The organism is Variovorax sp. RA8 (assembly GCF_901827175.1).
Classification (GTDB): Bacteria; Pseudomonadota; Gammaproteobacteria; order Burkholderiales; family Burkholderiaceae_C; genus Variovorax.
The window spans coordinates 226704-283194 of sequence record NZ_LR594663.1; the positions used below are offsets into that span (position 1 = coordinate 226704).

Sequence of the window (56491 nt, forward strand, 5' to 3'; positions counted from 1 at the left end):
CAACTGGCAGCTTTCTGGATCCTTTGAGATATAAAGCTTGCAGCTTGGCAAGGTACTCGATGGCAGGATGCTCGCCGGTGGCCTGCCAGGGCAGCTTTGCAATGGCGACGAGCAACGACCGCACGGGGCGAATTCCATCAATCAATCCCTCGCGGACCAGGGAGGCCCTGCTCGGTGGTTTGCGTTTCTGGGTTTCGGTGATCAAGGCTTCAAGACGGGCACGCAACTCAGCATCTGGCACCGCACCTTGCGCGCTCAAGGCAACAAGTTCGCCGAGCAGCGTTTTGTACATTGCGGCCCAATTGACGGTAGCGGGGACATCGGCGGCAGCCTGACGCCACAGATCGGCGATCCGGCGCTGCACCATAAGGATCAACTGGTCTGTGGTGGTGAACAGGCAATACCGAAGAAAGCATGCGACCTCCACGGTGCGCGCTGGCTCTTTGATCTTGGCTCCGGCTGAGGGCGGCCTGGAGACAAGTCGGCGCGCGTAGCGGCGCAAGATGAGATCGGGGATGTCTGCCAGGTGCTTATGAACGTCCAGCGTGTAAAGCAGGTCGATGCGCTCCAGTACCTCGCTGATTTGGCGGGTTGAGTGTTTCGCCGGTGCAGCCCATAGCCAACTCTGCTGGGTTTGTCCATCTGGGCGCAGCTCTGAAACTGAGGCTCGCCAGCGATCAAGTGTTGCTGGATCAACGCTGGCGGCGATGGCGGTGCCTGTTTCAACTTCAAGCTGGGCAAGTGCCGCCGCAATCAGTGTCCGAATTGCCCGCTCGTGCACGATCACCAGCTTGTTCTTGTACAGCCATTGACGCGCCCGCACGAGTAGCTGATCGCGGTCGGCGCAGCGCGCCACTTCGTCGCGCAGTTCACGTACCAGTGAGCGGCGCTGGTGCTCGCTCATCCACTGGAATCCAAGGACCGTGCAGGCTACTTGTTGGTGATCGAATAGCGTGCGCCCGCGTTCATACATGGCTCTCAGCGAGGCGACTTCTGGTGCTGCAATGCCAAGCTCGTTGCCAAGGTGGCGCCACAAGGCTACTGGAATTACCCGAAAGGCACCGAGCAAACGCCCACTCATGCGCAGGAAACCAATATGGAGCGCCAGACCAAGCTTGTGGGAATCACCTCGGCGTGCATTGATTGCGTCGCGCTCGGCACCATCGAAGGTGAAAAATGCCTTCATCTCGAAGTCGCTGATATCGCGGGGGAGCCCACGCATCCCCAAAAACGTTGTGTGCCAACCCTGCATCGTGAACCTCAAAAGTGGGAGGCCACCATACCCGTTTACAAAGCGAACAGGAAAGTCAATGAAATCAACGGTCTACCCAGACCACCCCCGCGCCAGTGCTAGCTTTGCGTACCGTCACTTATTGCACTGAAAACGAGGAGACCCCTACTTGCGAGTACATCGTGACGACGTTGGCCCCCACCTGCCGCGACTGAACGATCTCCGCTGCCGACAACAGGTCCGCAAGTTCTTGCGGCAAGTGACCGCCGAGCAGTTTGGTGAGACGCGCGAAATCACGCTCGGTGAGCGTACGTTCGTCCAGGATCGTTGCATGCATGACGCACTCCAGTCGAATGTGACCGAGCCGTGGAACCGGCCGTCACAGCTGCGCGGGGCTTGTGCCCGGCGATCGATGGTTTGCGCTGAAAGGGAGAGAGGGGATCGCCGGGCTTAAGGATGTGCGGCCGGCTGACGAGGTCCCAGAACAATCATCGTGAACGAGCACGCATGCAGGACAGCGCCAGCCGCGAACGGCGAACGCACTGAAGCTTTGCAGGTGCTGTTGATGAAGGACGGACGGAGCATGATCGAAGTGTATGCGTGGCCGTCCGGCCAATCAAGCAATGGCCTCATGGTTCGTGCCAGATACTCGCTGCGCGCGGAGCGGTTGTCTTCACAGGTGTTGTTCAACATATCGCCATTCGACGTTGCAGTACTCGTTAGCGCAGCACGAGCACCGGCAACTTCGAGTGGGTCAGGACGTGCTGCGTTTCACTTCCGAGCAACAGTCGGGCAAGTCCTTTTCGGCCGTGCGATGCCATGACAATCAGGTCGCTCTCGTGCTTCTTCGATGCCGCGATGATTGCTTCGGCTACAAGGTCGGAGACAACGGTGCTGGTCTTGGCTCTTACACCGCGCGCTTCGGCCCGCTTGCCGACCTCATCGAGTCTGCCCTGCGCTACCTTGGCAGACTGGCCTTCGATGCGTGCGATCTCTTCATCATTGAACACCATCACGCCATCGAAGTAACTCCGCGCGTAACGCGGCACTACTGTAAGCGCCACCAGTTCGGCCGCGTTCTCCGCGGCAAGATCGATGGCGCTGCTGACGGCCTTGTCTGCGAGTTCCGAACCATCGGTCGCAACTAGTATCCTGTGGAACATGGATTCGCTCCTCAATGCTGGTGAGTGAAGTGCAGTCGAGTCGCGCATGCGCTGCCTTGCTGCTCGCAGATTCGACTACGGTGTCGCCACCCTCAGGTGGTGATTTCTGGGCGGACAGACGAGGCTCCGCATAGCTTAGGTTCAGGATGTCCCGGGCATTCACGCTTCGCTCCTCTACCGCGCGTCCGCCCTGGCTCTCCGCTCGTTCAGCACGTCGCGCAACACCGCCGCGTTGCTGTGTATAACGTCGCTCGTGTCGGACAGAAGAGTCAATCGGCTGCGGCAAAGCAGATCATCAAGCAAACACAACAGATCTTCGCGCTGCGCAAGTTCTGCCCGATATCTGCGACTGAACGAAGCCCAGCCGCTGGATGTAAGGAAATGGCAATGGCAGCGATTCAACGCGATGCTCGGGCCCGCTTCACGCAGCCATAGGTCAGCCCCAACGCGCCTCTTGGTCATCCCGATCGGCCACAGCCTATCCACAAGGATGCGCAAGCCGTCATCGCCGGATATGCTGTCGCGGGCGCGCTTCACGAGCAGTGTGCCCGCGGCGTACTGCGGCCGAAGTTGCCTGGACGCGGGCGTTTGAGAGATCAATGAGTGCACGGCAGGTCACTTCGATCACGCGGCACGGACGAGTCAGACGCGATGGTGAGCCGACCGATAACCAAGTCGTCAAGCACGGAAGGATCCGCCAAGGTCGACGTGTCGCCCAGATCCGACGTCTGGCTGGCCGCAATCTTTCGCAGCAGCCGCCGCATGATCTTTCCGGATCTGGTCTTTGGCAACTGCGTCGCCCACTGGATCGCATCGGGTACCGCTACCGGCCCGATCCCTTTGCGCACCCGTTGCTCGAGATCCCTGCGAAGCGCGACGCTCGGTTGCGCACTGCCTTGCAGCGTCACGAATGCGTAGATGCCTTGACCTTTAAGAGCATGGGAGTAGCCGACGACGGCGGCCTCGACAACTTTCGGATGCGCCGCTAAGGCGCTCTCGATCTCCACCGTCCCGAGCCGATGCCCGGACACATTTACTACGTCATCAACGCGCCCTGTGATCCAGTAGTAGCCGTCTGCATCGCGCCGCGCGCCATCACCCGTGAAGTAGAGGCCCGGGTAGGCGCTGAAGTACGTTTCCACGAATCGTCCCGGGTCGCGGTAGATGGTTCGTAGCATTCCAGGTCCCCCGTCGCGCAAGCACAGCATGCCATCGCAAGCACCTTCGAGGACACGTCCCTGCTCATCAACGATCACCGGTTCGACCCCGAAGAAAGGCAGCGTGGCCGAGCCGGGCTTAGTCGCAATGGCACCGGGCAATGGCGCGATCACAATGGCGCCAGTCTCTGTCTGCCACCAGGTGTCGACGATCGGGCAGCGCGCCTTTCCCACCACGTTGTAGTACCAGAGCCAAGCCTCAAGGTTGATCGGCTCGCCAACTGTGCCAAGAAGCCGCAGCGACGTGCGACTGCTGCGCAGCACTGGCATCTCGCCATCGCGCATGAGCGACCGAAGCGCCGTCGGCGACGTGTAGAAGATGCTGACCCTGTGCTTGTCGATGACCTGCCAGAACCGTCCGCTGTCGGGGTAGTTCGGCACGCCCTCGAACATTACCGTGGTTGCGCCATTGGCAAGCGGACCATAGACGATGTAGCTGTGCCCTGTGACCCACCCGACATCGGCGGTACACCAGAAGACGTCACCCGGGTGGTAGTCCAGCACGAGTTTGTGCGTCAACGAAGCCGAAAGCAGGTATCCGCCAGTCGTGTGCAGCACACCCTTGGGCTTGCCTGTCGAACCTGACGTGTACAGGATGAATAGCGGGTCTTCAGCGCCCATGGCTTCAGGCTCGCACGATGGGTCCTGGCGTTCGAGTAGCGCGTGGTACCAAAGGTCCCTGCCTTCGGTCCAGCCAATCGCGCCGCCCGTTCGCTGCAAGACCACGCAGGTCCTTACGCCCGGGCATTGCTTCAGGGCTTCATCGGCGTTCGCCTTCATCGGCAGGCAACGGCCGCCGCGCACGCCTTCGTCGGCGGTGATCAAGACCGCGGGCTTGCAATCCTGTATCCGGCCGGCAAGAGAATCCGGCGAGAAGCCAGCAAACACCACCGAATGGATCGCGCCGATGCGCGCGCAGGCGAGCATCGCCACCGCCGCCTCTGGCACCATCGGAAGGTAGATCATCACGCGATCACCCTTCGCCACCCCCATGGCCTTCAAACCGTTTGCCAGGCGGCAGACCTCTGCGTGAAGTTCGGCGTAGCTGATCGTGCGGCTCTCCGCCGGATCGTCGCCTTCCCAGATGATCGCGGGCCGCGCCCCGTCGTGCAAGTGCCGGTCCACGCAGTTCACGCAGGCATTGAGCACGCCGTCTCCAAACCACCGGATGCGTAGCTCGCCGGGCTCGAACGAGACATCCCGAATCAGTGAGGGCCTCTCCATCCAATCCAGGGATTCGGCCTGTTCGGCCCAGAACTCGTCCGGTTCGCGCAAAGAGCGTTCGTACGCCTTGCGGTATGTCGGCTCGTCCATCCAAGCGCGCCACTTCCATTGGCCCGGCACCGGAAATACCAGTTCGTTAGTCGCCACTCTGTGCTCCTTTGCCATTGCCTTCAACGCATGCATCGTGCCCTAGAGTCATCTTCGGTGGCCCGGCTTCAAAAGTACAACGATATTGATTGCTGATTGAGTGCAATAATTTTGCTTCCGCTTGCTGCAATCAAAAGGAGGCCAATCGATGGACATCAATCTCGCTCGAACCTTCCTGGAGATTGTCGAGACGGGCAGTTTCCTTCGCGCTGCAGAGAGACTGCATGTGACTCAAACAGCAGTCAGTGCGCGGGTGAGGACGTTGGAGGAACTGCTCGGCCGAAAGCTCTTTGTGCGCAACAAATCGGGCGCCACACTCACTCCTGCCGGCGTGCGGTTCCGTCGCTCCGCTTCAACCCTTGTTCAGGTCTGGGAACGGGCGCGCCAACAGGTCGGCATGCCACCGGGGCGCCGTGCCGTACTGACGGTCGGGTGTGAGCTCAGCCTGTGGGATCCGCTCCTGCTCAACTGGCTGTTATGGATGCGGACGTCTGCTCCGCACCTCGCACTTCGAACAGAGGTTGGATTTCCAGAGGATCTGCTCAACCGCGTGGCAGAAGGCGTTCTCGACATCGCGATCGTCTACGCACCCCATCAGCGGCCGGGTCTTCGGATCGAACTGCTCATTGAGGAGAAGCTCGTCATGGTCACAACTTCAAAATGCAGCCAGGTGCCGCGCCCGGCCGACTACGTTTATGTGGACTGGGGGCCGGACTTTGCGGCGCAACACAGCTTGGCATTCCCGCAACTTTCCAATGCCGGTGTGAGCGCCGGACTTGGGCCGCTCGGTCGCGAGTACCTCCTTAGGGCCGGCGGCGCAGGTTACTTTCGACTTGACGTGATAAGTGAACATCTGAAAAGCGGGCGACTGCATCGCGTACGCGGTGCCCCTGAGTTCCTCTACCCGGCTTACGCGGTATACGCCGCGAGCGCAGATGCCAAGATCGTCAACCCTGCAGTTGCTGGACTCCGCCATGTGGCCAGGCCGGCTTCCGCACCGCGCGCTCTTCGAACGTCTCGAAACTGAACGAGCATCAGGATCGCTCACGTCATGCCGGTACTCGCGCCAGTTGATACCGTCCCTATCACCAGGATGGCGCCCTTCGCCGAGACAGACCGGCAAGCGCAGGAACTCTCCCTAGGGCGAGACATCGCGAAAAACTTCGGCTCGATCGACGAGGTGGTTCATCTCGGCCGATGCACGGAGCGTTAACTGGTGCGGCGTGAAGCCCGGGCGCGGCGAAATATAGGCCGCCATGTCACGTGCCAGCGCGCGCTCCCGATCGGATGTGCCTGCCAAGAGTGCAATGACCAGATTCTCCAGCGCAATCACACGGACATGAAGTTGCAACAACTCGGCATTTGTCAACTGTGGCATCGTTGTTTGGTCTGCACCTGCCGTCGCGTCGTCGAGCGGGCGACGAGGTCCTGCTCCGCCTTCGTTCTCCCATCTCGAAAGCGCCTTTAGGCGCAACTGCACACGATCTGAATCGTTCCCTTCTGCATGTGACATGTGGACCTTTCCGCGGGCTCTTGAATCCTGCACCGTATGGCTTAGCCCCAAACCTTGTCAAGGGTGCGGCCGGCGGCTACGAAGTCTGTGAACTGTGCTCTCTCGCGCGTTCGCAGGAACATGTGTTCTTCAACTCCAAGCCCGGGCGACCGACAGGATACGGAATGCATGCGGGTACTTCTCACGGAGACCATACCTCACGCGGATGACTGATCGCTGGGTTCAAACTAGCTGCACCGTGACTTTTGCGCTGGAGTGAGTGACCCTACGCCCTAGTGCGACTCATCTCACCAATACTAAGGCGCGAGTTCTTCCTATGCTATGGTCTCTCGCGCCCTTCTCCCCTTCTACCTTAGTGGGATGTGATGTCAATCAGCCAGCTCTTCGTTGACGAAATGCTTAGTCCCGCACCGTGGGCACGTTCGTCGAATTCTTTACTGCCTGCGACATCGGTGGTTCTCAAAGGCGTTCCTGCCTTTCTTGTTTGACGCGGTAGGCCTCGCGTCTTGTGCCTCGCGCCAGAAGCTACCTACCGTTCATCCCTGAGCCGCTTCATTTCCGCCAGCCGGCGCCTTGCACGTCGCTCGCTCTCGCGCTTCTGAAGCATCCCAGTCAGTTCGTGGCCAAGCGCCCTCAGAGTCTCGAAGTGAAGGACTCTGCCTGGGCCTGTCCAGAACTGCATAGCTCTCGAACATCTCTTAGCTGACGAGGAGAACCGCATGACAACAGATTTCATTCGACCGATGTACCTCGCGCGGTCGCAGCTTGCCGAGTACGAACGCCTTGCGTGGTTCCTTTTCGAATGGTTCGAGCGCGAGCGAAGGCTCAATCTCGAGGCGTTGTCAGCAACTCCGCCCTTTGCCGCCATGACGCTGATGGGCGCTATGCAACCGTTTCTGTTCTTTCCGACGTCATTGTTGGTCATCTCCGCAGCTAAGGAGTAATCCACGCTGCAGCCCCAATCTCCGCCGACCGGATGCGCTGCATATACCCCCCGCGGTTTGCCGGACGGACTCTGTTCATCTTCGCCGTCGCGAGCCATACGAGTAGGCGCTCGATTCGGCGTTCAACTTGTCCGGATCAGTGTCGAGATGATCTCGATGGCGCAGCGTGATCGAATAGCCGTGAAGGAGTGAGGGCTCTCGTGAACTTACACGTCAATCCGACTGCGATATTATAAGATGTAGATAGAATATATCTTTGCCTAGCGAGGTCTCCTGTGCCGAACCCTGAGCTGTGCACCGAAGCGGACGTGACACTACTCGTTCACTCGTTCTATAAGAAGGTGCGCGAAGATGCGATGCTTGGCCCGATCTTTGAGGCTCACGTCAAGGACTGGGACCGCCACTTGGCAACGATGGTCGACTTCTGGTCGTCGGCACTGCGAGGCACGGCTAGGTATCGAGGCGCGCCGCTGCCTAAGCATGTAGCCATACCCGAGTTGCGAATCGAGCTATTCCATCAATGGCTCAGTCTGTTTCGCGAAACCACGCAGTCTTTGGATAATGCCGATCTGCAGGCACGCGCCGACGATCTCGCGCATCGCATCGCTGGAAGCTTGTGGTATGGCTGCCAGGCGCGCCATGCGTCCGAACGGATGATCGCGGACGTCACTGATGTCGGTAGGCAACCGACTAGGCGGCGCGACTTGTCCCCGGTAGCGCTACAACGACCTACAGCGCAACGTGACCAAGCAAACTGAGCAATAGCCATATCGGGAAATCGCGTGTACTTGAGATGCGCTTTCCGAAGAAGGAAACCTATGCGGTTGACTGTGATGACCGACTACGCGCTGCGTCTACTCATGTACGTAGCTCAAAGACAGGACAGGTTGTGCACGATCAGCGAGATTGCCGAGGCCTACGGTATCTCGGAAGCTCACCTGATGAAGGTGACACACCAGTTGGCCGTCCATGGCTGGATCGAGACGGTTCGCGGCAAAGGGGGCGGAATGCGACTGGCTCATTCACCCGCGGAGATCAACCTTGGGACCGTGGTCCGCAACATGGAGGCGGATTTCAATCTGGTCGAATGCTTCGCCTCCGATAGTTCCTGCCTGCTGACAGGCCGGTGTGCTCTTGCGAGCGTGCTGCATGCAGCACTGGAAGGATTCCTTCAGCATCTGGACGCACGCACACTCGGCGACCTTCTGCCCCCCAAGGTCACTTTTCTTCCTCCAATCGGAAGAGGAAGGGCCATGCCGAAGATCATCGGGGCGCGAAATGCTTGAAAGCGAGGGCGTACCGCCAGCCATGCTACCCAGGCCCGGGCTTCGCTCACAGCCGTTCAACCGTTCGATCGGCATAACGCGGCGATCTTTTTGCTTGGCGTCGTTCCATTCGGGGTGTTTTCGGTTTTCATGCATTTTGTGGCGCTTTGCCAAGGCCGTTCCGGCAGGCGCAGAATTTCGGCCCGGCGCTGCTGGCCACACTGGCGCCAGACAAGAACAGCCAGAGGGACTCGTGTCCAGCTACCACCTGCGTTTCGTCGGCGCCGATCACCTGCCCCGGACACTCTCCGAGTTCGATGTCGCGCGGTTTTTTCACCTCGCGCCGGATGACGCGAAGGCCATCAAGGAGCGCTTTCGCGCCGATCGACGACTCGGCGTGGCGGTGCAGTTGGTGTTTCTGCGCGCCAGCGGCCGCCCGCTGGATCGGTTCGCGATGGTCCCAAGGACGCTGCTGCAACACCTCGCCAAGGAACTTGGCGTCACGCAGACCAGCATTGCTTCCCTGCGCTCGATGTATCGACGCCGGGAAACCCTCTACGATCACCAGCGCTGGGCCCGCGAGCAGCTGGGCCTAGGCAGTTGCGGCGACAAGGAACTCGCCGCGCTGAAGGCCCAGCTCCGAGGCCAAGCCAATGATGCTGCCTCCATTGACGAGCTCGTCAATGGGGCCGAACGCTGGCTCTTCGAACGGTGCACCCTCCTCCCATCGGACCGCTTGTTGCGCGATGCGGCACGCAAGGCGTTCGCCGTCGTCGAGCAAGCGGCACTGGAAGTCATCGACGCCGCCGTGTCGGCGTCTGCGCGGACCGTCTGCCAAACCATCCTCTTTGAGCGAATTGCCGGCGATGAGGGCCAGACCGTTCTGGAGTGGCTGAAGACGCCCGCCGCGCGGCACAGCCCGAGCACCCTGGCGGACACGATGGCCAAGGCGCCTTCGAATAGGGAGGATCTCATGCAGCGGTTGCGTAAGTTGGCGGACCGGAGCAGCCGTCATTCGGTCGAGGCGGGCACGACGTGGTGCCGGGTCGCCGCCTGAACGTCAGCAGAACCTTGAGGACCGGTCGGCCGCATGGCGCCTGGCCAAGCGCCTGCATGATCGCGATGTGGTCGACGCAGTGAAGTAGTGAAGTTGACGATCAAGGTCGACGGACCGCAACCGCTGCGAAGCTGCCTCGAGCGAGCGTCCCTTCAAGACTGATTGCAGTCGCTTGCCTAGACCCAGTCGGGCGACCGCTTTCACCGTGAACGGGCCAAGGCGGCATCTGGGCATGAAATGTTGACTCATATTGGTTGCCCTCGGCGACTCTAGTCATAGGAAAGGGCACGGATCGCGTTTCGGCGTCAGGATGCTGGTACGACGAATAGCACGAGTTACACCGACCCGCAGCGCCAATAGGTCCTGTGCCAAGGCTTTTTGGTCATCTCGTGCCCTGGCAATGCGCTGAAACATGCCGTCGTAGATGATGACCTCGTCGAACTCCTTACCCTTCGACTTGTGGATCGTCATCAGGTGAATGCCGCGCCAGTCCTTCTGAGCCGCCGCGAAATGCTCCTGCACTAGGGCGCTTCGCACCGCCTCCTCAGCACCTTGGTACCCTCCCTGTGCGCGCCAAAGACTGCCTAAGTTGGTCCGCAGCACTGAGCCGCGGTGCAGAAGCCGAAGGTAGCGCGCGTCCGTTGCCACTTGCTGTAACGCGTCTGCGGACGACGACGCCAGAAGACCACGAAGGTGGAGCCAGTCTGCCGCAGGATCACCCGTCAATTGAAATTTCTGTCGCTCCGCTGAGATTCGTCGGACCTCATTGACGATCAGCTGGCGCTTAGCACCGCGGACCTTTCCAGTTGCTACAAAGCCACTGAGAGCGCCTGCGAGGTCGAGTTCCGCCTGTGGCGTGGGCTTGCCTCCGCGCCGTCCGCGAATATGGGAGTTAAGGGCTCCGAGCATCCGACTCGCCACGTCGGCCGCCGCGCCTCCCTCCAGCAGCGTTGCTATCACACCAGCGGCTAGCGCTGGCGGCTCTGCATCCATCGCAACGTCATGGTTTAACTCCGGCAAGCCGTCAGCCGTGGAAGACAGATAGTCGGACAAATCAAGCATCAGCCGCTTAGATGGCACGAGGATGGCGATGGACTTATCAGGAACGTTCTTCAGTCGTGTAAGGGCTGCGCACACCGCGGCCTTGGTGCTGAAGTGCAGACTCTTTCCATACATGAACCCATAGCGGTTGACCCTGACCTGCTGGTAGGTCCTGCCCTTGTTCGCCCCCGTGAGAAGGTCGTTCCCATAGGTCGTGATGTCGGTACCGCTACTACGGTGGTTCTCGCCGACGAAATCAAAGTGCTTCGGTTGGAAAGTCTCCACGAACTCGCCTACCCGCCTTGGGTCCGCACCTCGAAACTCGTAAATGCGCTGGTCGGGATCAGCGAGTGCGATCAGCCGACTACGTTGCCCGAGTTGCTGAATCAGCGCCCATTCATCGCTGTTCGTATCTTGAAATTCGTCGAGGATGACGATGGGATAGCTGTCGGAATAGATACCGGCCAGCCGACCGCTCCTTTGAAACAGTTCGCCAACCAGGCGGGCAAACAGGTCGAAATGCAGAAGTCCCTCTTGCTCGAAAAGCCGCTTCTTCTCGGCATCATGGCCGTTCTTATCGATGTCGGTCAGGTGCGCCGCCGCCTCAGGTGGGGGCAATAGTTGCACGCCCAGCCTGCCGTTCAGCAAATAGGCATGGCTCCGAAGAATAGTCCATGCGAATCCGTGGTACGTGCTGACCTCAAGCCATTGCAGATCCTCACGTGAGATCAGCTCCGAAGCCTTTTCGATGATGCGCGCGACCGTTGGCCTCGCGAAGCTCAGAAACAGGACCTTTTGTCCTGGTTTGAGCCTTCCCAATCGGATCTCGTCCCGCGCCTTCACCAATGCGACATGCGTTTTGCCGGCGCCAGGCCCGCCCAGCGCGAGGGCATGTTCGGCGCACGCCAAGAATCCCAGCTTCTGATCGCTCCACAAGGCGGTCATGCGAACGGCTTGGGCGGGTGAGGTTGAAATTCTGCGTAGATCGGTGCCGAAGGAAGGGGTGTAGCTAGAACCGCCGCCTCGCCATCCGCAGCTGCAACTTCTGCAGCCGCGCCGGGGTCCTGAGCTGGAGGTGGCGGCGGTTCGATGACGTTCTTGATGGCCGCCAACGTAACTCTTACGAACTCAGGCATGTCGTCGACGGCCGGACACGAGGCGAGCAGGTCGCCCGCGTCTCCGCTGCCTTTCGCCCATCCAAAGTACAGCGACAGCATCCCCTGCAACTCGGCCAGTGGAGTCACGGCTGTTGGCGTCTTCGCCGCCAGATGTGGGGGCCAATCTCCAGCAGCGACCACCGCGATGGCATAGCCGCGGAGTGCAGCTTCGGAAGTCCCATCCAGCACCAGGTTTTCAAAGCCGTTGGTCGCTGACTCGTAGGGATGGTCGACCGCGGCGGCTATGGCGGCTAGAGCCTCTGGTGTCTGCTTGTCGAAGACCGCGAATACAACTTTTCCCAGAGATCGGAAGAACTTACCCAACGGAGCGACGTTGGTGTCTCCACGCGCATCGATGATGGCCACACCGAGGTTCTCGAGCGATTTGTAGTGCTTGGCGTCCAAGTCGCACAGCCGGCGTGCCGCGGCAGGCAGCGCATCGAACTCTGTTCGGCCTTCAAACACCAGCACGTAGCGAGCTAATAGAGCCTCGCAAAACCGCGTTCGAAACTCGGTGCGATACGTCTTGGGCTTAACTGCTGGAGGGTATGCAGCCGGCATCCCGGTCATGACGCCTGCTGCGCGCTTCAGAATTAAAACTTGACCCGGGTCGAATTCCTCAAGCACGTAAGGCGAATGAGAGGTGAAGATGGCCTGGGCCGACTTCTGGCGCAACGACCTGATGATGCGCTTCTGGGTGTGCGGGGGGAGCGCGATCTCGGGCTCTTCCATAGCGAAAATGACGCTCTGCTTCAGCTCGGCAATGATGGACAGCAAAGCCAGCACCAGCGTGTTGATCGTGCCTGTGCCTTGATGCTGATATGGGGCGGCGTAGATGGACCCGTCCGACCTCGTCGCGCCGGTACCCATGAAGACCGTCAGGGTGCGGCGAAGCATGTCTCGGGTGAGGTCCGAAACCCGCATGTGCGGTTGCTCGGCCCAGTCGGAAGGCACGTAGTGGCGCACTGCATCCTGCACAGAAGCGAGCAGCTCGCCAATTTCCTCGGCTTCGCCAACCGGCAATGCCCGTAGCTGCCCAAGCAAGTCCTCCCACATCGTCAGTCGAGTCTCCTTCAGTCGGAGGATCACGTCGAGCAATGAGCCGCGTTCAAGACTGAGGGCTCGGGCGCCGGTTCGCAATGTGCGCAGGTATAGAAAACCACACCTGCGCTTGTCGGGTGCCGAAAAGCGAACATATGACCCGCCCGGCGTTTCGGGAATCGCGTAGTACGTTTCGCCAGTGAAGTCGTCCTCGTCGATGTCGTACCAACCGTTGAAGAAGACGCGCATCGCAGGGCCCACATGCTCTGCGCTCGTGCCTTCAGGAGGCGGCCCATTAAGCAACGCCTTGGCGTTCGTGTCCCACCATTCGACATGGTCGCGGAAGTGCCGCTGTTGTTCCTCAGACAGGCCGGCTACGATCACTTCGACCTGAATCGGGATGACCTCCTTCTTGGCCGGGTCCACATACATCCCGGCATAGAAATCGTGTTCGTCAACCACGGGTCGGCGATTGAGCCGCTCAGGCCCGAGCACCAGGTCCACCGCCTCCAGCAACGTGGACTTGCCAACATTGTTGTCCCCAACGAAAACCGTGTGTCCGTCGAGGAGGACCTCGCCGTGGGCGATGCCTCTGAAATTTAGGACGCGAACGCGCACGAGATGCATTTCAAACCTCCCTGCCTAGTAAGATCCGGGCCACTGCGCCATGGGACGCAGGATTCAATGTGTCCATAAGCAGACGACCGCTGTGGAGTGTGATCGCGCATGCACGACGCCGCCACGACAGGCAGCAATCGCTGCGAACCGTCTGTTCAGGTTTAGGATCACAGTTTGCATGTGACCGGTACTAGATCATCGTTTCGAAAGATGCTGATCGGAGAAGTGGTTCAGCGGACGCTAGCTTCAAACCTCACGCCTTGCCACTCCCTAGGTTGCCAGTACCTCGCCGGTCTTGTCTGGCGTCACGTTTAGGTAGTTGGTCACACACGCCGTAAGGCGATCAGCGAAATCGAACAGCTGGTCGACGGTTGAGATCGCGAGGCGTTCCTCATCCTTGTTTTCGCAAAACAGGCCAACGACAAGCTTCGACTCGTTGTTAAAACGCAGGCGACAGATCGGCTTGCGATTGTTGTCATCGAAAAGGATGGCGCAATAGCTTGCCGCGTCTCGGATAAAGATCCGTCCGGGCTTGACGACGGGCCTTAGGATGGCACGAATGATTTGATAGGCCTCGAGCTCGACGGCCGACGGGGTGAACCCTTCCTGGGAGCTTACCTCCGTCTCTGTGGCAGGCGTCTCGGCAACCACGAGGACTGGTGAAAGCGGCGGCTCTGGAGTCATGGCGCCCTTGAGGCGCTCATTGATCTTGTCGCCGATGAGCTGCTGGAACGCTCGCTTAGTCACAGCGGTAAACTGCTCCTTTACGGCATTCTTAAAGTGCTTTCCTGCAAGAAACTCCGCCGACACGAGGCGGACGAAATCTTCAGGCGGGTTCGTCATCCAGACATTGAGCGTATTCTGAATCGCTCGGGTGTACTTGAGGTGATTGGCCGTGGTGAGAATGGTGTCGATGTCGAAGGCGGCCTTTGCAAACTTCTTGAGCTCTTCAATCTCTTGCTCGCGGAAGTTCAGGATGTTGAACTCGAAGAAGGGCTTCTCATCCATCTTGTTCGGCTTCTCCAGGTCCGTGAAGAACTTGTACGTGATGCCATTGGTAAGCACGCCAAACCGTGCTTCGGTCACGTGGAAGTACCTGAATAGCTGGCCCGCGTGGTTTATGTTGAGATCACCGCCGCTCTTCTTGCATTCGAAAAGCATGATGGGCTTGCCGTCCTTGAGGATGGCATAGTCGACCTTCTCGCCCTTCTTCGTTCCGACGTCGGCGATGAGCTCAGGTGTCACCTCGAGCGGGTCGAAGACGTTGTAGCCGAGAAGCTGGATGAACGGCATCACCATCGCGTTCTTAGTAGCTTCCTCCGTTTGGAGAAGGTCCTTCGCGACCGCGACTCTCGACGCGAGCGATCTCACTTGATCGATGAAATCCATGCTGCTTCCTCTGTTCGTTGTTGCGCGCGGGGATCGCGACGGAGCATTCTGTTCAAGCGCGAGGCCTTGAACAACCGATAAATGACCGGAAGTCCAGGGTTTGGCGAAGTGAATCGCAAGATGTGCGGATTTGTTCACCCCTTCCGTTTCACAAGGCACGAAGCTAACGTCGCGGCGACGAGCTGGCAAAGCTACATTCGGCCAATGTCTCCAGAAGAACCAACGCTGCCGCGTCGCTCCGCCCGCCTAAGCTGTGCTGGCGTGCTGAGCATCTTGACGACCCTCGTAGCGGTTGGAACGGTCACCCTGCACGTCCTGGGCGTGGCTTCACACCGAGCGTACCTGCAGTACTGGGGCATTGACGCAGACGTCTTCCCCAAATCCACCGACTGGGTGTTGATCAACGGTTATCACGGCTTGATGAATCAGTCGGCTGTGGCGTTGCTGGGAATACTTGCCAACTTCGGATGGTGGGCTGCCGCGGCCGTCGGAGTGGCGCTCTATCTTTTCATTCTCCTGTCGCCGTGGGATGCGGGCTCTGGTGCCGTGTTCAAGTGGTTGAGTCAGCGTCCCGCTTCGGTACAGCGCTTCGCGAAGATTCTGGCGGCTACACTTCTGATCGCGGCAATCATCCCGGTCGTGCTGGTTGCATGGACGGCGGTAATGGTCATGCCCTATGTACTTGGCGAGGCCAACGGCAAGGCACATGCCACACGCGAGGCTCTCGAGTTTAAGAAGGGCTGCGAGCACTCGAAGCAGCCGTGCGTTGAGCTGAAGAGGGGCGGCGAGACGCTCGGCTCAGGTTTTTTTCTGGATGGCTCGGCTTCGCACATTGCCATCTTTGACGCGCAGCTGCAGCGTGCTCGGGTTGTTCCGCGGGACGCCGTTGAACTGATCTCTGGTCGGACGCCGGCGCTGCCCGAGGTAATTGCCCCTTAGTTTGGACGGCGTTGCCTGTCGGTGAACTAAAAATTCCGATGCTGGCTGCCATTGAAAGGAGAACCAGCGGCCCCTAGGTCGCTGCACGCGAGTAGCGTTCCCCATCGGCGGATCTGAAAATCTTGAACCATTTCCGCCATCCGTACGCGGCGACCTGGCAAGAATCGCGATGACAACTCACAGATCTGACAGCATCGGTACAAATCCTTGAATATGCCGCTGCATGGGCACCAGTCCCATCACCTTGGGAACAACCGTCGATTAGCGAGCACTCATTCCCAGTTCACCGCGAACGTCAGCAATTGGCTCGATCCGAGTCACAGGTCGACTCGGTGCCAAGGACGGCTTTCGCTGCGAAGCAGGCTGTGGCGCGCCATCATTTCACGGGCAACTGCCCTCCCCCCATACTGCATTGCCAGCTCATCACGCCGGTGCGCCGCAGACCCGCACCACCGGTCATCTCGCAATGGGCGGGCATGCTCACGATGACCGCGGTCGGTGGTGGCGGTGGTGGCGGTGGCAGCGGGGCCTGCACCCGCACCTCCCAGCCGAGCTCCCCCGCCCCCGCCCCAACGCCCTGCCCGGCTTAGAACGCGTTAAACACCGCCGAGTTGGCCGCAGCCTGCCCCTGGACGTTTTCGAGCGCCCGGATCACGCCGCGCAGGCGCTCGCACTCGCGCTCGAGCGAGGCGACCCAGGCGCGGGCGTGCTGCGCTTCATTGAAAGCCTGCGCGTGGAGGGTGGCGAGCCCCCAGCGGCTCTCGAACCACAGCGTTAGATAAACCGCGCGCGGGGCGTTGCCGCTGGCCTGGTAGCGCTGCAGGGTACGCAGGCTCACGCCCAGGTGGCGGGCGATGTTCTTGCGCGATTCCATCTGGTCGGCCAGCAGATAAGCCAGGGGCGGCAGCCGGGCGAACGAGGGAGCGAGGAATGGCATGGAGGACCTCCTGCGAGAGGCGAGCAGGCGGCGGCGCCGGCCCGGCAGGGCAGTGTCAACTTGTCGCGGTGGCGTGGCGCCCTTCCCGCCCCTGCCGTGCGGGCTTTTCAGGGGGGATCGGGCCGTTGAACATAACAAGGCTTTACTCATTATGTGCTGTAAACCAAGTTCAGATGTCGCACCGCCAGCAAAGTTGAAATGTCACCACAAGCGCATCCCCATCACTCAATCGCGCCTTCCCACGTAAGTAGCAGCGCTGGTGCAGCAGGCGCTCGGGTTGGACCCGTTTGCTGCATGCGTGTACGTGTTCAGCAACCGCCGGCGCAATCGGGTGAAGGTGCTGGGCTGGGATCGCAACGGGTTCTGGCTGCTGCTCAAGCGACTGGAAGAAGACCGATTCATCTGGCCGAGCGAGGCAGTGGTGCCGACGCTGACGGTGGAGCAGTTGCACTGGCTGCTCGATGGCATCGACATCGGCGTTGTGCAGCGGCACCCGCAGCGTATCTACGAACGGGCAGGCTGAGAGCGGTAGTCATGGCGATGTGCCATTGCTGCAGATACGCATGGCGCGGCGGCCTGCCACCCAGGACAATGCCCGGCAGATGGCCGACACTCCCACGCTCGAACAGTTCGCCGCCCTGCAGCAGGCGCTGGCCGAAGCGCTGAAGCACAACGAATCTTGGCGGGCGAGCTGCGCGTGACGCGCACCGAGCGCGACTCGCTGAAGGAACAGCTCAACAAGTTCAAGCGGCAGCTGTTCGCCGCCAGCAGCGAGATGACGGGCCAGCACCAGAAGGACATGTTCTTCAACGAGGCCGAGAGCCTCGGGGCGCAGGCCGAGCCGGCGGCCGAAGAAACCGACGACGACAAGATCGACGTGCCGGGCCACAAGCGTGCCAAGCGCGGACGCGAGCCGCTGGATCCGGCGCTGCCGCGCGAGGTGGTGCGGCACGAACTGCCCGAGGGCGAGCGCGTGTGCCCCCACGACGGTGCGATCTTGCGCGAGATCGGCGTGGAGCCAGCGAGCAGTTGGACATCATCCCCCAGCAGGTGCGCGTGATCCGCCACGAGCGCGTGAAGTACGCGTGCCCGTGCTGCGACGGTGGAATGCGCCTGGCCGCTCGCCCTGCGCAGGTGATCCCCAAGGGGCTGTTCACCGAGAGCGCACTGGCTTGGATCGCCACGTCGAAGTACCTGGACGGGCTACCGCTGTACTGACAGGCGGCGCAGCTGGGGCGCTTCGGCGGCACCGACATCTCGCGCAACACGGTGGCCGGCAGCATCGTGCGCCTTGGACAACTGCCCGGCCAGTGGTGAACCTGCTGCGCGACGAACTGCTGGACGCGCCCTTGGTGTTCGGTGACGAAACCGAGCTGCAGGTGCTCAAGGAGCCCGGGCGCAGCGCGCAGGCCCAGAGCTATATCTGGGCGCAGATGACCGATGGTTGCGGCAAGGACGGAACGGCGCTGGCGCTGTGCGCCGGCATCCGCGAAGGGACGGTGCTAATACCCGACGGCTACGAGGTCTAAGACACGGTTGCCGAGGCGAACCGTCTCGTACACCTGGGGTGCTGGACCCATTGCCGACGGTACTTCCATGAGGCATTGCAGGCATTGCCCAAGGATCAACGCGGGCCGGGTCAATTGGCCGCGCGGTTCATCGCGCTGATCAGCAAGCTGTACGAAGTGGAAGCGCAAGCCAGGCGCGACGGCGTGGATACGAACGAGCTCGGGCGCCGGCGGCAGCACGACCGCGTACCCGTGCTGGCCGACGTCGAAGAGCTGTTGCTGGCCAACCTGCATGCCGTGCTGCCCAAGAGCTTGCTGGGGCAAGCGCTGCATTACCTGGCGTCGCAGTGGAGCAAGCTCAAGTGCTACGTCGACGACGGGTGCTACAGCATCGACAGCAACGCACAGGAGAACGCGATACGGCCCTTCTGCGTCGGGCGGCGCAACTGGCTGTTCGCCGACACGGTGGCCGGCGCCAATGCCAGCGCTCAACCAGGCACTCGTTCTCGCCATGCAAACACGAGGGCGAACAACATCAACCCCTCTTCACGGCAGGTCTGTCAGTTCGCCGGGCCACAACTGCGCGCTGTGAAGAATTCGCAGGATGCGAACGCAATCCTTGCCAACCCGATAGGCCACGATGTACGACGTACGGCGAACGACCAGTTCGCGCGTCCCTTCGACGCGACCTGGTCGCCCGCCTTCTGGAAACTGCAACAGCACCAGCACTTGGGTGGCGATGCGCTCGTCCACTGCAATCGCCGCGCGCGGATCGTCTCGTTCGATGAAGTCGAAAATCCGCTCCCGGTCATCCATCGCCAACGGCGACCACTCAAGCCTCACGCCTTACCTTCACCCGCTTTGAGCAGTGCAGCGGCGCGGCGCTTGGCGAAATGCGCATTAACTTTTTCATGCGGGATGGCAGGGCGCGGATCATCCAAGGCCTCCTGCACCTTGGCTCGGAACCAGGCGTCATGGGCCGCAGCGTCAACGGTAAAACCCGCCGGCAATGCGCCCTCCTTGGCCACACGTGTCAGAACGATCCTCATCACGTCCGAGACGGTGAGGCCGATGTTGTCGAGCACTGCGGTGGCGCGCTCCTTCACCTCAGCGTCGATGCGGGTCTGTACCAATGCGTTCGCGGCCATAGTGGGCTTCCAAGTCGGGGAACAATGGAATTATTGTAATTCAAATGAATGACGCTACAACATCCCAACCTTACGACCGCCCGGAGCACAACGCCGCGAAGGCCAACGCCAGGGAGATCCTCCCCCAGTGATGGTCTGACGGGCGGCCGAGCCGAAGCTAGTCAGCAAACGGGGAAAGCAACTTGTTGATTTTATTGAGCTTTTCCACGAATTCCGGTTTCGGATGTGATAAGCCGCCCCGGTGGGCGGCGGCAGCACGCCGAACTTGGATCTGGCGCCGCACGGCGTCATCCACAAACCATGCGCCCTGATGCGCTGCTGCGGACCAGGGCGCCTCTATCCCGACGAGACCCCGACTAGACCGAGTGATAGCCGGCGCGTTGGCGGCCGGCTGCGCCTGCGCGTGTTCGTAGGCGCGGATGGCACGGCGCAGGCGCTCGCACTCGCGCTCGACCGAGGCGACCCACGCGCGGGCGTGCGGCGCCTCGTTCACGGCCTGCGTGTGCAGGGCGGAGATCCCCCAGCGGCTTTCGAACCACCGGGCCAGGTACACCGCGCGGCGCATTACCGGTCGCCGCATAGCGCTGCAGAGTTCGCACGCTCACCCCCAGGTGGCGCGCGACGCGCTGGGGTGGCTCGATTAGGTCGGCAAGTAGAAACGACAGCGGCGGCACTCGCGCCGCTGAGGGCGATAGGAATGGCATGCGTGACCTCCTGTGGATCGACGGCCGACCTCGGAGGGAGTGTGCTTTCAGGGGCGGTGCGCGCCCTGCCCTGTCGGCTTTCCCTTGGCCCAGGGCCGATTAAGCATAACAAGGCTTCGCGCTCCGGGCTTTATAGGAGCGATTTAGTAATGTCGCGTTCTCACCAATTTCAAATGTCGCAGAGTCTCCCGACCCAGCTTCTGGGAGACGGCGCTCAGATGTGGAGCACGTGCCGAAGCAAGTGGAACGGAATGCGCCACGATTGGCCGTTGCCGTTGCCGTTGCCGTTGCCGGTGTTGACGGTAGCCGTTCGTTGGTTAATGCGAACGACAGTGCCCACTTGGGGTTGTAGCTACTTGTCGTCGAACGAGACCTTCTCGCCGCCACGGAAATCATTGCGAGAGGCTTTGAGCGGCGGCGGTTTCGCCGGTGCTGCTTGCGCGATCGGCTGTGCGGTCGCCAGCGGCGACTCGACAGCCGCATAGGGCAGCTTCCACTCGCGCAGCGTGCATTCCTCGTGCAGCGTGACCTGCGCGTCCTTCATCGCCAGGACCTTGCCGTTGCGCATCTGACCGTCGCGCCAGTCGAGGAAGCGCACGGTCTGCCCCAGGTTCATGTTGATGCGCACGGCGATGATCCGGCGCGGATCGGCCAGCAGGCGCTTGATGATGGTGCTCAGCTGGAACAGCTCCAGGCTGCTCGCGCGGCTGAGCGCATCGATCAGCTTCGGGTCGGTGCCTTGCAGGATCACTCTCGTCTTCCTTCGTTGCGCAGCCGGGTCGCGTGTGGTTCAGGCTGCCAGTCGTTGCTCGATGTGGTGCCCGCCGATGTTCCACGGCAGTAACTCGTCGATGCGGTTGATCGGATGGTCGGCAATGCGTGCGAGCACATCGCGCAGATACGCCTGCGGATCGAGCCCGTTCAGCCTGGCCGTCTCCACCAGACTGTAGATCGCCGCGGCGCGCTCGCCTCCGGCGTCCGAACCCATGAAGAGATAGTTGGATCTTCCAAGGGCCACACCACGCAGGGCACGCTCGGCAGCAGCGTTGTCCAGCTCGATGCGGCCATCGGTCCAATCGTCGGGGCATTGGCCATCCCGGGACAGCTGCAGCGCCGGGCCGCAGATCAGGAGGCGGCACGCACCGCGCTGGCGACGAGCATAGGAGTCATGGCGCGCGGAGCCCAGATCGTGGGCCTGTGCTTCAGTGCCCAAGTGCCGTACCGGGCGTCACCGACGCGTACCGGAAAACCACCGCCCTGACCGACGCCAGCACCACGGTAACCGGAATGCTGCACCTCATCGCCGTGGCGGGACTTGCTCCGCGCGTGAACCTCGCGACGAGGGATTGGGCCTCGCCTGAGCTTCGGCACGCGGTCGAGCACTTCACTCACGATCACGTTACGGCTAATTCTGTTGAAAAACTCGTCTCGAACGTAGGGCGCCCACAATCCCCGGCACTAGTTTTTGAGGTTTTGAGTTCGTCGCCAGGATCGATTCTGTCGCGAAGCTCCTGCGGGCGTTTTCACGCCGTCTTGAAGCGCCCAACTTGTACGCTTAGCATCCATCGCTTCGCCATGCGCCTCAGGTTCTGCGCGGTTGCCGCCAACAGGAACTCGTCATGTGCTCCGCTCAATCCTCGTAGACGCAGCCGATCAAGTTTGAGAATGCGCTTTAGGTGCGCAAAGAGCATCTCGACCTTCTTTCGATCGCGCCGCGACTGCTTGTACTGCGGCGTGTCGGCGAGCTCACGGGCGACATCCCGTGATCGCTCATGCACGCTGCGCGTGATCCTTCGGCTGAGCATGTTGGGGCAGCACTGTTGCTTCATTGGGCACGCCACGCAGTCATGCTGGCTCGCGCTGTAGATGATCGTTCCGGCCTTGGTAATGCGCTCGCGCTGCTTGGTGAACTGGCGGCGATCACTTAGTAGCGCGCGGCCTTGCGGGCAGCGGTACTCGTTGGCTTGCTCATCCCAGCGGAACTCACTGCTCGACAGCGTGCCGTCCTTGCGCTCGCTCCTATCCCACACGGGTACATGCGGCGCGATGCCCTTGTCTTCGATTATCCACCCGAGCAACGGGCCTGTTCCATACGCTGTATCGCCAACCAGGCGTCGGGGCTTCATGCCGAAGCGGTCCTCTACGCGATCAACCATCGTCTTGGTCGATTCCACTTCGGATGTGCGGTGCGCGGGCGTGGCCTCCACATCCACGATGATTCCTGCCTGCAGGTCGATCAGGTAGTTTGTTGAGTAGGCGTAGAAGGCCGGGCCGCCTGGAGCGGCCGTCCATTGCGCTGCAGGGTCGGTCAGCGAAATGTTCTTCCCGGAGGTTGGGGGTCCCGGCGGATCATTGGAATCGTCGTCCGTCGGATTGCTCTCTTCCAAGGCGGCAAGGTATTCGCGTACAGCGCGGCTTGGCCCCTCGCCCTTGCTCCACTCGGAGGTGTCGGCTCCCACGCCACCGCGACTGCGCTTCGCGTCCGCCTTGATGATGCTCGCGTCCACCGCAAACCCTTCACCACGTACAAGGCCTTCGCTCATGCAGCGCCGCAGCACGCTCTCAAAGACGTGGCGCAATGCGTCGCTTTCGCGGAAGCGCCCGTGCCGATTCTTGGAGAAGGTCGAATGGTCGGGGACTGCGTCCTCCAGGCCAAGCCGACAGAACCATCGATAGGCCAGGTTCAAGTGGACCTCTTCGCAGAGCCGACGCTCGGAGCGAATTCCGAAGCAGTAGCCCACGATCAGCATGCGCATCATCAATTCGGGATCGATCGATGGCCGTCCAGTGTGACTATAGAAAGGCGCGAGGTGGTGGCGCAAATCGCCGAGATCGAAGACCCGATCGATACCCCTCAGCAGATGATTTTGCGGAACATGATCGTCAAGGTTGAACGAGTAGAAGAGCTTGTCTTGCACGCCACCTTGATGACCCATCATGTCGATGCACTCCTCGGTGAGATGCAACCAACATAGTCGAGACGGGTTAAATTTCCAGGGAGTTTTTCAACAGAATTGGCTGGAAGCAAACATTCGGTGTCCTGCGGGTGATCCCCAATATTTGCAGCTCTGCCGCAGAGCTCAAATTTCCAATTCCCATGCCTTTCAGAATAGAAGAGAGCCGCCGCAAAGGCGTTGCGCCAACTGGATACAGCCGACACGGACATGAAAATCCCTCCAGCGTTTTGGTTGACGCGTTTGCATCGCTAGATGCGCTTAGCAGGCCCCTCCTTTTACTACCAAAAAACGGGGAGCGGGCACCGTAGTCACCGCGCACTCAATAGGCTCAGCCGGCCGCAGCCCCCGCTGCACGACGGCCCATCGAATTTGATTCCTCCATGGCCGTTCACGGCCGTTCGATCCTGCTTAGAGGATTTAACACAAACGAGCCTTGTCGGCCAAACCGCCCATCAGTCGGGCATCAGCCGAAGGCAGGCGAACGACTCGCGAGCCGCTAAGTGGCCGAAAGACCGTCTGCCCTTTTTTTAGGCAATGGACGCGCTCGCACCAATCAGCGGGCCCCAGACCTTGCCGCGCTACGGGAGCCCGTCGTGCGAAGCGGCGCCAAGTCTTAGTTGGCCGCCTGAAAGAAAACAATGCGCGATTCTTCTGAGGAAATGCTAAGGCTGGCCGATGAGGGCGATTGCCTTTGCCCTGACCTCTGCTAGCTCCGCGGCAGAGGCCCTGCCTTTGCGGCTCGCTCTGCGGGCTACCCAATCAAGGCTCTTCACTTGATCGGCCAGGGCCGCGCCTGCTCGGGCTGCAGCAATCTTGACCTCGAATGGATAGCCCTTTACTTGTGTAGTCAAAGGGCAGCAAAGCATCAAGCCGGTCTTTCCGTTGTACGCCGACGGGCTGAGCACCAACGCGGGGCGATGGCCGGCCTGCTCGTGACCGGCTTGCGGGTCAAAATGCAGCCACACGATGTCCCCGGCTTCGGGCACATAGCGCCGAACCATTAGAACGACTCTTTGCCAAGAGCAGGGCCGAAGCTAACTTCACCATGCAAGTTTTCCGGGGTGATCCGGGCCAGCAATCTTGTGAGTTCAAATTCGCCGGGCCGTACAGGCTCGATCACGATCCGCCCTTCCTCTTCACGCACGTCAACGGTTTCGTCCAAATGCAGCCGCGCAGCCTCCATCACCGCCGCGGGAATGCGCACCGACGCGCTATTGCCCCATTTTTTCACCATTACATGCATGTGGCCTCCACTGTATCGTCAATGAAAATATTACCTCATTCTTACGGATGTAGCAACATTGTCGATACCCACTCGGCTGCCAGCGCTGCCGCGAGTGGCCGATCGCCGCTGCGCAGCGCCGCCTCGATCAGCGTCAGGTCGAGCAGGTCGCCCTGTGGGTGGCTGCCGCCGAAGCGATGCGCAAACGAGCGGATGGACCGCAGCAGCGCGACGACTGTCGCTTAGTCGCCCGCCACGTAGGCCTTCGCGGCGCGCGTCGCTGCCTCACCGACCTCGGCTGTAAAAGCGCGGGTGTCGCCGTCGACGGCGAGCACCTCGCGCCGGGCCTCGAGCAGCTGCGCGGCGAGGTCGGCGCGCCCAGTGCTCGCGTCGGTTACATCGCAACTGCATCGGCAGTTGGTAGTTCGGCTCGCGTTTGTTTCGGGCGACACGCTCCCTAGTTGCACGGATCGTCTTTCAGCTTGTACGGCACAACGTTGCATGCCATGCGGCCGCACCGCCAAAGTACGATTCTTCGGCCAGGACCACAAAATAGCGCAAGCGGCGCAGGTTCATCATTCAGAAAATCTTATCGGTTCGCAGAATTCCAGTATTGGACGCTTCAAGGGCGATCGATTCCAATGCGGCATCATGGAGACACCGCTGATCGCCGCCAGCCTGAGATGGTTGTTCACCGAATGGCCGCTGGCCGAACGCTTCTGCGCGGCGGCAGCCTGCGGCTTCCGCGCGGTGGACCTGAGCCTGCCCTACGAACTGCCACTGCCGGAACTGCGCGAGTCGCTGCTCCGCCATGACCTGCGCTTCCTCTACCTGCTGGCCGCGCCGGGCGATTGGGGCGCCGGCGACCGCGGCTTGGCCGCAGTGCCCGGGCGGCAGGAAGAATTCCGAGCCGGCATGCACGAGGCTATCCGGTATGCATCGGGACTCGGCCGCCCGTTGATTCATCCGCCCGCCGGCAACCTGCCCGAGGGTGCCGACTCGGCCGAAAGCGCGCATGTGCTGTTCGAGAACCTGCGCTGGGCTTGCGCGCAGGCCTCCGAGCACGGCCTGCGGCTGGTGCTGGAGCCGGTGTGTCGACGTGACTTCCCGAAGTACCCGATCAACACCGTGAGCCAGGTGATCGACCTGGCCGAGCGCATCGGTGCGGCCAATCTCGGCATCGTGCTGGATTTTCACCACGTGCAGTGGGAGCACGGGCACGACATGGCGCGAGTGCATGCCGAACTGCTCCGCGCGATGCCATTGTTGTGGTACGTGCAGATTGCCTTTGCGCCGGACCGCCTGGGGCCCGACGAAGCGGGCCATGACGTACACGCCACCATCGCCGAGGCGCAACGCCTCGGTTACAGCGGCGCATTCAGTTGCGAGTACCGGCCTGCCGGCAGCTCGCCAGCGAGCCTGCGTTGGGCAGATCGCTATGGCATCCGTGTCATTCCGGGACGGCAAAAGGAGACGCAACTGTGACTTGGCTACATCGCCGCTCGCTTCTGTCGCTGGGTCTGGCATGGGCCGCCGGCGCGCGCGCCCAGTTCGCCGCCGGGGACAGCCCCATCCGATTGATCGTGCCCTACAGCGCCGGGGGCTCGCTCGACACCATCGGGCGTTCCGTTGCCGAAGGCATGAGCCGTGCCCTCGGCGTGCCGGTGATCGTGGACAACCGTACCGGCGCCTCGGGAACGATCGGCGCAGCAGCAGCCGCGCGTGCCGCACCCGACGGCCGCACGCTCCTCCTCGGCGGATCCAGCACACATGCGGTACTGCCGGCGGCGTCGCCCAAACTGCCCTACGACGCAGTGGCCGATTTCACCCCGATCTCAATGATCGCCGAGGTGGAGAACGCCCTGGTCGTCAGCCCGACTTTGCCCGTCAAGAGCGTGTCCGAGCTGGTGGCCTACTGCAAGGCGCGGCCCGGGCAGCTGGCTTTCGGATCTTCCGGCGCGGGCGGCATCACACACCTGGCTGGTGAGCTGTTCAAGATTGCCGCTGGCGTGGACGCGATCCACGTGCCCTACAAGGCGAACTCCGAAGTGGATCTGGCCCTGCTGAGCGGGCAACTCCAGTTCGCCTTCGCGACGCTCGCGACCGCCATCCCGCATATACGGGCTGGCCGCATGCATGCCCTCGCGCTGGCCAGTACGCAGCGCTCCGCCTTCCTGCCGGCGCTGCCAACCACGTCCGAAGCCGGATTCCCGAGCCTCATCGCAGTGTCTTGGGCGGCCCTGTACGGTCCGCCGAAGATGGAGCATGCAGTCGTAGCGCGGCTGAACGCGGCAGCCCAGGTCTCGCTGGAGCGACCCGAGTTGAAGGAGCGTTTCAACGCGATCGTCACGCGCGCGCTGCGAAGCACGCCGGAAGAACTGGCCGACTATCAGAAGCGCGACCATGCGCGCTGGAGCCGTGTTGTCCAGGCCGCCGGCATCAAGCTGGAAGGCTGAGCATGCTTCGGCCGAAAGCAAACTTGCGAAGGCCCTAGACTGAGCTCTCTGCGCATCTGCTCCATCTGCCTCAGGACGGCACGGCGAAACGCCGGCGCTGGACAGGCAGGCATCGCCTTTGCCCGCGACAGCACGGGGCCACCCAGCACCCTCCCCTTCCTTGGATTCGATCCCTGTGGGAATCGAGTGGTGCAGCCCGTTCGGCACTCCGGAATGGCTCGATGCAATCAGCGGGCTTAAAGTCGGCGGAGATTGACGAGCAAATTTTCATCATCATGAACCTGCGCCGCCTTCGCTATTTCGTCGTGGTCGCAGACGAGCTGCACTTCGGGCGCGCCGCGCAGCGCCTGCATGTCGCCCAACCCGCGCTCACGCAAAACGTTCAGGCGCTCGAGGCTGAGTTCAATGTCGAGTTGCTGGCTCGGTCGAGCCGCCGGGTCGAACTCACCGAGGCTGGCGCAGTGCTGTTCGTCGAAGCGAAGCGGTTGCTCGAACTGGCGGACCAGGTCCGCCACCGCATGAATGCTTTCGTACTTGGACGCGAAGGCACCGTGCGGTTGAACTTCGCCCGGTCGGCCGCCGGCGGTGCCTCGAGCGCGATCGTGGAGATGCTGCGCAACGAGGCGCCTGCGCTGCAATTGCAGATCAACTCCCAGTACACGGCCAAGAGCATCGAGGATCTGCTCGACGGCAAGCTCGACGCGGCTTTCGTTCGCTCACCGCTGGAGCTGGCAGACCCGGCCGTCCGGCAGTTGCAGGTGCTGCCGATCGGCAGCGAGCCTCTCGTGGTTGGGCTGCCGCGGACCCATCGCCTGACGCGGCGCCAACGCATCCATGCCGCGGATCTCGCCGACGAACCGATCGTGACGGGATCCGCGGAGCGGGCGCCGGGCTTCTATCGCATGATGTTCGGCCAGATCTGGGGCGACCGCTCGCCGCGGATCGTCCTTCACGAACCCGACGAGGAGCACATGCTGCGCGCCGTCGCAGCGGGAACCGGCCTCACGATCCTCACCGAGTCACGCGCAAAGGCAATCCAGGTACAGGGCGTCGCCATACGCCGGTTCGCGGCACCGGAACCGCAAGCGGGGTTGGCGCTGGTGTGGCCTGCGGGCAACCTCAACACGGCACTTGCCATGCTGGTCGACGTCGCGCATCGGTTCGTCTCGCAGCACCCCTCCTGACCGCGCTGCGCCCCGGCAAGGCGCGCGCCCCCGTTCGTCCATGGGTTGCATTGATCGAATTTCCTTATCGATCGGACAAGCAACAGTATTGGACGCGACGAGGGCCAACTCCTTCTAATCGGCGCAGGAGACAAACGATGCTCGATATCACATCTGCGAGGGACGACCTCGTCGCCTCGCTGCCGCCCGTGCAGTTCGCCGGCGTCGTATGGGCCGAGACCAGACGATGGACGCGCAGCGCGCGACGCACCGATTCATGCGGAATGAGCACGGAGCGAGCACGATGAACGGTGCCACGAGCCTGGTTAAGACGCTGTTGGCCTCGGGTGTCGACACCTGCTTTGCCAATCCCGGAACGAGCGAGATGCACTTCGTCGCGGCGTTGGACACCGTGCCCGGCATGCAATGCGTGCTTGGCTTGCAAGAGAACGTCGTGACGGGCATGGCCGACGGCTATTTCCGCATCGCGCGCAAGCCGGCCTGCACGCTGCTGCACTGCGGCCCGGGTTTCGCCAACGGCATGGCCAACCTGCACAACGCGCGCCGAGCCCGCAGCGGCATCGTCAACATCGTGGGCGACCAGGCGACCTTCCACCGTCCCTTCGACGCGCCGCTGACCTCCGACACGGCAGGCATGGCGCAGACCGTGTCGGCCTGGGTGCGCACAAGCACGCGTGCGGCAGAACTCGGCCGCGATGCCGTCGAGGCGGTCGCAGCCGCACGCGCCTTCGCCGGCCAGATCGCCACGCTGATTCTGCCCGCCGACGTGTCCTGGGGAGAGGACGGCGAGGTCGGCACGCCGAAAGAGCCGCCCGCGCCGCCGCCGATCGACCCCTTGGCCATCGAAGGTGCGGCCCGCATGCTGCGCGGACGGGACGACGTGCTGCTGCTGTTGGCCGGCGGCGCCGTGCTGGGCGAAGCGCAGCGCCTGGCCTGGCGCATCGCGAAGGCGACGGGCGCCATGTTGATGGCCGATTTCGTGAACGCACGCCTGGAGCGAGGCCGCGGCCGCCTGCAGATCGACCGGGTGCCGTACGCACGGGACGAGGCGCTGGTGGCACTCGGGCGTTACCGGCAGGTCGTGCTGGTCAACGCCCGCCCGCCAGTCACCTTCTTCGGCTATCCCGGCGTGTCGTCGCTGCAGTACGAGCCGGGCACCCAGTTCCACGTGTTGTCGCGGCCGGATCAGGATCCGGTGGAGGCCCTGCGAGCGCTGGCCCAGGCGCTGGACGTGCCGGATGCCGAGATGCCCGATGCAGGACCGCGGCCCAAACCCGCGCGCGGCGCACCTTCGCCCGAAGGCCTGGCGCAGACGCTGGCGGCGCTGATGCCCGAGGAAGCCATCGTCTCAGAGGAAAGCGCCACCTACGGGCGCCACTTCTACCGCTTCACCCACAGCGCACCCGCGCATGACTGGCTGCACCTCACCGGCGGCGCCATCGGCGACGGCATGCCCGTGGCGACGGGCGCCGCACTGGCGGCGGGCAGGCAGCGTCGCGTGATCAGCCTGCAGGCCGACGGCTCGGGCATGTACACGGTGCAGTCGCTGTGGACCCAGGCCCGCGAGCAGCTTCCGGTGACGACCATCATCATCAACAACGGCAAATACAACATCCTCATCGGCGAATACCGCAAGGTCGGTGCCGGGGCAACGCCGGGCACCACCGCCATGTCCATGCTAGACCTGGGCAACCCGTCGCTGAACTGGGTCAGCCTGGCCAACGGCATGGGCGTGGACGCCGCCAGGGCCACCACCCTCGAGCAATGCGCCGACCTCATGCGCGCCAGCTTTGCCCGCCGCGGTCCGTTCCTGATCGAACTCATGGTGTGAGTTGGCCGATCGCAGCTGCAACTTGAAACGAAGGAGACACGCATGAACACGCTCGACACCGGGTACCGTGGGCCGCGCCCGCTCAGACGCAGGACGGTCCTTGCCGCCGGCCTGGGGCTGGCGGCGACGATCGCGCACGCCCGCGTTGCACTGCCCGTGCGCAAGGTGACCGTGATTCTTCCGTTCGGTCTCGGCGGATCGGCGGACGTGATCGCGCGTGCGCTGGGTGCGGGCATGGCTGAGGAGCTCGGCCTGCCGATCGTCATGGACAACCGCCCCGGCGCGTCGGGCGCCATCGCCGCGTCCGCCGCCGCGCGCGCGCCCGGCGACGGATCGACGCTGTTCTTCGGCGCATCGTCGACCCAGTCCGTGCTGCCGAACGTGCGGACCTCGCTGCCGTTCGATCCGGTGGCGGACTTCACGCCGATCTCGATGGTGGCGGAGGTCGAGAATGCGCTGGTGGTCACGCCCTCGCTGCCGGTGCGGTCGGTCGGCGATCTCGTCGCGGATGGCGAGGCGCGCCCCGGGAACTGGCCTACGGTTCCTTCGGTGGCGGCAGCATCACCCATCTCGCAGGCGAGCTTTTCAAGATGTCGGCCGGCATCGACATGCTGCACGTGCCCTACAAGACCGCGACGGACCAGGACGTGGCGCTCATGACCGGCGAACTGCAGTGCGCCTTCGTCACCCTGGCTTCGTCCATGCCACACATCCAGGCCGGGAAGATGCGGCCATTGGCCCTGGCCAGCCGCGAGCGCTCGCCGTTCCTGCCGAATGTGCCATCGACGGCCGAGGCGGGCTATCCGACCGTGGTCGCGGTGTCGTGGGGGGCGCTCTACGCGCCTCGCAAAATGGACCCGGCGCCGGCCGCCACCTTCAACGCCGCCGTCCGCGCGGCCCTGGAGCGCTCCGATGTACGGCAGCGCCTGGCCACCATCCACGCACGGCCGATGGCGAGGTCGCCGCAGGAGCTCGCCGAGTACAAGGCGCGCGACCGGGCGCGCTGGGCCGAGGTGGTCAAGGTCGCCCACATTCAGCAGGAGAGCTGAGCATGATCCGGCTCGATCCCAACCTGCGCTGGCTGTATACCGAGCTTCCCATGGCCGAGCGTGCCGGCGCGGCGGCGGCCGATGGATTCCAGGGTGTCGAAGTGGCGTTTCCGTATGCGGTCGCGGCGCCCAACTACCGGGCCGGCCTCGAAGCGTCGGGCCTGACCCTCGTGCAGATCCTTTCACCAACCGACTGGGACGCGGGTGAGCGCGGGCTGGCATGCCTGCCCGGTCGGGAGGACGACTTCCGGGCCACGATCCAGGCCGCCGTCGCCTACGCCGTCGAATGCGGCCGGCCCTTGGTCCACGCGCCGCTGGGCAACGTGCCCGCCGGTGCGAAGCGGGCCGACTGCATCGCCGTGGCGCGCGAGAACCTGCGCTGGGCTGCCGACGTGGCTGGCGCGCACGGGCTCACGGTCCTGATCGAGGCTTGCTGCAGGGCGCGGATCGCCGACTACCTGGTCCATGCCAACAGGGATGCGGTGGCCTTGGTCGAATCCGTGGCGCGCAGCAACCTGAAGCTGTGCTTTGACACCTACCACGTGGCGATGGAGGGGAACGCGCTGGCGGAGGATCTCGACATCGCCTGGCCGCACGTCGGGCACGTGCAGATCGGCAACGCACCCGGGCGCCACGAGCCAGGCGAGGGCGAACTGGACCTGCAGGCCTTCCTCGGGCTGTTGGAGCGGCGCGGCTGGAACGGCTGGGTCGGGCTGGAGTACACGCCGCGCCGCAATACTACCGACTCGCTGGCCTGGGCGCGTGCGCTGGGCCTGCTTCCGGAGCACGTGCAATGAGCGATGTGCAAGCCCTGATCGGCACCTGGCGCCTGGTGTCATTCCGCATCCTGTACGACGACGGCAGCGTGGAGTTTCCGATGGGCGCCGATGCCGAAGGCCTGATCGTCTACACCCACGCCGGCTTTATGACCGGCGCGCTGATGCAGCGTGGCCGACCGAAATTTTCTGCGATGCGTTCCTCGGTGGCGGAGCGCGGCATCGGCTCGGCCGACGAGATCGTTGCCGCTTTCAACGGCTATTTTTCGTATTTCTGCCGGTTCGAAACTGATCCGGCCCAACGCAAGGTAATACACCGCGTCATCGCCTGCCATCTTCCGGATTGGGAAGGCCGCACGCTGGAGCGGTTCTGGCAGTTCGAGGACGCCGGCGGTCGACGGCAGCTGACGCTGCGGTCCGCGCCGCTGTCGATCAACGACCGCCGGGCCTACAACGAGTTGAAGTTCCTGCGCGAACCGGACGTTCTCCCGATCGAGGTGCAACCATGAACAAGCGTCTTTCCGTCGAGACGACGGAGGTGGTCGCATGAGGGCCGTGCTCATCGCGCGCGGCGACAGCGGCGTGCCGCACCCTCTGCTGCATGACGTGGCAGAAGCTGCGCCCGGCCCGCGCGAGGTACTGGTCAGGGTGCTGGCGGCCGGCATGAACCGGGCCGACCTGTCCTTGAAGACCGGTCACTTCCGTGCCATGACGGGCAGCGGCCCAGCCGGCGTGGCCGGGCTCGAGATGGCCGGTGAGGTCGTCGGCTGCGGCACGGATGTCCAGGGCTTTGGGCTCGGCGACAGGGTCATGGCGATGTGCAGCGGCGCGCACGCGGAACGGGTCTGCGTGGACGAACGCCTGCTCATGCGCGTCCCCGCCGGCGTGGATGTGCTGCAGGCGGCCGCCTGGCCGGCCGCGCTGATGACGGCGCACGACGCACTCGTCACCAACGGGCGCCTGGCGCGCGGCGATCATGTTCTCGTGCAGGCCGCCAGTTCAGTGGTCGGCATCGCCGCGGTCCAGCTGGCCCGGCTGCTCGGCGCCGAGCAGGTGATCGGCACCAGCACGTCCGCCGACAAATGGGAGCGCCTGCGCGCGCTGGGCGCGACCCTGGCTGCGCACGGCGGCCCCACGCTGGAGGCTGCCGTCAGGGAAGCGACGCACGGGCATGGCGTGGACGTGGTGGTCGACCATCTGGGTGCGCCTGCGCTCGCCGAGAACATGGCCAGCGCAGCCGTCGGCGCACGCATCGTGAGCGTGGGGCGCATGGGCGGCACTGCCGGGGCGATCGACCTTGACCTGCTCTCGCTCAAGCGGCTGTCGCTGGTCGGCGTGACCTTTCGCACGCGCACCGTCGACGATGTGGCCGCGCTGATCGCGCGCATGCTGGCCGACCTTGCCCCGCTGCTCCAGGGCGGGCGCTTCAGCATGCCGATCGACAAGGTGTTCGCCCTGGAAGACGTGGCCCAGGCCCATGCGTGGATGAAGTCACGCCAGCAATTCGGCAAGGTGATCCTGCAACCATGACACAAGTCAGAACTCAGCGATTTGCCTGGATCACCGGCGCGGGCTCCGGGATCGGCAGGGCAGCCGCGCTGGCCCTGGCGCAGGCAGGCCATGTCGTTGCCCTGTCCGGCCGCCGGGCCGACGCGCTGCAGGCCGTGGCCGGCCAGGTGGCCGCGCAGGGTGGCACCGCGCACAGCTTCGTCCTGGACGTGAGGGACAGCGAGGCCGTCACGTCCACGTTCGCGGCCATCGAGCGCGATGTCGGGCCTGTCGACGTGTTGGTGAACAGCGCCGGCATCAACGTGACTGCGCGGTCCTGGGCCGAGGTCGGCATCGCCGCCTGGCGCCAGGTCGTGGACGTGAACCTTACTGGAACATTCCAGTGCATGCACGCCGTGCTGCCGTCGATGCGCGCCCGGCGCGACGGCCTCGTCATCAACGTCGCGTCGTGGGCAGGCCGGCATGCCTCGCCGCTGGTCGGGCCCGGGTACAACGCGACCAAGCATGCGGTAGTCGCTCTGACGCACAGCTTCAACATGGAGGAAGGGCGCAACGGCTTGCGCGCCTGTGTGCTGATGCCCGGCGAAACCGACACGCCGATCCTGGACCAGCGGCCGGTGCCCGTGCTGGCGCAGGAGCGCGCCCGGATGCTGCAGGAGCATGACCTGGGCCAGACCGTCGCCTTCCTCGCCAGCATGCCGGGGCGGGTCTGCGTCAACGAGATCCTGATCAGCCCAACCCACAACCGGGCCTTCGGTGCGTGACGGGCCGGAACGAACCGACGCATCCATGAGCACCTCGATAAGGGAATGTTATCCAGCCATGCGCCGCTCGGCAGTCGATCGCTCTTCGATTCGCCTTTGACCTTGGAGGGTGAGTCGGCAAAGGCCTGCGCTGCGCCGTCCACCATCCGCACACAGTTCATCGGTGACCGGCGGGCGACCCAGCCGATCCGGCCCCTGCAAGGCTGGTGCCTCTGGCGTGTCGAAGCCTTCGACGAGCGTGTCAAAGGCCCCACGCAGGGACTCGGACGATTCGAGGGGCGACGAACTCGGAACCGATCGTGCCGGAGGCCACGATGCGGGCGGTCGCGTCGATGTTGCCGCCCGGCGCGAAAGGCACCACCAGCCGGATCGGCTTGTCCGGGTACTGGGCGTGCACGACGCTGCCCGCCATCAGGGCGATCGAGAACAGGCAGCGGCGAAAGCGTGCGAAAAGCATGGGATGTCTCCGAAAGGCCCATCGAGGGCAGATTGGTTAGCGTGAAGCCGGGTCGGTCCCGCTTCAGCGCGCATGCCTGCGCCGCTCCAGCAACGTCAGAAGCCGCACGACGGGCAGCAGCAGGACCAGGTAGATGCAGGCGGCGATGACGATCGGCGTCGGGTTGTAGGTCAGGGCCTGGGCCTGGCGCGCATTGCCGAGCAACTCCGGCACCGCCACGACGCTCGCGAGCGAGGTCATCTTGATGACCTCGAGCGTGTTACTGATCAGGTCCGGGCGCATGTTGCGGATCGCCTGCGGCAGCACGATCGACCGCATGACCTGCAGCCGGGCGAGGCCCGTCGACCGGCCGGCTTCGACCTGGCGCGACGAGACGCTCTCGATGCCCGCGCGGAACACCTCGCCGTAGTAGCTCGAGGTCGTGAGCGTGAACGCGATGGCGACGGCGCCGAGGCGCGGCAGGTCCAGGCCGGCGAACGGCGCGCCGAAGTAGATGAAGATCAGCAGCACCAGCGGCGGAAACGCGCGGAAGAAATCCACGTAGACCACCAGTGCCCAGCGCAGCCATCGGGCACCGAGGTTGCCTGCCACGGCCAGCAGCATCCCGCTGAGGATGCCCAGCGGAACGACGATCGCCGACAACAGCAGCGTGTACGCGAGCCCGCCGAGCAGGAAGCGCCATACCTGGTCGATGACGCCGGGGTTGAAGAAATTCTGGGCCAGTGCGTCCATGCTGTCAGTGCCTCCAAGCAAAGCGGGTTTCGATCCATCGCCCGAGCGCGACCACGGGCACGAAGAGCGCCAGGTAGGCCAGGGCGCCCAGCGTCAGCGGCGTCGCGTTGGCCGCCAGGCTCGACGAGGAGGAGGCCTGGTTTAGGATTTCCGAGAGCGCGACGACCGAGCCGAGTGCGGTTCCCTTGGTGATGGCGATGACCCGGTTGGTGAGCGGCGCGACCGTGATGCGCAGTGCCTGCGGGAGCACGACCAGCCGCAGTGTCTGGAAGCGCGTCATGCCGGTCGATCGAGCGGCCTCGGACTGTCCCTTCGCCACCGTCTGGATGCCGGCCCAGAAGACCTCCTCGGAGAAGGCCGCCAGCACCAGCGACAGTGCCAGCCAGGTGGCGACGAAGGCGCTCATCGCCAGGTCGATGTACGGGAAGGCGAAGAACAGCAGGATGATCACCACCAGCGGCGGCAGTGCGCGCATCACGTCGGCAAAGACCACGATGAGCAGGTTGACGGCCCGCACCTGAAAGGCGCGGACCACCGCCAGCAGCAGGCCGGCGCTCAAGCCGGCCGCGATGACGACCGCGCCCAGCTGCAGGGTGACCACGAAGCCCTCGCCGATCTTCGGCAGGTACTCGAGCGCCACGCCCGCATTGAAGAAGGCGTCGATGAATCGCTCCAGGTTCGTCATGGCTGCGCCTCCTTCGACGGCATCGGCTCAGCCATGGGAGATGCGCGAGAGGAACTCTCGCGTCCGTGCTTCGCGAGGGGCGCCGAACACCTGCTCGGGCGAACCCTGCTCGAGGATCACGCCCTGGTCCATGAAGATCACCCGGTCCGCGACCGCGCGGGCGAACTGCATCTCGTGCGTGACCACGATCATCGTCATGCCGCTGTCGCGCAGCTCGCGCATCACCTTCAGCACGCCGCCCACCAGTTCGGGGTCGAGCGCGCTGGTGGGTTCGTCGAACAGCATCGCCACGGGCGCGAGCGCCAGGCCGCGCGCGATGCCCACCCGCTGCTGTTGACCCCCCGAGAGTTCGCCGGGGTAGGCTTGCGCCTTCTCGGCCAGGCCGACGCGCGCGAGCGCCTCCCGGCCCTTGAGTTCGGCCTCGGCGCGCCCCATGCGCTGCACCTTGCGCAGCGCCAGCGTCACGTTGGCCAATGCCGTCATGTGCGGATAGAGGTTGAACTGCTGAAACACCATGCCGATCTTCTGGCGCAGGCGGTTGAGGTTCACGCCGGAGGCGGTGATGTCGACCCCGTCGAAGACCACCGTTCCAGCCGAAGGCTCCTCGAGCCGGTTGCAGCAGCGCAGCAGCGTGCTCTTGCCGGACCCCGAGGAGCCGATCAGCACCACCACCTCGCCGAGCGCGACGTCGAGGTCGACGCCCTTGAGGACCTGGTTTTGGCCATAGGCCTTGCGCAGGCCGCGGATCTGGAGGATCGGTCGTCCGATGTCGGGACGCGAGGGATCGGTCTCGTTCGAGGCAGCAGGAGTCGTCATCGTGGTGTTGCGGAAGAAAGGGATGTCGGCCATCACGCCGTGGCGCTTCATGAACATTGCAGGCTCACGGGGCGCGCGTCGTAGCCTTCGAGCCCGGACACGCCGTGCCCGGCGTCGATGCTGCGGATCACCGAGTCCGCCGCGGGCGGCACCCCCAGCCACTTCTCGTGAAGCTTCGCGAGCGTGCCGTCCTGCTTCATGCACTTGATGGTCATGGAGAGCTGGTCGCGCAGGGCCACCTCGGTCTTGCGCGTCGAGATCGCGAACACCTGCCCGGTCTTGATCAGCAACGCCGGCTTGACGAGCGGGTTCTGCTTGCCGGCCCACTTGACCGCGAAGTCGTTGGCCAGCGCGGCGTTCGCCCGGCCGGACAGCACCGCCTGGATCGCGTCCGCGACGCTGTCGTAGACGTCGCAGCCCAGGCCGTAGCGGGCGCTGTTCTCGGCGCACCACTTGTCGAAGATGGAGCCCTTGTTGATCGCCACCCGCTTCCCCTTGAGCTGTTCGAGGGCCGTGATCTCCGGGTCGGACTTCTTCACGAGGAACTGGTAGTCGGTGTTGACGAAACCCTCGGTGAACAGCAGGTTCGCCGCGCGCTCCCGGGTCGCCACCGTCGGCGCCAGCCAGTCGTACTTGCCCGAAGCCAGGCCCGGGATCAGCCCCGAGAAGGAACTCACCTCGACATTGAGCTTGCGCCCCATGCGGCGCGCCACTTCCTGGCTGACGTCGACGAAATAACCTTCCACGCCGCCGCCAAGCTTGCTCATGCTCATCGGGGGGAAGGTCGCGTCCAGGCCGGTGCTGAAGGCGGATTGCGCGGAAGCGGAGGCCCAGGCTGTGGCCAGCAGGGACACGGCGAGCACGGTACGGGGGATGGCGGTCATGGGGATCCTTGGAGGTGTCGAGGTCTTGGAGGTGGAAACGGGAACCGCGGCGGGCGGCGGACTTCTTCTCTTCATGCGGGCCGGCGCAGCAGGCCGCGCCATCGCTCGAACGAGGTGCCCGCATTGCCCAGCGCGAGCGTGGCCTCGAGCAAGGCCTCGCAATGCGGGCCGGGCCAGACCCGGCCCGTGAGCTGCAGGAACTTGCCGGCGAGCTCCTCGAGGCCGTAGGGGGCGGCGTCGTCGCCGCGGTTGAAGGCGACCTCGGCCGCCACGGTGCGGCCATCGGTGCGACGCACCGATACGCGCGCGGGGCGCTCATCGGGCAGCCGCGCGCTCATGGCGGCGTCTTCCCGCACGGTGACCTTCTGCGCCAGGGCCAGGACGCCCGCATCGCGCACCGCCTCCCAGGTGAAGGCCTCGAGCCGGCTGTGACCGTGGTGGAGGCGCGTGGCGACCGCGAAGGGGATCGAGAACTTCGCGCCCAGCGTGTTGGCCGGCACCGCGTTGTCCATCTCGGCGGCCATGCCGTAGGTCTCGACGACGACGGCCTCGACGTCCTGCGGCTCGGGCAACTCGCCGCGTTCGGCCAGGACGTCGAGTGCGTCGAGCGTCCCGTGGTTGAAGCGGCAGCAGGCGTGCAGCTTGAAGTAGTTGCGCATCAGCTGCCACTGGCTGCCGAGTCCGTCGATCGCCTGCCCGGGATCGAAGGCATCGGAGACGATGGACGTGAACAGCGTGTGCAGGCCATCGGCCTCGCCGCCGAAGCCGGCCGCATGGAGTTCCAGCGCGAGGATGCCGTTGCGATTGGCCAGCCCCGCATAGACGTTGCGTACCAGGCCTCCCTGCAGCATCGTCAACTTCGAGGTCGCGGTGGTCAGCGACGCGGCGATGTTCAGCACGTTGCGCATGGCGCCCTCCCCCCTGCCCGCGGCGCGCGCCGCCGCGGCGGCAGCACCGATCGTTCCCCAGGTGCCGTGGGTGTGCATGCTCGCGCGCAGCCGGCTGGCGGCGGCGAGCCGCGCTCCCACCTCGTAGCCGACGACCACCGCCGCCAGGAAGGTGTCGGCGTCGGCACCCATCGTCTCGGCGATCGCCAGGGCGGCCGGCACCGCATGGATGGCCGGATGGCCACGGGCGAAGCGATTGCCTTCGTCCATCTCCAGGAAAGTGCCACCGGTGCCGTTGAGAAACGCAGCCGAGTCCGCACCGGCGTGCCGCGCAAACCCGATCGGCGTGGCGGCGCCGCTCGCCGACTGCGAATCCGCCAGCGCCCGCAGCTCGGGCTCGACGCTGCCGCCGGCGATGGCGCCGATCGTGTCCGCGAGGATCCACCGGGCGTGCTGCTGCACCTCGGGTGCGAGCCGCTCGAACGACAACCCGGCCGCGAAGGCGCCGAGCGCTTGCCGGTAGCTCATGCGGCGACTCCTTGCGTCGGACCAGCGATTCGGTCCGCGAGCTGCCGCAGGAAGATGGCATCCACCCGCGCCGCATTGCCGCTCGAGAACCCGGCGCTGTGCGGGGTCGCGATCACCTGCGGCAGATCCCACAGCGCAGAGCCCGCCTGCAGCGGCTCGTGGGCGAACACGTCGAGGAAGGCGCCGGCGATGCGCGACGCGCGCAGTGCCTCGATCAGCGCGTCCTCTTCGACGACCTCGCCGCGCGCGACATTGACGAGGTACGCCGAGTCCGGCAGCAACCCCAGCCGCGTGCGGTCGACCAGATGCTGCGTGCGCTCGGTCAGCGGGCAGGCCAGCACCAGCCAGTCGGTGCGTGGCAGCACCGCATCGATTCCCTCGTAGGCGACGGTCTCGGCCGCGCCTTCGCAGGGGGTTGCGCTGCTGCGCACCGCCACCACGCGCATCTCGAGCATCGCGAGATGGCGTGCAATACCCTGCCCGATGGCGCCCCAGCCGACCACGGCCGCGGTCTGCCCTGCCAGGTCGGGCGGCAGCGAGCCTCCGATCAGGGGCGCCCATTCATGCCGGCGTTGCGCCGCCATGAGCTGCGGCAGGCGCCTCGCCAGCGCCAGGATGCCCGCCAGCGCGGTCTGCGCGACCACGGCTGCATTGGCACCGGCTGAGCCCGTGACGTCGACGCCGCGCCGACGCAGTTCGGCGAACACGGGGCGATCGGTGCCGGCCGAATGGGTGTGGACCCAGCGCAAGTGGCGCGCCTCGAGCAGCGCGTCGTAGAAGCGCTGCGTGCCTGGCAGCACCTGGTGCTTGGTCGAGAGGCCCGTCACGTCCCGCGAGACGAAGGCGATGTGGGGCTGGGCATCGGCGCGCGGCGCGACGAGTTCATGGGGTACCGCCCGCAGCAGGTGGCGCACTTCGTCGCCCAGACGCTCGATGGCCGGCTCGGACATCATGACGCGCAGGCGCTGCGAATGCGCGATGTTCGGTTCGATGGTCATGCGGGGGTCACTCGCGGAAGCCCGGATCCATGCGGTCGAGCTTGCGCAGCAGCGCCGGCCATTCCATGAGCCCGTAGGGTCGGCGCGTGCCGGGCTGGTAGTTGTTCCAGGTCTCCTCGAGCACCTCCTGCGGCACGGCCTTGAGCGGCGTGTTGCACGACATCGCGCCGATCTGCGCGCGGCAGGCCAGCTCGAGCCGGTGCATCCAGTTGAAGGCCTCGCCCACGCTGCGGCCCACCACCAGCGCGCCGTGGTTGCGGAAGATCACGGCCTCGCGGTCGCCCAGGTCTTCCAGCAGCGAAGCCTGCTCGGCGGTGTTGAGCACCACGCCCTGGTAGTCGTGGTAACCGATCTTGAGGAAGCGCATCGCGGTCTGCGTGAGCGGCAGCAGCCCGCATTCGAGCGAGGAGACGGCCATCGAGGCCCAGCTGTGGGTATGGATCACGCAGGCCACGTCGGGCCGCGCGGCATGCACCGCGCTGTGGATCACGTAGCCGGCCTTGTTGATGCCGTAGTTGAGCTCGCCGAAGTCGGGCGAGGACAGGATGTTGCCGTTCGGGTCCACCTTGATCAGGCTCGAGGCCGTGATCTCCTCGTACATCATCCCGTAGGGGTTGATGAGGAAGGCGCCCTTCTCGCCGGGCACGTGCGAGGAGATGTGGTTGGCCATCATGTCGGACATGCCGTAGAGGTCGACCAGCCGGTAGCAGGCGGCGAGGTCGATGCGCGCCTGCCATTCGGCGGGGGAGCACTGGTCCTTCATGGAGGGGATCTGGAGCACGCCAGGGTTCGTCATCGCACGGGTCCTTTCTTCGATATCGGGTGGGGGTTCAGTCGGCGCCGAGCTGCAGGCGGCTGGGCAGGCGCTTCTCGATCGCGAACTTCAAGAGCGCCGCGCAGCGGAAGATGCCGTGCGCGAACTTGCCGTAGGGCAGCGTGAGGAACAGCGCCATCACCACGCCCAGGTGCACGGCCAGCAGCAGCGCCATGAACTGCGTGTCGCGCCAGGCCAGCAGCGCCAGGCCGGTGAGGCTGGTCAGCAGCAGCAGCGCGATGAAGCCGCGGTCCATGGGCCGCTGCGCGACGTCGCCATGCGCCGGGTCGCGCCGCAGGTTGAGCCACAAGAGGCCGATCGGGCCGACCACCAGGCCGATGCCGCCGGCGGTGCCCAGCAGCACCGGCAAGCTGGTCAGCGCATAGGGCGCATGCAGGTCGAACAGGTAGTGGTAGAGCGTGGCCACGCAGGTCGAGGCGAAGCACAGCATGAAGCCGTAGAAGGTGAAGTGGTGGAAGCGCCGGCGCCACAGCGTGAAGCGGTCGTCCTCGTTGTTGCAGCCCTCGCCGTGGCCGCCGCCGAGGTACTTCAGGCGCAGCGCATCGTGCGCCGCTTCCGCGCTCGCGGGCCCGCGCACGCCCGCCATGGCCGGCGCGTTGCCGGGGTCGTTGGCCGGCGAGACCTCGCGCCAGAAGCGCCGCACGCCCAGCGCCAGCGCGAGCAGCACGAACAGCGACACCGCGCCGAACACCAGCGCGAGGAAGTTGTGCGGGAAGATCGCGTAGAAGTTGCCGGCCAACGGCTCGTGCAGCAGCGAGCCGCTCATCGCGACCGCGAGCACCAGGAACAGCGCGAGGCCGCCGGCCAGGGCCAGCGCGACCGTGAGCCCGGCCTTCTCGTAGAGCGAGCCCATCGCGGCGGGCCAGGCGTAGTCGTGGTAGGTCTGCACGCGCACCTGGGCCATGGCCTGCGGCACGTTGACCGCGAACTCGTGCGGCGGCGCGTACTGGCAGGCATGCAGGCAGGCGCCGCAGTTGTGGCAGAGGTTGGCCAGGTAGTGCGTGTCGGCCTTGCCGAACTCGAGCCGCCGCGTCATCGCGGGGAACACGGCGCAGAAGCCCTCGCAGTAGCGGCAGGCGTTGCAGATCTGCAGGATGCGCGCGACCTCGCCCTCGGGGGCGGTCAGCGGAAGGGCGGGCTGGATCGGGATCACGCGCGACGGGGTGGCGCCGATGCCGTCCGCATCGGCACGCGCGCGTGCGACGAGATCAGTGAGCTGCTGCAAGAGGGGTCTCCGGGGAATGCTTCGAAAGGTTCCTGGCCGCGCGCGCGGCCTGGGTGCCGGCGATGCGGCCGAAGGCCGTGCCGATGCTCATGCCGACGCCCGCCGTGTAACCCTTGCCGAGCACGTTGCCGGCCATCATTTCGCCGGCCACGAACAGGTTGGGGCTGGGCCGGCCGCCGAAGAGCACGGCCGCGGTCTCGTCCACCTTCAGGCCCAGGTAGGTGAAGGTGATGCCGGGGCGGACCGGGTAGGCATAAAACGGCGCGGTGTCGAGCGGGCGCGCCCAGTGCGTCTTGGCCGGTGCGAGGCCCTCGGTGTGGCAGTCGTCGAGCGCGGTGTGGTCGAAGCGGCCGACGCGGCAGGCGGCGTTGTAGTCCTGCACGGTGCGCACGAAGGTGGCTTCGTCCAGGCCGATCTTCTGTGCGAGTTCGCCGAGCGTGTTCGCCTGCGTGCCGGTGAACACCGGCGGCATGAAGCGGCCGACCGCCTTCTGGTCGATGATCGACCAGGCGATCTGCCCGGGCTGCTGTGCCACCAGCCGGCCCCAGATCGCATAGCGCTTGGGCCAGAAGTCCTCGCCCTCGTCGTAGAAGCGGAGTGCTTCGCGATTGACCACCACGCCGAGCGAGACGCAGTCGATGCGCGTGCAGATGCCGCCGTCGTAGAGCGGCGCGCGCGCATCGATGGCGACCATGTGGCCCTGCGAGGGATCGCCGATGCTGTCGGCGCCCGCGGCGATCATGTGCTTGAGCAGCACGCCCTGGTTGAAGCGTGTTCCGCGGATCAGGAAGTTGTCGGCCGGCCATTCGCCGCGCTCGTTCTGGCCCCAGGCCTCGCGCAGCCATTCGCGGTTCGACTCGAAGCCGCCGGCCGCGAGCACGCAGCTCTTCGCCGCGATGCGTTCGCCGGCCTCGGTGCGCACGGCCACGAAGCGCTCGCCGTCGAGCTCGACCGAGGCCACGGGCGTGTCGTAGCGGATCTGCACGCCGAGCCTTTCGGCGCTGCGGAAATAGGCATTGACCAGCGCCTTGCCGCCGCCCATGAAGAAGGCATTGGTGCGCGCCACGTGCAGCGCGCCCGACAGCGGCGGCTGGAAGTGCACACCGTGGCTGCGCATCCAGTCGCGGCAGTTCGACGAGGCGCGGATCACGAGCCGCGCGAGGCGCTCGTCGGTGAGGCCGCCCGTCACCTTCAGCAGGTCCTGCCAGTACTCCTCTTCAGGGTAGGCATCGACCAGCACGTCCTGCGGCGCGTCGTGCATGCAGCGCAGGTTGCGGGTGTGCTGCGAGTTGCCGCCGCGCCATTCTCTGGGCGAGGCCTCCAGCAGCAGCACCGAAGCGCCGGCCTGGCGCGCCATCAGGGCGGCGCACAGCGCGGCATTGCCGCCGCCGACGACGAGGACGTCCGGCATGGCTTTCGCGGAGGATCGACGCATCGGGTCGATGACGGTTCTTTGCTTCATGTCTCCAGAACTTCGGGCTGCTACGGGTCGACGCGTACTCTAGGAAAGCGTCCCCGTTCTGCTCAGGCCTGAAGTCGCATGGCCTCATCTCGATCCGAGATGGCAGAGCTAGTCCAGCAGCGTCGCGCCCGGCCAGCGGCCGGCCTTCACCAGCGTGCGCGCGGTGTCTATCAACACGATGCGCACCGCCAGCGCGGCGGGCGCCAATTCGCCCTCAGGCAGGCTGGCGACCGCGTTTTGCCGTCGCGCGGCCTTGTCGGCCAGCGGCGCGATGTGGAAACTTTGGATCGCATCGGCATAGCGCCCCAGCGCGGCACCGGGCTGCACGGTGCCGCCGAGCCCGGCCTCGACGGAGGCCATCAGGATCGACAGGGAATCGATCTCGGCGATCAGGTTGGGCACCACGCGCGCGCGCTGGCAGGCGGCATCGATGGTGCGACGCAGGCCGTGTGGCGCCGTCGGGAGGATCAATGGCTCGCGCGCCAGTTCGGCCATCTCGATGACGCCGACGGCTTGCGACGCCGCCTCCCCGCCACGGCGCGCACGGATGAAGAGCAGTTGCTCCTCGAGCAGTGGCGTCACGCTCCAGCGCGGCGCTTCCTGCGCGTTGAAAGCCAACGCCAAATCGATCTTGCGGGCATTGAGCATCGTGGCCAGGTGCCCCGACATGCCCTCGACCAGGTGCAGCCGCACGTCGGGATAGCGCTCGCGCATCGCCTGCATGAACGGCATGCCGAGCACGGATGCAGTGGTCGGGGCCATGCCCACACTGACCGCACCCATGAGCCGCGCATGCTTGGCGACCAGCACCGCCTGGTCGGAATGGCGCAGCGTGAGCTGGGCCTCCGCAAAGAAGGCCAGGCCGGCCTCGGTCGGCGTCGTGCCCCTGCCCGTGCGCTGCAGCAGCCGCGTGCTGAGCTCCGACTCGAGCCGGCTGATCTGCTGGCTCAGGGCCGACTGGACGACATCGAGGTCGATCGCCGCGCGGCCCATGCTGCCGAGCTCGACGATGCGGACGAAATAGCGCAGTTGCCGAAGTTCCATCGCGGGCTTTCGGAAAGAGGGACATCGCCGGATGGCCCCGGCGCCTGGGAATGACCGATTCAGGTCAGCCGCGGTCCAGCCGCAGCGACGCGGTGGGACGCGCCTTGACCGGCTGCGCATCCTCGAGCGTGCGACCGATGCGCAGCAGCAGCGGATCGTCGAACAGCCGCCCCACGAGCTGCACCGACAGTGGCAGCCCCTCGGGCGACAGGCCGATTGGCAGCACCAGCGCTGGATTGCCCGTGAGGTTGAACGGCGTGGCCTGGATCGGCGAGTTCGGGTTGGCCTTCGCCTCGTCGAAACGCAGCGCCGGGCCCAGCGTGCAGGCGGTGACCAATGCATCGAAGCGACCGAGGACCTGGCGATTCAGGATCGCGGCGAGCTGGCGACGCACCCGTTGCGCCTGAACCAGGTCGCTCGCCGGAATGAACGCGCCCAACAGCAGCCGCAGCCGGCAGATGCGGCCATAGAGATCGCCGTGCGCGCGCAGGTCGCGCTCGTGGATCGCGTAGGCCTCGGCGTACTGCAGCGTTCGGGCCGCGGCATTGAAGAGTTCGTAGTCGGGCAGTTCCACGTCCTCGATCACCGCGCCCGCGCGCTCCAGCACCGCGAGCGCCCCGTCGATGGCCTCGACCGTCGCTGCATCGGCCGCGCCCTCGCGCTCGTAGTAATGGCGCACCACGCCGATGCGCAGGCCTTCGACGCCCTCGTTCAAGCGCTGCATGAACGGCGGCGCCGGCACCCCGCGGCTTGCGGGGTCGCGCGCATCGTGGCCCGCCACCACCGACATCACCGCGGCGCAGTCCTCGACGTCCCAGGTCAGCGGGCCGCAGTGATCCAGCGACCAGGCCAGCGGGAACACGCCGCTGCGCGGCACGAGCCCGTAGCTCGGCTTGAGCCCGACGGTGCCGCAGGCGGCCGCCGGATAGCGGATCGAACCCGCGGTGTCGCTCCCCATGCCGACGCGGCACAGGCCGGCAGCCACGGCCACGGCACTGCCGGACGAGGAACCGCCAGCGATGTGCTCGAGGTGCCAGGGGTTGCGCGCGGGCGGCGCGGGCAGGTCGAAGCTCGGCCCGCCGAGCGCGAATTCGTAGGTGGTCATCTTGCCGAGCAGCACCGCGCCGCCGGCGCGAAGACGCGCCTGGACCTCGGCATCGGTGCCCGGCACCCGGCCGGCCAGCAATCGCGACTGGCAAGTGGTGGCGATGCCCGCCGTGTCGTAGATGTCCTTGAGGCCATAGGGAATGCCCTGCAGCGGCCCGCGCTCGCGGCCGGCCCGCAAGTCACGGTCGGCTTCGTCGGCCTCCTCCAGCGCGCGCTCCGCGCAGAGCGTGACGAAGGCGTTCAGGTGCGGATCGAGCCTGGCGATCCGCTCCAGGCTGTGCCGCGTCAGCGCGGTCGAGGTCAGCGTGCCGCTGCGCAGCAGCGCACCGGCCCGGACGATCGGCAGCTCGTGGAAATGGGTTTCAGCCTGCATGATCGGGCCCCGCGAACTCGAGCGGATCGAACCGGTGCGAGGGCTCGTCGGACGCCGCCAGGCCGGCCTGCCGCATGCGCTCGCCCGCCTGCACGAAATAGCGCCAGTGGGTGAAGAGCTCGTCGCGCATGTCCGCCGGCACGTCGAGGCCGAGGTGCGCGATGCTGGCCTCGAACATCTCGCGCTGCGCGTCGGCCTCGCCTTCCGTGGTGGTGCGCACGCCCGAGGCCGCTGCTTCAGTCGACCGTGATGTTGGCATCGACGATCACCTTGCGCCACTTCTCGGTCTCGGAGGCCATGAGTTCGCTCAGCGCGCCGGGCGGCCCGCCCTTGAAATCGAAGCCGGCGTCGCTGAGCTTCGCCTGCACTTCCGGATCCTTGATCACCGCATCGAAGACCTCGTTGAGCCGGGTGACGATCTCCTTCGGCGTGCCTGCGGGTGCCAGGAAGCCGTACCAGCCCGACAGCTCGTAGCCCGGCACGCCGGATTCGGCAACCGTCGGCAGATTCGGATAGTTCGGCATGCGGGTCGCGGTGGTGATGGCGAGCGCGCGCAGCTTGCCGGCCTTCGCCAGCGGCATTGCCTCGGAGAGGACGGCAATCATGTAGGTGGTCTGTCCGCCGGTCAGGTCGGCCAGCGCGGGCGCACCGCCCTTGTACGGCACATGGTTCGACGCCACTCCCGCCATGCGCTTGTAGAGCTCGGCGCCAAGGTGCGCGGGGGTGCCGTTGCCCGCCGAGGCGTAGTTCGCTTCCCAGCCCCTGGTCTTCAGGTAGTCGTTCAGTTCCTTCATCGACTGCACCGGCAGGGCCGCGTTCACCACCACCACGCTCGGCACCTTGACCGCGAGGATGATCGGCACCAGATCGGTCTTCGGATCGTAGGACAGGCGCTTGTAGAGGCTCGGATTCACCGCGAGCGCGGTCGACGTGCCGAGGAACAGCGTGTGCCCGTCCGCGGGCACGCCCTTGCCCACGTAGGCCGCGGCAATGGCTTCGCTCGCGCCGGGGCGGTTCTCGACCACCACCGGCTGCCCCAGGCGCTCCGAGATCTTCTGCGCCGCCACGCGTGCCAGCGCATCGGTCGAGCCTCCGGGCGGATAGGGCACCACGATGCGCATCGGCTTCGACGGGAAATCGGCGGCATGGGCCGTCCCGGCCGCCGCGAACGCGAGGGCCAGGCCGGAGAGAAGAATCCTTGTCGCGCGCATCATGGTTGTTTTCCTTGTGGTTGAGAGTGTGAGGCCGTCTCGCCAGAGACGAACCAGGGTGAAACCGGATCGTTCGCTTCAGTCGAGGCGTTCGCAGGCACGCCGCAGCCGATGCAGTCCGTCTTCTAGCGTCTGCATCGAGCTCGCGAAGGAAAGCCGAAAGAACGGCGAGGCGCCATAGGCCGCGCCCTGCAACGCCACCAGGCCCTCGGCGTCGAGCAGGTGCATCACGAAGTCGTCGTCGCTGCGCAGCACGCGGCCATTGGCGGCCCGGCGTCCGAGCAGCGACGCGCAACTGGGGAACGCATAGAACGCGCCCTGCGGCACATGGCAATGCAGTCCGGGGATGGCATTCACGGCGGCCACCACCTTGTCGCGCCGCGCCTGGAGGATCGCGTTGCGCTGCGCGATGAGGTCCTGCGGCCCGTCGAGAGCCTCGACGGCGGCGGCCTGGCTGATCGACGAAGGGTTCGAGGTGCTCTGCGATTGCAGCTTCACCATCGCGGCGACCAGAGGGGCCGGCGCGCCCGCGAAGCCGATGCGCCAGCCGGTCATGGCATAGGCCTTGGAAACGCCGTTGAGTGTCAGCGTCCTGTGCCGCAACTCGGGTTCGACCTGCGCGAGCGTGAGGAACGGCACGCCGTCGTAGACCAGGTGCTCGTAGATATCGTCGCTCATCACCCAGACCTGGGGATGGCGCAGCAGCACGTCGGCCAGCGCCTTCAGCTCGGCGCGCGAGTAGATGGCGCCGCTCGGATTGTTCGGCGCATTGAGCACCAGCCACTTGGTGCGCGCCGTGATGGCGCGCTCCAGGTCTTCCGGGCGCAGCTTGAATCCGTTGTCGCTGCGGCATTCGACGAAGACGGGCCGCCCTTCGGCCAGCAGCACGATGTCGGGATAGGACACCCAGTACGGCGTCGGCACGATCACCTCGTCGCCCGCCTCGACCGTGCACATCAGCGCATTGAAGATGATCTGCTTCGCGCCAGTGCTCGCGATCAGTTCGCGCGCCTCGTAGTCAAGGCCGTTGTCGCGGCGGAACTTGGCCTGGATCGCCGCCTTGAGTTCGGGCGTTCCGCCCACGTCGGTGTACTTGGTCTTCGACATCGACATGGCACGCGCGGCAGCTTCGCAAACATGGGCGGGCGTGTCGAAGTCCGGCTCGCCGGCCGTCAGCCCCACGATGTCGCGCCCGGCGGCGCGCAGTTCGCGTGCGCGCTGCCCTGCCATGGAACTGGGAGACGGCTTGATGCGGTCGAGGCGTGCGGCGATCAGTGACATGCGTCGTGGGTCCGGATGAATGTGAGGAGGAAAGGGTCGACGAGTGCGCCTCCATGCGTGGCTCTCGACCTCGAATGCGGAAATTCTAGGAATCGCCTTTCATCGCCACAAATTGATTAAAGTTGTAGATTGATCATGTCCACCGATAAACCTGTTTCGCCGAAGACATGCCCATCCACAGAAACGTCTCGCTTCGACACCTGCGCGCCTTCGCCGAGCTGGCGGACACGGGTTCCTTCACGACGGCCTCGGCGCACCTGTTCGTGACGCAGTCGTCGTTGACGGCGACGATCCAACAGCTGGAGTCGGCGGTGGGATTGAAGCTGTTCGACCGGACCACGCGCCGCGTGGTCATGACCGAGGAGGCCAGCCGCTTCCAGTCGACGGCCCGGAAGATCCTGCGCGAGTTCGACACCGCGATCTCCGACCTGCAGGCCTACGGGCAAGGCAAGGTCGGCCACATCCGGATCGCGGCCGCGGCCTCGTTCATCTACCACTTCCTGATGGCGGCGATCACAGAGTTCCGCAAGACCTTTCCCGACATCACCGTGACCCTGATGGATGCGGGTGCCGAGCGCGTGGAGCAGTTGGTGGCCGACGGCGAGGTCGACTTCGCGATCGCGAGCCAGCACAAGCACAACGACGAGCTGGAGTACGTGCCGCTGCTGGCCGACCGCTATGGCGTGGTGTGCCACCCGGACTCCCCCTTGGCCGGCTCGACGAAGCCGATGCGCTGGAGCGAGCTTGCGTCGGAGGGATTCGTGGCATTCACGCCCGATACCGGCATCGGGTCGTTCCTGCGCCAGCAGGTGGGAGGACTGCCCGTGTTCAAGGGACGTCACGACGAGATCTCGAGCACCACCTCGCTGTTCGCCTACCTGCACGGCGGCAGCGGTTTCTCGATCGTGCCCGCGCTCGCGGCCACCTTCGCCGGTTTCGCCGACTTTCATTTCCGGCCGCTGGAGCGGCCGGTGCTGAGCCGCGAGATCTGCCTCATGACGCGACGGCTGCGATCGCTGACGCCCTCCTCGCACCGCCTGCTCGAGGTGCTGCTGGCAGCGATCGACCAGGGAACGTTGCCCAACGGCGTGACGAAGGCGGCGCCGAAGCGATCGACGGCGGCGCGCGCCCGGCGCCCCGCCGCCCCATCCTGAGGACCGCGGCGCCGCGCGGCTCTATGCGGCGGTGTAGCCGTGCAGGCGATCGCGCGCGAGCGCCTCGGCATCGCGCGAGGCGGCCGAACCCCAGCCACCGCCGCCGGGCGTGCGCAGCACCACCTCGTCGCCAGGCTGCAGCACGTGCGGCAGGCGCGTGTCGACCGGACTGCCGTTGATCAGCACCTCGCCGCGTGCGCCCGGCGCTCCACCGCCCAAGCCCGGCGCGGGCACGCCGATGCGCTCGGTCAGGAACACGATCGACAGCGGCCGCGCATGTCGGCTGACGAAGCAGACCTCCTGGCCCAGGCCACCGCGGAAGCGGCCCTGCCCGCCCGAATCCTCGCGCAGCGTCTTGCGGCGGAACTGCAGGGGGGCATCGCGTTCCGCCACCTCGATCGGCGTCGAGGAGATGTTGCTCGGCCAGGACATCACGGAGGCGCCGTCCTTGGTCGAGGTGGCGCCCATTCCGCCATTGAAGAACAGCACCGTGGCGAACGGCCTGCCATCGTCGCGCGTGCCGCTCAGGTTGGCGATCCACAGCGGAGAACCCACGCCGGCCATGACGCGCGAAGGCAGTACCTGCTGCAGCGCGCCGAAGACCACGCTCGGCACGTAGTGGCCGGTGCACGAGCGGCCGCCCACGGGCGCCGGCGACCTCGGATTAAGGATCGACCCCTCCGGTGCGCGCGTGCGCACCGGCCGGAACAGTCCGTCGTTGTTGGGCAGCTCGGGCAGCAGCAGACACTTCACGGCATAGGCGACCATCGCGCTGGTGTAGGCCAGCACGCAATTCACGGCCTTGGGCTGCTGTGCCGAGCTTCCCGCGAAGTCGCATTCGATCTCGCCGCCACGGATGCGCACGGCGACCGCGAAGCGGAAGCGTTCACCGAAACCATCGGTGGCCATCTCGTAGCGGTGCTCGCCTTCGGGCAGTTGCGCGATCGCATCGCGCATCGCGGCCTCGCTGCGGTCGAACAACGCGGCGGCCAGCGCGTCGATCCCCTCGAGCGCGTACTCCCCGAGGATCTCGTCGATGCGCCGGCCGATCAGTTCGACCGCGCCCACCTGCGACCAGATGTCGCCGACGGTCTGCTCGGGCGTGCGCACGTTGGTTCGGATGAGCGCGAGCAGGGACTCGTCCGGCCGCCCTTCGTCAAGGAGCCGCATCATCGGGATGTGCAGCCCCTCCTCGAACAGCTCGCGCGCGTCGACCGAACGGATCTTGCCGCCAATGTCGGGCACATGGCCGGCCGTGGCCGCGAAGCCGACGAGCGCCGCCCCGTGGAAGAGCGGCTTGACCAGGCAGACGTCGTTGAGGTGACCGGTGCCGATCCAGGGGTTGTTGGTGATGTAGATGTCGCCGGGGCGCATGGCGGCGGCGCCGAAGTGCGCGAGCGCGGCTTTCACGGTGCGCGGCAGGGTGCCGATGAACGAAGGGATGCTGCCGCTGTTCTCGGCCAGCGCTCGCCCCTCGGAGTCGGTGACCACGACCGCGAAGTCGTTCGCTTCGGAAGACAAGGTCGAGAACGAGGTGCGCACGATGAGCTTGGCCGCCTCGTTCGCGACCGAGCGCACGCGCGTCCAGAAGATCTCCAGGAAGACCGGATCGGTGGCGAGGGTCGCGGCCGAGAATGGGGATGCTGCGTTCATGGTTTCATTCCTCCTGGATGGTGATCACGAGATTGCCGCTGTCCAGCAGCACCACTGCACCCTTCGGCCCGACCACCAGCGACGAACTCGGGTCCTCGATCACCATCGGCCCGCGGGCCTCGAAACCCGCCGGCAGCAGGGCACGCTCGTAGATCGGCGTGCCCACATACCCGCCGGCCTCTCGGAAATAAACCGGGCGCTCCCCCTTGGGTCGGGCCGGCCCGCGCACTTCGACCGCCGCGGGCTCGAAGCGACGGGTCGGCGGTGCCTCGGCGGTGACGCGCAGGTTCACGAGCTCGATGGGCACGTCGGGCGGCGTGCGTCCGAACTTCTCTCGGTAGGCGCCTTCGAACACCTCGATCAGCGCGGCCCTCACCCGCTGCGCGCCGGCAGCATCTGCGGGGTCGTACGGCCCGGGCGGTAGCGGTACCGAGAGATTGAAACCTTGTCCCACGTAGCGTCCGTCGGCGTGCCGCGTCACCGATGCCGGTCCGAAGGCGGGCGCCAGGCCGTCCACCGCGGATCGGGCCTGCGATTCCAGTGCCTGGAACGCCGCCTCGAAAGCCTGCAACGGATCGGTCGCGGGCCGGATGCTGACCGTGCGCGAGCGGTCGGCGCGCGCCGGTGCGACCAGCAAGCCATAGGCCGATGCCACCCCTGCCGCCGGGGGGCACAGGATGGTCCTGACGCCGATCTTTTGGGCCACGTAGTAGGAATGCACCGGCCCGCCGCCACCGGTGCACAGCAGCACGAAGTCGCGTGGATCGCGCCCGCGCTCGGCCACATGCACGCGTGCGGCGCCGGCCATGTTCTCGGCCACGATGTCGTGCACGCCCCATGCCGCGGCGGTCGCGTCGCGCTCGAGCTGTTGTCCGAGGCGCTGCAGCGCCGCACCGGCAAGGCGCGCGTCGATGGCAACCGTGCCACCCGCGAAATAGTCCGGGTTCAGGTAGCCCAGCACCAGGTTGGCATCGGTGACGGTCGGGCTCTCGCCGCCGCGGACGTAGCAGGCGGGCCCGGGCTCCGATCCCGCGCTGTGCGGCCCCACCTTGAGCAACCCCATCGCGTCGTGGTGGGCGATGCTGCCGCCGCCCGCCCCGATCTCGATCAGGTCGACGGTGGTGATGCGGACCGGCAGCCCGCTGCCTTCAGCGAAGCGTTTCTGCCGCGCCGCCTCGAAGCCGAAGGAAATGGCCGGGCGACCGTTCTCGACCAGGCACAGCTTGGCGGTGGTCCCTCCCATGTCGAAGGCGAGCAGATCGGACTGCTCGTCGCGCAAGCTGTAGTGCGCCGCGGAGATCGCCCCGGCCGCCGGGCCGGACTCGAGCAGTTCGATGGGACTGCGCCGGGCTTCGTCGATGTGGGACAGGCCGCCGCTGGACAGCATCATCAGGACGCCGCTGCGCAATCCCATGCCCTCGAGGCGGCGCACCAGGTCGTCGAGATAGCCGCTGGCCAGAGGTCGCACATAGGCATTCGCCACCGTGGTCGACATCCGCTCGAACTCGCGGATCACCGGTGCCACATCGCAAGACAGCGTGAGCTCGAGCGCCGGGAACTCCCGTGCCAGCAACTGCGCCACCTGGCGTTCGTGGGCATCGTTGGCGTAGGCATGCAGCAGGCACACCGCCAGCGATCGCACGCCCTGCCCGACCAACCCCTCGACCGCCCGCCTCACCTGTGCGAGATCCGGCGCCTCGAGTTCGACGCCGTCCGCGCCCAGCCGCCCGCCGACCTCGGCGCGCAGATGGCGCGGAACCAGCGGCGCCGCGGACTCGATGCGCAGGTCGTAGAGGTCGTACTTGCGTTCGTTGCCGATCTCCACCACGTCCCCGAAGCCCCGCGTGACCAGCAGGCCCGTGCAGGCACCACGCCGCTCGATCAGCGCGTTGGTGAAAAGCGTGGTGGCGTGCACGACCCGCTCGACCTGGCGCGGATCGATGTCGAGGCGCTCGATGAGTTGGCTCGCTCCGTCGACCACGGCCGCCGCCGGCTCATCGTGCGTGGTCAGTACCTTGAGGCTGTGCAGCCTGCCAGTCGAATAGTCGAGTGCAACGACGTCGGTGAAGGTCCCGCCGATGTCGATGCCGATGGCCCAATGCGTCAATGCCGATCTCCGAAGTTCTTGAAGTCCGGCGGATGTTAGGAATGCGAACTCATCTTTTCCAATGGAAAATGAAGATCGATTATTCGTTTTCATCGATAAACGAATCGGCAGCGCCGCCATCACGAGACGAGATGAGGTCATGTGCCGGACCGCCTGGGCATGCGCGCGCGCCCTGCCTAGAGTGGCGGCGAATCCCATCGCCACACTCCCCATGCTGAAAACCCACGATCGCTACGACTACGACGCCCTGCCGCAACGCCCCGACTACAGCTGGCCCGGCGGCCGGCGACTCGCGGTCCACCTGAGTCTCAACGTCGAGCATTTCGCGTTCGGCGAAGGGCTGGGCAACGACTACGCGGCACCGCACCCGCAGCCGAACCACCGCAGCTTCGCCTGGCGCGACTACGGCAATCGCGTCGGCATCTGGCGGCTGCTCGAACTCGCGCAGGACTTCGACCTGCCCTATGCGTTGCTGGTCAATACCGAGCTCTACGACTACTGTCCGGAGATGATCGAGGCCTTCAGCGAGCGCGGCGACGAGATCGTCGCGCACGGCAGGACCAATGCCGAGCGCCAGGGTGACATGGACGAGCAGCAGGAGAAGGCGTGCATCGAGGAGGCCGCCGCGGCGATCGCGCGCCACGAAGGCGTGGCGCCGGCGGGTTGGCTGGCCCCCTACATCTCGCAGACCCATCGCTCACTCGAACTGCTCAAGGCCGCGGGCTTTCGCTACATGATGGACTGGCCGCTCGACGATCAGCCGGTCTGGATGCGCACCGCGAACGGGCCGATCCTGTCGATCCCCTACTCCCACGACCTCAACGACTCGCTGGAGTGCGTGGTCCGTCGCACGCCGTCGCAATCGTTCTGCGACAACCTGATCGACCAGTTCGACGAGATGCTCGCCGAGTCCGAGCGGCGCCCGCTGGTGATGCCGATCGTGCTGCACAGCTTCATCCTCGGCCAGCCCTACCGGCTGCGTCAGTTCCGCCGCGTGGTGCAGCACATCCTCGCGCACCGCGACCGCATCTGGTTGACACGCCCGGGCGAGATCTGCACGCACATCGAAAGCCTGCCGGCGGGCATCGTTCCGGGCAGCCGATGAACGCGGCCGCGCTGGGCGCCGCCGAGGCCGCCGCGATGATAGCCAGGGGCGAACTCAGCTCGGAAGCGCTGGTGCGCGCCTGCGCGGCGCGCATTGCACAGAGGGAACCTGCCGTGCGGGCCTGGGCCGCGCTCGATCTGGACGCCGCGCTGGCGCAGGCACGCGCCTGCGACCGCTGGACCGGGCAGCGCGGCCCCTTGCACGGCGTGCCGATCGGTGTGAAGGACGTGATCGACACCGCCGACCTGCCCACCGCCTACGGCTCGCCGATCTACGCCGGCCACCGCCCTCCATGGGACGCGGCCTGCGTGGCGCTCGCGCGCAACGCGGGCGCGATCGTCGTCGGCAAGACGGCCACCGCGGAATTCGCGAGCATCTCTCCCTGCGAAACCCGCAACCCGCTGGCGCTCGACCACACACCGGGAGGCTCCTCGAGCGGCTCGGCGGCCGCCGTCGCCGACTTCATGGTCCCGCTGGCGATCGGCACGCAGACCGGCGGCTCGACCATCCGGCCCGCGGCCTTCTGCGGCGTGGTCGGCTACAAGCCGAGCTTCAACCGGATCAACCGTGCGGGACTCAAGTTCTCGGCGGAGAGCCTCGACACCATCGGGCTGTTCGGTCGCAGCGTGGAAGACGTGGCATTGCTGGCCAGCGCCTTGAGCGGCCACCCCCCACTGCGTGCCGCCCGCGCGGAGCGCCCGCCGGTCATCGGCCTGGTTCGGACGTCGCGCTGGACCGCGGCCGATGCGGCGGCGCGCGATGCGCTCGAGCACGCAGCCGGCCGCCTTGCCGATGCGGGCGCATCGCTGAGCGAAGTCGAGCTGTCGCCGGCCTTCGACGCGCTGCATGACGCACACGCGACGATCCTACGCTACGAGGCGGCACGGGCCATGGCCTGGGAAGTTCACATGCATTCCGACCGGCTCAGCGAGGCTTTTGCGCTGCGCATGCGCGAAGGCCTTGCCATCCCGCAAGATCGCTATCTGCATGCGCAGGCGGTCGCTCGACAAGGACGCCAACGCATCGCAAGCAAATCGGCGGGCTGCGACGTGCTGCTGACGCTCAGCGCCCGGGGCGAAGCGCCGCTGGGCCTGGACGACACCGGCGACGCGACTTTCAACCGTGTATGGACGCTTCTCGGGCTGCCTTGCATACATTTACCCACGGAGACAGGCCCGGCAAAGCTGCCACTAGGGGTACAGATCGTTGGGCGAGAAGGAGAAGACCAGAAAACTCTCACACACGCGTTGTGGATTCAGTCTGTTGCGCCCGTCCTCCGAGCCAAAACGAGGTGGATTCAAAAAGTCGTCGCAACACCGATTTAAGCAGCAGATTTTAGGTACTCGTTGAGAGCCTCAGCCAGCGTTTTCCAACTAAGCGTCTTGCGTGGCCTGTTGTTCAACGTCCGGGCTACGGCTTGGATTTTTTGCTCACTCCACTGAGACAGGTCAGTGCCTCCAGTGTGGTGAGTTAGAAGTTCGCAGACAAAATCTCTCGACACTGGCGAGGATGTCTTCGGCGGTCTTCGACCAAACGAAGGACTTCGGCTTGGCATTGTTGATGTCCAGGTACTCGCGGATGGTCTGCTCGAGTTGTCGCGTGGAACCCGGCAACCACGGCATCGGACATGCTTTCGGGCACAGGAGGGCTTTCGAGTGCCGCAGAGATGCCGACGGGCTTGTTCATCGCTCGAGGTTACAACCGAGGAGGCTTCCGGCACGCCACGCCGAGATCTGCTCCACCGCAATCGACCCGCCTCCCTACTTCTCCTGCGGCCTGGTCTCAAGACAACGATCGTGAGCCTGGGCGGGTCGATTCAAGACAAAAAAAAGAGAACCTCAGTCCCCTTTTTGCACAACGGTCATTCATCCACCGCTGTTGAGTTCCATGCAATCCTGACCCGGCATTTCCATCCAATATCGACCCACCCTCTTTGCGAGCCTGGCGGCTCACGGT

52 protein-coding genes and 6 pseudogenes (2 of these 58 only partly in view) are annotated in these 56491 nt (G+C 65.1%); 20 read left to right on the forward strand and 38 right to left on the reverse strand.

Translation table 11 applies throughout. From position 1 onward, the window contains the following. The 5 genes from E5P3_RS32055 to acs form a co-directional block, all read right to left on the reverse strand. On the reverse strand, positions 1-1252 hold the 5' portion of the coding sequence (locus E5P3_RS32055) for a Tn3-like element IS1071 family transposase (protein ID WP_003158660.1). Its footprint begins 1664 nt before the window's first position; 1252 of the gene's 2916 nt are visible here — the first part of the coding sequence; it begins with the start codon at positions 1250-1252; its stop codon lies beyond the left edge, outside the window. Between the two features lie 118 nt (positions 1253-1370). Next, positions 1371-1568 (reverse strand): hypothetical protein, encoded by a 198-nt coding sequence (locus E5P3_RS32060; protein WP_162590105.1) that lies wholly within the window; start codon positions 1566-1568, stop codon positions 1371-1373. A gap of 382 nt (positions 1569-1950) precedes the next feature. Next, positions 1951-2394 (reverse strand): universal stress protein, encoded by a 444-nt coding sequence (locus E5P3_RS32065; RefSeq protein ID WP_162590106.1) that lies wholly within the window; start codon positions 2392-2394, stop codon positions 1951-1953. A gap of 174 nt (positions 2395-2568) precedes the next feature. Next, positions 2569-3003 (reverse strand): DUF488 family protein, N3 subclade, encoded by a 435-nt coding sequence (locus E5P3_RS36560; RefSeq protein ID WP_162590107.1) that lies wholly within the window; start codon positions 3001-3003, stop codon positions 2569-2571. Next, positions 2991-4982: an acetate--CoA ligase gene (acs, locus tag E5P3_RS32075; RefSeq protein WP_269474019.1), complete on the reverse strand. Its 1992-nt coding sequence runs from the start codon at positions 4980-4982 to the stop codon at positions 2991-2993. Before acs ends, E5P3_RS36560 begins: the two co-directional genes overlap by 13 nt. Before the next feature lie 148 nt (positions 4983-5130). Between acs and E5P3_RS32080 the strand changes: the two genes are divergently transcribed. Further along, positions 5131-6009, forward strand: a complete 879-nt coding sequence (locus tag E5P3_RS32080; protein WP_162590108.1) for a LysR family transcriptional regulator — start codon at positions 5131-5133, stop codon at positions 6007-6009. Between the two features lie 111 nt (positions 6010-6120). Here E5P3_RS32080 and E5P3_RS32085 read toward each other — a convergent pair whose 3' ends face one another. Further along, entirely contained in the window at positions 6121-6495 is a 375-nt protein-coding gene (locus tag E5P3_RS32085) for a hypothetical protein (protein ID WP_162590109.1), read from the reverse strand. 719 nt (positions 6496-7214) lie between these two features. Here E5P3_RS32085 and E5P3_RS32090 point away from each other — a divergent pair. The 4 genes from E5P3_RS32090 (at position 7215) to E5P3_RS32105 (ending at position 9761) form a co-directional block, all read left to right on the forward strand. Next, positions 7215-7439 (forward strand): hypothetical protein, encoded by a 225-nt coding sequence (locus tag E5P3_RS32090; RefSeq protein WP_162590110.1) that lies wholly within the window; start codon positions 7215-7217, stop codon positions 7437-7439. 308 nt (positions 7440-7747) lie between these two features. Further along, on the forward strand, positions 7748-8197 hold the full coding sequence (locus E5P3_RS32095) for a group III truncated hemoglobin (protein ID WP_332107413.1): 450 nt from the start codon (positions 7748-7750) through the stop codon (positions 8195-8197). 60 nt (positions 8198-8257) lie between these two features. Further along, positions 8258-8725: an RrF2 family transcriptional regulator gene (locus E5P3_RS32100; RefSeq protein ID WP_162590112.1), complete on the forward strand. Its 468-nt coding sequence runs from the start codon at positions 8258-8260 to the stop codon at positions 8723-8725. A gap of 232 nt (positions 8726-8957) precedes the next feature. Then, complete coding sequence (locus tag E5P3_RS32105) at positions 8958-9761, forward strand: DUF4158 domain-containing protein (RefSeq protein WP_162590113.1); 804 nt, start codon at positions 8958-8960, stop codon at positions 9759-9761. Positions 9762-10034: 273 nt separating this feature from the next. On the opposite strand, the gene E5P3_RS32110 is transcribed toward E5P3_RS32105, so the two are convergent. The 3 genes from E5P3_RS32110 to E5P3_RS32120 all read right to left on the reverse strand — a co-directional run bounded on the left by E5P3_RS32110 (position 10035) and on the right by E5P3_RS32120 (position 15007). Next, on the reverse strand, positions 10035-11747 hold the full coding sequence (locus E5P3_RS32110) for a UvrD-helicase domain-containing protein (RefSeq protein ID WP_162590114.1): 1713 nt from the start codon (positions 11745-11747) through the stop codon (positions 10035-10037). Continuing rightward, complete coding sequence (locus tag E5P3_RS32115) at positions 11744-13627, reverse strand: ATP-dependent nuclease (RefSeq protein WP_162590115.1); 1884 nt, start codon at positions 13625-13627, stop codon at positions 11744-11746. The genes E5P3_RS32110 and E5P3_RS32115 overlap by 4 nt, the downstream gene beginning before the upstream one ends. 261 nt (positions 13628-13888) lie before the next feature. After that, complete coding sequence (locus tag E5P3_RS32120) at positions 13889-15007, reverse strand: type I restriction endonuclease (RefSeq protein WP_162590116.1); 1119 nt, start codon at positions 15005-15007, stop codon at positions 13889-13891. A gap of 261 nt (positions 15008-15268) precedes the next feature. Here E5P3_RS32120 and E5P3_RS32125 point away from each other — a divergent pair, with 261 nt between their 5' ends. Continuing rightward, the gene (locus tag E5P3_RS32125; protein ID WP_232073566.1) at positions 15269-15946 is read left to right on the forward strand and encodes a hypothetical protein; all 678 of its coding nucleotides are present in this window, start codon (positions 15269-15271) and stop codon (positions 15944-15946) included. A gap of 586 nt (positions 15947-16532) precedes the next feature. On the opposite strand, the gene E5P3_RS32130 is transcribed toward E5P3_RS32125, so the two are convergent. Then, the gene (locus tag E5P3_RS32130; RefSeq protein WP_162590118.1) at positions 16533-16883 is read right to left on the reverse strand and encodes a hypothetical protein; all 351 of its coding nucleotides are present in this window, start codon (positions 16881-16883) and stop codon (positions 16533-16535) included. A gap of 259 nt (positions 16884-17142) precedes the next feature. On the opposite strand from E5P3_RS32130, the gene tnpB reads away from it, so the two are divergent. After that, the gene (gene tnpB, locus E5P3_RS32135; protein WP_162590119.1) at positions 17143-17406 is read left to right on the forward strand and encodes an IS66 family insertion sequence element accessory protein TnpB; all 264 of its coding nucleotides are present in this window, start codon (positions 17143-17145) and stop codon (positions 17404-17406) included. A 79-nt stretch (positions 17407-17485) separates the two neighbouring features. Next, a pseudogene (gene tnpC, locus E5P3_RS32140) lies at positions 17486-18880 on the forward strand (IS66 family transposase); the annotation flags it as partial. Between the two features lie 57 nt (positions 18881-18937). Here the strand turns inward: tnpC and E5P3_RS32145 are convergent. From E5P3_RS32145 to E5P3_RS32180, 8 genes and pseudogenes are all read right to left on the reverse strand, one after another. Next, positions 18938-19234 (reverse strand): type II toxin-antitoxin system RelE/ParE family toxin, encoded by a 297-nt coding sequence (locus tag E5P3_RS32145; RefSeq protein WP_162590278.1) that lies wholly within the window; start codon positions 19232-19234, stop codon positions 18938-18940. Beyond that, positions 19231-19539 (reverse strand): type II toxin-antitoxin system RelB family antitoxin, encoded by a 309-nt coding sequence (relB, locus tag E5P3_RS32150; RefSeq protein WP_162590279.1) that lies wholly within the window; start codon positions 19537-19539, stop codon positions 19231-19233. The genes E5P3_RS32145 and relB overlap by 4 nt, the downstream gene beginning before the upstream one ends. A gap of 157 nt (positions 19540-19696) precedes the next feature. Beyond that, positions 19697-20104, reverse strand: a complete 408-nt coding sequence (locus tag E5P3_RS32155) for a hypothetical protein (protein WP_162590120.1) — start codon at positions 20102-20104, stop codon at positions 19697-19699. Positions 20105-20595: 491 nt separating this feature from the next. After that, positions 20596-20994, reverse strand: a complete 399-nt coding sequence (locus tag E5P3_RS32160) for a hypothetical protein (protein ID WP_232073568.1) — start codon at positions 20992-20994, stop codon at positions 20596-20598. A gap of 39 nt (positions 20995-21033) precedes the next feature. Beyond that, positions 21034-21312 (reverse strand): annotated as a pseudogene (locus E5P3_RS32165) (transposase domain-containing protein); the annotation flags it as partial. A gap of 454 nt (positions 21313-21766) precedes the next feature. Next, the gene (locus E5P3_RS32170) at positions 21767-23182 is read right to left on the reverse strand and encodes a transposase (protein WP_162590121.1); all 1416 of its coding nucleotides are present in this window, start codon (positions 23180-23182) and stop codon (positions 21767-21769) included. A 680-nt stretch (positions 23183-23862) separates the two neighbouring features. Beyond that, positions 23863-24201 (reverse strand): endoribonuclease MazF, encoded by a 339-nt coding sequence (gene mazF, locus E5P3_RS32175; RefSeq protein ID WP_162590122.1) that lies wholly within the window; start codon positions 24199-24201, stop codon positions 23863-23865. After that, positions 24201-24443 (reverse strand): AbrB/MazE/SpoVT family DNA-binding domain-containing protein, encoded by a 243-nt coding sequence (locus E5P3_RS32180; protein ID WP_162590123.1) that lies wholly within the window; start codon positions 24441-24443, stop codon positions 24201-24203. The genes mazF and E5P3_RS32180 overlap by 1 nt, the downstream gene beginning before the upstream one ends. Positions 24444-24923: 480 nt before the next feature. Between E5P3_RS32180 and E5P3_RS32185 the strand changes: the two genes are divergently transcribed. The 9 genes and pseudogenes from E5P3_RS32185 to E5P3_RS32230 all read left to right on the forward strand — a co-directional run bounded on the left by E5P3_RS32185 (position 24924) and on the right by E5P3_RS32230 (position 33991). Then, positions 24924-25907, forward strand: coding sequence for a hydroxypyruvate isomerase family protein (locus E5P3_RS32185; protein WP_162590124.1), 984 nt, complete (start codon positions 24924-24926; stop codon positions 25905-25907). After that, positions 25904-26878 carry a Bug family tripartite tricarboxylate transporter substrate binding protein gene (locus tag E5P3_RS32190; RefSeq protein WP_162590125.1) on the forward strand — a complete coding sequence of 325 codons (975 nt, stop codon included), beginning with the start codon at positions 25904-25906 and terminating at the stop codon, positions 26876-26878. Before E5P3_RS32185 ends, E5P3_RS32190 begins: the two co-directional genes overlap by 4 nt. Positions 26879-27099: 221 nt before the next feature. Further along, the gene (locus tag E5P3_RS32195) at positions 27100-28062 is read left to right on the forward strand and encodes a LysR family transcriptional regulator (RefSeq protein ID WP_162590126.1); all 963 of its coding nucleotides are present in this window, start codon (positions 27100-27102) and stop codon (positions 28060-28062) included. A 283-nt stretch (positions 28063-28345) separates the two neighbouring features. Next, positions 28346-29893 carry an acetolactate synthase large subunit gene (locus tag E5P3_RS32200; protein ID WP_162590127.1) on the forward strand — a complete coding sequence of 516 codons (1548 nt, stop codon included), beginning with the start codon at positions 28346-28348 and terminating at the stop codon, positions 29891-29893. Between the two features lie 264 nt (positions 29894-30157). Further along, positions 30158-30942: pseudogene (locus tag E5P3_RS35970) on the forward strand (Bug family tripartite tricarboxylate transporter substrate binding protein). Between the two features lie 2 nt (positions 30943-30944). Then, positions 30945-31739 carry a hydroxypyruvate isomerase family protein gene (locus E5P3_RS32215; protein ID WP_162590130.1) on the forward strand — a complete coding sequence of 265 codons (795 nt, stop codon included), beginning with the start codon at positions 30945-30947 and terminating at the stop codon, positions 31737-31739. Then, positions 31736-32227 (forward strand): lipocalin-like domain-containing protein, encoded by a 492-nt coding sequence (locus E5P3_RS32220; RefSeq protein WP_162590131.1) that lies wholly within the window; start codon positions 31736-31738, stop codon positions 32225-32227. Before E5P3_RS32215 ends, E5P3_RS32220 begins: the two co-directional genes overlap by 4 nt. A 37-nt stretch (positions 32228-32264) precedes the next feature. Beyond that, positions 32265-33248, forward strand: a complete 984-nt coding sequence (locus tag E5P3_RS32225) for a zinc-binding dehydrogenase (protein WP_162590132.1) — start codon at positions 32265-32267, stop codon at positions 33246-33248. Continuing rightward, the gene (locus E5P3_RS32230; RefSeq protein ID WP_162590133.1) at positions 33245-33991 is read left to right on the forward strand and encodes an SDR family oxidoreductase; all 747 of its coding nucleotides are present in this window, start codon (positions 33245-33247) and stop codon (positions 33989-33991) included. Before E5P3_RS32225 ends, E5P3_RS32230 begins: the two co-directional genes overlap by 4 nt. A gap of 241 nt (positions 33992-34232) precedes the next feature. Here the strand turns inward: E5P3_RS32230 and E5P3_RS32235 are convergent, their stop codons facing one another. From E5P3_RS32235 to E5P3_RS32305, 15 genes are all read right to left on the reverse strand, one after another. Beyond that, complete coding sequence (locus tag E5P3_RS32235; RefSeq protein WP_162590134.1) at positions 34233-34448, reverse strand: hypothetical protein; 216 nt, start codon at positions 34446-34448, stop codon at positions 34233-34235. A gap of 63 nt (positions 34449-34511) precedes the next feature. Further along, on the reverse strand, positions 34512-35180 hold the full coding sequence (locus tag E5P3_RS32240) for an amino acid ABC transporter permease (RefSeq protein WP_162590135.1): 669 nt from the start codon (positions 35178-35180) through the stop codon (positions 34512-34514). 4 nt (positions 35181-35184) lie between these two features. Then, the gene (locus E5P3_RS32245; RefSeq protein WP_174263165.1) at positions 35185-35865 is read right to left on the reverse strand and encodes an amino acid ABC transporter permease; all 681 of its coding nucleotides are present in this window, start codon (positions 35863-35865) and stop codon (positions 35185-35187) included. Between the two features lie 27 nt (positions 35866-35892). Next, complete coding sequence (locus tag E5P3_RS32250; protein WP_162590281.1) at positions 35893-36681, reverse strand: amino acid ABC transporter ATP-binding protein; 789 nt, start codon at positions 36679-36681, stop codon at positions 35893-35895. Between the two features lie 47 nt (positions 36682-36728). After that, positions 36729-37565 carry a transporter substrate-binding domain-containing protein gene (locus E5P3_RS32255; protein WP_162590136.1) on the reverse strand — a complete coding sequence of 279 codons (837 nt, stop codon included), beginning with the start codon at positions 37563-37565 and terminating at the stop codon, positions 36729-36731. Between the two features lie 71 nt (positions 37566-37636). Next, entirely contained in the window at positions 37637-38980 is a 1344-nt protein-coding gene (locus E5P3_RS32260; RefSeq protein ID WP_162590137.1) for an MmgE/PrpD family protein, read from the reverse strand. After that, positions 38977-39978, reverse strand: coding sequence for a D-2-hydroxyacid dehydrogenase (locus tag E5P3_RS32265; RefSeq protein WP_162590138.1), 1002 nt, complete (start codon positions 39976-39978; stop codon positions 38977-38979). Before E5P3_RS32265 ends, E5P3_RS32260 begins: the two co-directional genes overlap by 4 nt. Positions 39979-39985: 7 nt before the next feature. Then, on the reverse strand, positions 39986-40774 hold the full coding sequence (locus tag E5P3_RS32270) for a class II aldolase/adducin family protein (RefSeq protein ID WP_162590139.1): 789 nt from the start codon (positions 40772-40774) through the stop codon (positions 39986-39988). 34 nt (positions 40775-40808) lie between these two features. Beyond that, entirely contained in the window at positions 40809-42038 is a 1230-nt protein-coding gene (tcuB, locus tag E5P3_RS32275) for a tricarballylate utilization 4Fe-4S protein TcuB (protein ID WP_443083303.1), read from the reverse strand. Continuing rightward, the gene (gene tcuA / locus E5P3_RS32280; RefSeq protein ID WP_162590282.1) at positions 42022-43449 is read right to left on the reverse strand and encodes an FAD-dependent tricarballylate dehydrogenase TcuA; all 1428 of its coding nucleotides are present in this window, start codon (positions 43447-43449) and stop codon (positions 42022-42024) included. The genes tcuB and tcuA overlap by 17 nt, the downstream gene beginning before the upstream one ends. 159 nt (positions 43450-43608) lie before the next feature. After that, positions 43609-44544, reverse strand: a complete 936-nt coding sequence (locus E5P3_RS32285) for a LysR family transcriptional regulator (protein WP_162590140.1) — start codon at positions 44542-44544, stop codon at positions 43609-43611. A 64-nt stretch (positions 44545-44608) separates the two neighbouring features. Continuing rightward, a complete protein-coding gene (locus E5P3_RS32290; protein WP_162590141.1) occupies positions 44609-46024 on the reverse strand; it encodes an amidase in 1416 nt (471 codons plus the stop codon). Next, positions 46014-46283 carry a hypothetical protein gene (locus E5P3_RS32295; RefSeq protein ID WP_162590142.1) on the reverse strand — a complete coding sequence of 90 codons (270 nt, stop codon included), beginning with the start codon at positions 46281-46283 and terminating at the stop codon, positions 46014-46016. Before E5P3_RS32295 ends, E5P3_RS32290 begins: the two co-directional genes overlap by 11 nt. Next, a complete protein-coding gene (locus E5P3_RS32300; RefSeq protein ID WP_162590143.1) occupies positions 46261-47238 on the reverse strand; it encodes a Bug family tripartite tricarboxylate transporter substrate binding protein in 978 nt (325 codons plus the stop codon). The genes E5P3_RS32295 and E5P3_RS32300 overlap by 23 nt, the downstream gene beginning before the upstream one ends. A gap of 75 nt (positions 47239-47313) precedes the next feature. Beyond that, the gene (locus tag E5P3_RS32305; protein ID WP_162590144.1) at positions 47314-48516 is read right to left on the reverse strand and encodes a pyridoxal phosphate-dependent aminotransferase; all 1203 of its coding nucleotides are present in this window, start codon (positions 48514-48516) and stop codon (positions 47314-47316) included. A gap of 167 nt (positions 48517-48683) precedes the next feature. Between E5P3_RS32305 and E5P3_RS32310 the strand changes: the two genes are divergently transcribed. Then, entirely contained in the window at positions 48684-49670 is a 987-nt protein-coding gene (locus E5P3_RS32310) for a LysR family transcriptional regulator (RefSeq protein ID WP_232073570.1), read from the forward strand. A 21-nt stretch (positions 49671-49691) separates the two neighbouring features. Here the strand turns inward: E5P3_RS32310 and E5P3_RS32315 are convergent, their stop codons facing one another. Further along, positions 49692-51323 carry a hydantoinase B/oxoprolinase family protein gene (locus E5P3_RS32315; protein WP_162590145.1) on the reverse strand — a complete coding sequence of 544 codons (1632 nt, stop codon included), beginning with the start codon at positions 51321-51323 and terminating at the stop codon, positions 49692-49694. A gap of 4 nt (positions 51324-51327) precedes the next feature. Continuing rightward, positions 51328-53430, reverse strand: coding sequence for a hydantoinase/oxoprolinase family protein (locus E5P3_RS32320; RefSeq protein WP_232073572.1), 2103 nt, complete (start codon positions 53428-53430; stop codon positions 51328-51330). Between the two features lie 211 nt (positions 53431-53641). Here E5P3_RS32320 and E5P3_RS32325 point away from each other — a divergent pair, with 211 nt between their 5' ends. Both E5P3_RS32325 and E5P3_RS32330 read left to right on the forward strand, forming a co-directional pair. Further along, on the forward strand, positions 53642-54535 hold the full coding sequence (locus tag E5P3_RS32325; protein ID WP_162590147.1) for a polysaccharide deacetylase family protein: 894 nt from the start codon (positions 53642-53644) through the stop codon (positions 54533-54535). Further along, the gene (locus E5P3_RS32330) at positions 54532-55860 is read left to right on the forward strand and encodes an amidase (RefSeq protein ID WP_162590148.1); all 1329 of its coding nucleotides are present in this window, start codon (positions 54532-54534) and stop codon (positions 55858-55860) included. The genes E5P3_RS32325 and E5P3_RS32330 overlap by 4 nt, the downstream gene beginning before the upstream one ends. On the opposite strand, the pseudogene E5P3_RS32335 reads toward E5P3_RS32330, so the two are convergent. The 3 pseudogenes from E5P3_RS32335 to E5P3_RS32340 all read right to left on the reverse strand — a co-directional run. Further along, positions 55857-55991: pseudogene (locus E5P3_RS32335) on the reverse strand (IS30 family transposase); the annotation flags it as partial. The gene E5P3_RS32330 and the pseudogene E5P3_RS32335 overlap by 4 nt on opposite strands. After that, a pseudogene (locus E5P3_RS35975) lies at positions 55984-56139 on the reverse strand (IS630 family transposase); the annotation flags it as partial. The pseudogenes E5P3_RS32335 and E5P3_RS35975, both read right to left, overlap by 8 nt. A 345-nt stretch (positions 56140-56484) precedes the next feature. After that, positions 56485-56491: pseudogene (locus E5P3_RS32340) on the reverse strand (ATP-binding protein) (its annotated part continues 176 nt past the right edge of the window); the annotation flags it as partial.

Excerpts from the sequence above, each read along its gene's own strand:
- E5P3_RS32060 (WP_162590105.1), bottom strand. The coding sequence starts at position 1,568 with ATGCATGCAACGATCCTGGACGAACGTACGCTCACCGAGCGTGATTTC.
- E5P3_RS32065 (WP_162590106.1), bottom strand. The coding sequence starts at position 2,394 with ATGTTCCACAGGATACTAGTTGCGACCGATGGTTCGGAACTCGCAGAC.
- E5P3_RS32080 (WP_162590108.1), top strand. The coding sequence starts at position 5,131 with ATGGACATCAATCTCGCTCGAACCTTCCTGGAGATTGTCGAGACGGGC.
- E5P3_RS32085 (WP_162590109.1), bottom strand. The coding sequence starts at position 6,495 with ATGTCACATGCAGAAGGGAACGATTCAGATCGTGTGCAGTTGCGCCTA.
- E5P3_RS32090 (WP_162590110.1), top strand. The coding sequence starts at position 7,215 with ATGACAACAGATTTCATTCGACCGATGTACCTCGCGCGGTCGCAGCTT.
- E5P3_RS32100 (WP_162590112.1), top strand. The coding sequence starts at position 8,258 with ATGCGGTTGACTGTGATGACCGACTACGCGCTGCGTCTACTCATGTAC.
- E5P3_RS32110 (WP_162590114.1), bottom strand. The coding sequence starts at position 11,747 with ATGACCGCCTTGTGGAGCGATCAGAAGCTGGGATTCTTGGCGTGCGCC.
- E5P3_RS32115 (WP_162590115.1), bottom strand. The coding sequence starts at position 13,627 with ATGCATCTCGTGCGCGTTCGCGTCCTAAATTTCAGAGGCATCGCCCAC.
- E5P3_RS32120 (WP_162590116.1), bottom strand. The coding sequence starts at position 15,007 with ATGGATTTCATCGATCAAGTGAGATCGCTCGCGTCGAGAGTCGCGGTC.
- E5P3_RS32130 (WP_162590118.1), bottom strand. The coding sequence starts at position 16,883 with ATGCCATTCCTCGCTCCCTCGTTCGCCCGGCTGCCGCCCCTGGCTTAT.
- relB (WP_162590279.1), bottom strand. The coding sequence starts at position 19,539 with ATGGCCGCGAACGCATTGGTACAGACCCGCATCGACGCTGAGGTGAAG.
- E5P3_RS32155 (WP_162590120.1), bottom strand. The coding sequence starts at position 20,104 with ATGCGCCGCGCGGTGTACCTGGCCCGGTGGTTCGAAAGCCGCTGGGGG.
- E5P3_RS32170 (WP_162590121.1), bottom strand. The coding sequence starts at position 23,182 with ATGATGGGTCATCAAGGTGGCGTGCAAGACAAGCTCTTCTACTCGTTC.
- mazF (WP_162590122.1), bottom strand. The coding sequence starts at position 24,201 with ATGGTTCGGCGCTATGTGCCCGAAGCCGGGGACATCGTGTGGCTGCAT.
- E5P3_RS32180 (WP_162590123.1), bottom strand. The coding sequence starts at position 24,443 with ATGCATGTAATGGTGAAAAAATGGGGCAATAGCGCGTCGGTGCGCATT.
- E5P3_RS32185 (WP_162590124.1), top strand. The coding sequence starts at position 24,924 with ATGCCATGCGGCCGCACCGCCAAAGTACGATTCTTCGGCCAGGACCAC.
- E5P3_RS32195 (WP_162590126.1), top strand. The coding sequence starts at position 27,100 with ATGCAATCAGCGGGCTTAAAGTCGGCGGAGATTGACGAGCAAATTTTC.
- E5P3_RS32200 (WP_162590127.1), top strand. The coding sequence starts at position 28,346 with ATGAACGGTGCCACGAGCCTGGTTAAGACGCTGTTGGCCTCGGGTGTC.
- E5P3_RS32215 (WP_162590130.1), top strand. The coding sequence starts at position 30,945 with ATGATCCGGCTCGATCCCAACCTGCGCTGGCTGTATACCGAGCTTCCC.
- E5P3_RS32220 (WP_162590131.1), top strand. The coding sequence starts at position 31,736 with ATGAGCGATGTGCAAGCCCTGATCGGCACCTGGCGCCTGGTGTCATTC.
- E5P3_RS32225 (WP_162590132.1), top strand. The coding sequence starts at position 32,265 with ATGAGGGCCGTGCTCATCGCGCGCGGCGACAGCGGCGTGCCGCACCCT.
- E5P3_RS32230 (WP_162590133.1), top strand. The coding sequence starts at position 33,245 with ATGACACAAGTCAGAACTCAGCGATTTGCCTGGATCACCGGCGCGGGC.
- E5P3_RS32235 (WP_162590134.1), bottom strand. The coding sequence starts at position 34,448 with ATGCTTTTCGCACGCTTTCGCCGCTGCCTGTTCTCGATCGCCCTGATG.
- E5P3_RS32240 (WP_162590135.1), bottom strand. The coding sequence starts at position 35,180 with ATGGACGCACTGGCCCAGAATTTCTTCAACCCCGGCGTCATCGACCAG.
- E5P3_RS32245 (WP_174263165.1), bottom strand. The coding sequence starts at position 35,865 with ATGACGAACCTGGAGCGATTCATCGACGCCTTCTTCAATGCGGGCGTG.
- E5P3_RS32250 (WP_162590281.1), bottom strand. The coding sequence starts at position 36,681 with ATGACGACTCCTGCTGCCTCGAACGAGACCGATCCCTCGCGTCCCGAC.
- E5P3_RS32255 (WP_162590136.1), bottom strand. The coding sequence starts at position 37,565 with ATGACCGCCATCCCCCGTACCGTGCTCGCCGTGTCCCTGCTGGCCACA.
- E5P3_RS32260 (WP_162590137.1), bottom strand. The coding sequence starts at position 38,980 with ATGAGCTACCGGCAAGCGCTCGGCGCCTTCGCGGCCGGGTTGTCGTTC.
- E5P3_RS32265 (WP_162590138.1), bottom strand. The coding sequence starts at position 39,978 with ATGACCATCGAACCGAACATCGCGCATTCGCAGCGCCTGCGCGTCATG.
- E5P3_RS32270 (WP_162590139.1), bottom strand. The coding sequence starts at position 40,774 with ATGACGAACCCTGGCGTGCTCCAGATCCCCTCCATGAAGGACCAGTGC.
- tcuA (WP_162590282.1), bottom strand. The coding sequence starts at position 43,449 with ATGCCGGACGTCCTCGTCGTCGGCGGCGGCAATGCCGCGCTGTGCGCC.
- E5P3_RS32285 (WP_162590140.1), bottom strand. The coding sequence starts at position 44,544 with ATGGAACTTCGGCAACTGCGCTATTTCGTCCGCATCGTCGAGCTCGGC.
- E5P3_RS32290 (WP_162590141.1), bottom strand. The coding sequence starts at position 46,024 with ATGCAGGCTGAAACCCATTTCCACGAGCTGCCGATCGTCCGGGCCGGT.
- E5P3_RS32295 (WP_162590142.1), bottom strand. The coding sequence starts at position 46,283 with ATGCCAACATCACGGTCGACTGAAGCAGCGGCCTCGGGCGTGCGCACC.
- E5P3_RS32300 (WP_162590143.1), bottom strand. The coding sequence starts at position 47,238 with ATGATGCGCGCGACAAGGATTCTTCTCTCCGGCCTGGCCCTCGCGTTC.
- E5P3_RS32305 (WP_162590144.1), bottom strand. The coding sequence starts at position 48,516 with ATGTCACTGATCGCCGCACGCCTCGACCGCATCAAGCCGTCTCCCAGT.
- E5P3_RS32310 (WP_232073570.1), top strand. The coding sequence starts at position 48,684 with ATGCCCATCCACAGAAACGTCTCGCTTCGACACCTGCGCGCCTTCGCC.
- E5P3_RS32315 (WP_162590145.1), bottom strand. The coding sequence starts at position 51,323 with ATGAACGCAGCATCCCCATTCTCGGCCGCGACCCTCGCCACCGATCCG.
- E5P3_RS32325 (WP_162590147.1), top strand. The coding sequence starts at position 53,642 with ATGCTGAAAACCCACGATCGCTACGACTACGACGCCCTGCCGCAACGC.
- E5P3_RS32330 (WP_162590148.1), top strand. The coding sequence starts at position 54,532 with ATGAACGCGGCCGCGCTGGGCGCCGCCGAGGCCGCCGCGATGATAGCC.